Genomic DNA, 40,740 nt, shown 5'->3' on the forward strand with positions numbered 1-40,740 from the left:
ACGGCACCCTTGTACTTGTCGTTGATGAACTGCTTGACCTCATCGCTGGTCAGGGCGTCCGCCAGCTTCTGCATGGCCGCGCTGTCCTTGTTGTCCGGACGGGCCACCAGGATGTTGACGTACGGAGAATCGGCACCCTCGATGATCAGCGCGTCCTTGGTCGGGTTCAGGCCCGCTTCCAGCGCGTAGTTGGTGTTGATCATGGCCACGTCGACCTGACCCAGCACCCGCGGCAGGGTGGCGGCTTCCAGCTCGTAGAAGTCCAGGTCCTTCGGGTTCTCAGCAATGTCACGCGGCGTCGCGGTGATCTTGCTGCTGTCCTTGAGCGTGATCAGACCGGCTTTCTGCAGCAGCAGCAGCGCACGGCCGCCGTTGGTCGGATCGTTGGGAATGGCGATGGTGGCGCCGTCTTCCAGGTCGTCCAGGGACTCGATCTTGTTGGAGTAGGCGCCGAACGGCTCGACGTGAACGCCGACAACGCTGACCAGGTTGGTGCCCTTACCGTCGTTGAACTCGGTCAGGTACGGCTGGTGCTGGAAGAAATTGGCGTCCATACGCTCCTGCGCCACCTGGATGTTGGGCTGGACGTAATCGGTGAAGACCTTCACGTCCAGGTCAACGTCTTCCTTGGCCAGCATGGGCTTTACGAATTCCAGGATTTCCGCGTGGGGAACGGCGGTGGCCGCCACGGTCAGTTTGTCCGCCGCCTGGGCGGAGGAGACAGCCACCAGGGAGGCAGCCAGCGCCAGGATCTTTGTCAGTTTCATAATCTTCCTCGTGTCTACGATGAGTGTTCTTTTTCTTTGCGCCGTTACCACAACGGCGCACGTGGATCAGCGACGGCTGAAGTGCAATACCAGCCGGTCGCCCACCATTTGCAGCACTTGCACAAAAACAACCAGAAGGGCCACGGTAATCACCATGACGTCGGTCTGGAATCGCTGATATCCGAAACGGATAGCCAGGTCACCCAAACCGCCCCCGCCGATCACGCCGGACATGGCGGCGTAGGACACCAGCGTGATCGCCGTCACCGTGATGCCGGCGATGATGCCTGGCAGGGCCTCCGGCAACAGCGCGCCGAAGATGACCTGGCGCACGGTGGCGCCCATAGCCTGGGTGGCCTCGATGATCCCCCGGTCCACCTCGCGCAGGGAGGTTTCCACCAGCCGCGCGAAGAACGGCGCGCCCCCGGCCACCAGCGGCGGAATCGCACCGGCCACGCCCAGGGACGTGCCGATCAGCATGACCGTGAACGGGATCATCACGATCAGCAGGATAATAAACGGCACCGAACGCAGCACGTTCACCACGAACGACAACACCGCGTAGGCCACCGGCTGCTCCAGCAACTGGCGTTTGCCGGTCAGGAATAGCAGCACACCGATCGGCAGGCCGAAAAGGACGCTGAAGAACAGCGACGCGCCCACCATGATCAGGGTGTCCCAGCTGGCGTAGCCGATTTCGCCCCAGTCCACGTTACTCAGCAGGTCTTCCATCAGCGTACTACCTCCACGTGCACGTCGGCGTCTTCAAAGGCGCGCTGGGCGGCATTCAGGTCACCGCCCACCAGAGACAGGGTCAGTTGCCCGTAGGGCGTGTCCTTGATGCGATCGATACGGCCGGACAGGATCGAGAAATCCACCCCGGTCTCCCGCGCCACGCTCCCCAGCAGCGGTTTGTAGGTAGACTCGCCGCGGAACGTCAGGCGCAGGATGCGGCCCTCGGCCTGGGCAAAATCCGCCTGCTGCTCGCGCTCGTCCACGTGCTCGCTTTCGAACACGAAGTCGCGGGTGGTGTGGTGTTGCGGGTGCAGGAACACGTCGGTCACCGGGCCCATTTCCACCACCTCGCCGGCGTCCATCACCGCCACCCGGTCACAGACCCGGCGCACCACGTCCATCTCGTGGGTGATCAGCACGATGGTCAGGCCCAGCTCGCGGTTCAGGTCCGCCAGCAGGCGCAGTACGGATTGGGTCGTCTGCGGATCGAGGGCGCTGGTGGCCTCGTCGCACAGCAGGATGCTGGGACGGCAGGCCAACGCGCGGGCGATGCCGACCCGCTGCTTCTGGCCGCCGGAGAGCTGGTTGGGAAACTTGCGCGCGTGGTGGCTCAGGCCGACCCGCTTGAGCAGCTCGTCCACACGGGTTCGGATCTCATCCCGGGAATAGATGCCCGCCAGCTTCATGGGAAAGGCAATGTTGTCTTCCACCGTCTTGGAGGACAGCAGGTTGAAGTGCTGGAAGATCATGCCGACCTTGCGGCGGAAGGCGCGCAGCTCGCCTGCGTCGTAGCCGGTCACGTCCTCGCCATCGATGAGGATACGGCCGCCGCTGGGGTCCTCCAGGCGGTTGATCAGGCGCACCAGGGTGGACTTGCCGGCGCCGGAATGGCCGACGATGCCGAACACCTCGCCTTTCTCGATGGCCATGTTGGTGGGTTGCAGCGCGGGGATCTCCCGGCCTTCCACCGTATAGGCCTTGTGGACCTCGACGAATTCAATCACGGGGCATCTCTGCAATACCGAAAAATGGCCGCGCAGTATACCGCAGACGGCCATCAAACCCGAATCGGGGCATGCCGCAACGCCCGGCTCGGCGCGCAGGTCGCAATCCGCTAGACTTATTGCATGAACAAGAAGTCATATTTTTTGGAGTACACGCCTTGAGCGAATCCCCCGTCCGCCTGCAGTCGACCCAAGCCTGGGTGGATTACCTGAGTCAGGTGGAACTGCCCGTTCTCGCCAATACCCTGCGCCGCATCAATCACCTGACCGCGAGCAACAACTCGACCGTCAGCGAACTGGCGGCGGTGATCCTCAACGACGCCCAGCTCACGTCCCAGGTGCTGCGCCTGTCCAATTCGGCGTTCTACAACCACAGCCGGGTGCAGGTCAGCACCGTCAGCCGCGCCATTACCCTGATCGGCTTCGACGCGGTGAAGTCCATGGCGATCTCGTCGCTGTTGATCGACAGCCTGATCCAGCGCAATCCCCGGCCACACCTGCTCAAGGCCCTGGCCCGGGCGCTCCACGCCGCCGTCCAGGCGCGTTGCCTGCTGCCCGGCAACAGTGAGCAGGCCCACGAGGAGGCGTTCATCGGCGCCCTGCTGACCAACATCGGCGAGCTGGCGTTCTGGTCCTGCCCCACCGACCAGGCCAGCGAACTGGCTGCCCGGCTGCCGGCGGACAAACCGGCCGAGCTGCAACAGGAAATCCTCGGCACTACCTTTGTGGAGATCACCCGGGGGCTGGTGGAAAGCTGGAAGCTCGGGCGCTTCATCCAGGACGTGGTCAGCGCCGGGCGGGCCAGCTCGCCGGCGGTCGCCCTGGTCCGGGAATCGGTGGAGCTGGCGCGGGAGGCCGAGAACGGCTGGCGCTCGAAGGCGGTGGACAAACGCCTGGCCCGGATCGCCGCCGCCATCGGTGAACAGCCCGCCAGCGTGCGCGACCAGGTTCGCCTCAATGCCGGTGAGGCGGAAGAGATTGCGGTGTCCTTCGGCATCCCCCAGATCCGCGGCCTGTTGCCCGGCAGCAACGACGCGGACAGCCACGAAACACCGCAGGCGCCCCAGGGCGATCCCACGCTGCAACTGAGTATCCTGCGGGATATCTCCGCCGCGCTGGCGACTCAGCCCGACCTGAACGGCATCTGCCAGATGGTGGTGGAAGGCATCCACCGGGCCGTGGGGCTGCGCCGGGTGGCGCTGCTGATGGCGGACCGTACCGGCACTGAGCTGGTGCCACGCAAGCGACTGGGCAGCGGCACGGACGCCTGGGCCGATCACTTCATGGTGAATCGCGACGGCGCCGGTGACCTGCAGTGCCTGCTCACCGATCAATGCGCGCTGATTGAGGCCGGCGATCGCCCGCTGCTGCCCGACTGCGACGCCTGGATTGGCACCCGGCCGGCCCTGGTCGGACCGCTGTTTGCGGGGCCGCGGCGGGTCGGACTGTTCTACGCCGACAACGGCGACCTGCAGGCCAGCCTGAGCGACGACCAGCTGGTCGCCTTCAGCCATTTCGTGCAGCAGGCCCAGCTCTGCATCAGCCTGCTGGCGCGGTAACCACCCGCTACTGCAGTTCGTGCAGTCGGGTGATGTGCAGGATTGGCCCGGTCGGCGCCCCGGTGGTCGAGCCCCCCTTGGGCTCCAGGCTGATCGCCAGAGTTCGGGAAGCCGCCAGCGCCGCCCGGGTTTCCGGGGTCAGGGTAATCCGCACGCTGTCTTCGCCGACCGGGATCACCCCGAGGGACATCGGGTTGCCGTCCTTGGGCACCACCCAGAGTTCGTAGTCGTGCTGCCCTTCCGCGGGCTGGGCCGCCACCGGCTGCAGGCTGAGCTGGCCAGCCGGACCGCCCTCGGACACCAGCCAGAGCGGATCCTGTCCTTCTTCCGGTACCACCGCGCCCGACAACAGCGGCCCTTCCGGCGCCTGCGGCTGGTTCACCAGCAACACCGCCAGCACCAGCACAACCGCCGTGGCGGCCAGGCTCCAGCCGGCCCAGAGCCAGCTCGGGCCGGTTCGCCGCGGGGCCGCCGTCTCCGGCCACAGGCGCTGTTCGATCGCACGCCATACCCGTTCCGGAGGGTCTTCGGCGGGCACCGCTTCAGCCAGCGGCGCCAGCTGCTTTTCCCAGTACCAGACTTCCTGGCGAATCGACCAGGACTCCATCATCCAGCGCTCAAAGCGCCGGCGCGCAGGGCCCTTCAGGGCTCCGAGGGCGTATTCGGCGGCGAGCCGTTCAATCCGTTCCGGCGTTCGTTTCATTGTTCCAGACACCTCTTCAACGCCAGTAAACCACGTCGGATCCAACTCTTGACCGTGCCGATCGGCGTACTCAGCGCCGTCGCCAGCTCCTCATGGGTGAAACCGCGGTAGTAGGACAGCAGGATGCTGTCACGCTGGTCTTCACTCAGTTCCTCCAGACAACCCTGTAACGCGGCCGCCCCATCCGCCTGGAGCGAGGCATCCAGCGGATTGGCGCTGTCGTCAGCCACCTGCTCCAGCCGGTCGTCGCCGGCGGTCTGCCGCACCTTGCGCGCCCGGATCAGGTCCAGGGTGCGATAGCGCGCGATCGTCAGCATCCAGTTCAGCGGCGTGCCCCGCTCGCTGTGGTATTCGCTGGCGTGGTGCCAGATACGCACAAACGCATCCTGCAAGGCTTCCTCCGCCAGCTCCGGCTGGTTCGCCAGTTTCTGGCAAACCCCGAACATGCGGCCGGCCATACGTTCGTAGAGCGCCCGAAAAGCCGCCCTGTCGTGCTGCGCCACGCGGGCCAGCAGCGCCATCAACTCTTCGTCCTGACCTGTCTCAACTGCCATTTTGCTTGCTCTCGCGTTCCATCACCGATGCAGATCAGGTAGCCACATTACGTCTGACCGGGCCGTCGAGATGCGGCCAGGACACCACCTGAATAATTTATTTCCGAAGTGCAACCATTCCGGATGCCGGGCCGTAACCGCCTCAGGACAGCCACTCGCTGACGCTGTCTTCCACATTGACTCGCATCCTAACCATAGCAGAGGAACAGACCATGACTTTCCAACCACAACGGTCAGCCCTCTCAGCCACCCTGGCCGCACTGTGCCTTGCCAGCGGCGCTGCGAACGCTTCCAGCCACCGGGAAGCGCCCTTCATCACCGAAGTTCCGAAAGTGGACGGCACCGACTTCTACCTGTTTCGCAGCTATGAGCCGGGGCGCGAAGACACGGTGACCCTCATCGCCAATTACCTGCCGCTCCAGGATCCATACGGTGGCCCGAACTATTTCGATCTGGACGAGGACGCCATCTACGAAATTCACATCGACAACACCGCGGACGCGGAAGAGGACATCACCTTCCGCTTCTCACTCAGCGACGTGACCCAGGACCTGCAGCTCGATGTGGGCGGAGAGATGGTGTCGGTGCCGCTGAAGAACATCGGCGGCATCGGCCCGGCCGCCACCGCCACGGATAACGTTCAGGTGCGCCAGGAGTACAGCCTGGACGTGATCCGCGGCGACCGGCGCAGCGGACAGGTGCAGACCGCCACCAACGTGACCACCGGCACCGGCGATTTCCGCAAACCGGTGGACAATATCGGCACGAATTCGATCAGCGATTACGCCGCCTACGCCGCCAACCATGTCTACGACGTGGCGCTGCCGGGCTGTTCCGCCAACGGGCGGGTGTTCGTGGGCCAGCGCAAGGACGCCTTTGCGGTGAACCTAGGTGAGATCTTCGATCTGGTGAACATCGCCGATCCCCTGGGCAGCCGCGACCAGGATCTGGATACCCTGACCGGGGCCAACGTGACCTCGTTCGCCCTGGAAGTGCCCATCGACTGCGTGACCGGCTCGTCCCAGACCGCGGACGGCGACCCGGTCATCGGCGCCTGGACCACGGCCAGCGTGCGCCAGGCGCGGGTGCTGAACCCGGCGCCGACCCGTAACGGCAAGGGCGCCACCGTGGAAGGCGGTGCCTACACCCAGGTCTCAAGGCTGGGCATGCCGCTGGTCAACGAGGTGGTCATCGGTCTGGCCGACAAGGATCGCTTCAACGCCAGTGAGCCGGCCGACGACGCCCAGTTCGCCACCTACGTCACCAACCCGACCCTGCCGCAACTGCTGGAAATCGTGACCGGCGGTGCGATCCAGGAGCCCGAGGTCTATCCGCGGGTCGACCTGGTCGCGGCCTTTCTTACGGGTCTGACCCTGACCGACGGTGGCGGCGACGTGATCTTCTCCAACGAGCCGGCCGGCGTGCAGGCCTCTGACATGCTGCGTCTGAATACCGACCTGCCGGCGGCCGATCCGGACGTGAACAACCAGTCCGACCTGGGCCTGCTGGCGAGCAGCCCCGACGCCACCGGTTTTCCCAACGGCCGACGTCCGGTAGACGACGTCGTGGACATCGCCCTGCGGGTGGCCATCGGTGCGACCCTGCCGTTCTTCGGTGAGACCGATCCCAACGGCGGCGCGCCGCTGACCGACGGCGCCGTGGTGGATCGCACCCTGCTGCTGGACGGCTTCCCGTACCTCGGGACACCGCTGCCCGGCTCGCCGAATCCGAACACGCCCTGAGCGCGGAGGTTGTCATGACACAGCAAACAGCACTCATCGGCCTGGTGTTGGCGGCATGCCTGTCCGCCGGATGCGCCGACAGCGACGGGCACAGCAACGGCAAAGATAACGGCAATGCGGAAGTCGATTTCAACCAGTTCGTAAAGGCCGAGATCGACAACACCCGTGACGACCGCGACGCGGTGGCCATCAACGAGCTGGAGTTCCAGTTCAACAATCAGGACGACGAGGACGCGTTCGACGATGTGCTCGAGTAACCGGGTACCTGTTGGCCGGCTTTCACGAGGCAGGAAGCCGGCCGACCCTGCCCCCGCTCTTCGGAGCGGGGTCTTTTTCGGATGTCTTCTGCTGGCCCTGGCCGGCGGGCCGGTATGGGCCGCCCCTGCCATCGAGCCGATCGACGCCGAGGCCGTCCTGGCGCGACTCCCCGACCAGGCCCTGGGCGTCCAGCCCCGGGCCACAAGCGCCGAGGGTTTGGCCCGGCAGGCCCGCACCTATCTGGAGCTGGCCCGGCGCGAAGGGGATCCGCGCTATCTCGGCTACGCGCAACGGACCTTACAGCAATGGTCGGACGCAGACAGGCCGCACCGACTGCGTCTGCTGCAGGCGACGCTGGACCAGAGCCTGCACCGGTTCGATCCGGCGCTGGAGGAACTGCAAGCGGTGCTGGAGACAACGACATCACCGGCGCTACGCGCCCAGGCGCACCTGACCCGGGCCACCATCGAACTAGTGCGCGGCCACTATCCGGCGGCCCGTGACGCCTGTTCGGATCTCGCACGGGAGCGGCCCGGCCTGATGTCCGCCAGTTGCCAGGCCCAGGTGGCCGCGCGCACCGGCCATGCCGACGCGGCTTACCAGGCCCTGCAGCGGGAGCTGGACAGGTCCAATCCCAGCCGCGACCGGACCGCTGCCGCCTGGACGCTTGGCACTCTGGCGGACCTGGCCGCCCAACTGGGCCAGCCTGCCGCGCCCGACCATTGGGAGCAGGTCCTGACCCTGACCCCCGGGGACCTCTACGCCCGCACCCAATACGCCGACTGGTTGCTGCAGCACAGCCGCCCCGACGCCGCCCTCGCCCTGACCGAAGGCTACGACGCGGTGGACAGCCTGGCGGTCCTGCGGGCCATCGCCCTGACGCAGCTGGAACGGGACGACACCGAGCTCGTGGCGCATCTGCGTCAGCGTTTCGCGGAGGCTCGCTGGCGCGGCAACCTGCTGCACCGTCGCGATTACAGTCGTTTCCTGCTCGATGTGGAGAACCAGCCCGACGACGCGCTGCAGGTGGCCAGGGACAATTGGCAACAGCAGCGTGAACCGCTGGACACCCGTTTGCTGCTTCGGGCCGCACGGGCCGCCGATGCAGCGGACGTCGAACGTGAGGTGCGCGACTGGCTCGCGGACAACAACCAGACGGATGCCCGCTATCCGGAGACCACCCCATGACGCGCTTCCTGACCGGCCTGCTGATCGGCCTCTTGCTCGCCCCCGCCTGCTGGGCTCACAAGGCCAGCGACGGGTTCGTCTACCTCGATCAGACGAACACGCCGCCCCAGCTACGGATTGACCTGGCCCTGCGCGACCTGGCGCTGGTCGTGCCCCTGGACCGCAATGACGACCGACAGGTGTCCGGCCGCGAGCTGCAGGACGCGCGGGCCGAAATCACCCGCTACCTGGAAGCCGGCGTGACCGTGGCGGCCGGCGACGCGACCTGCGCCCTGAATGGTCTGCAATGGGGCCTCACCCGGCACAGCGACGGTCCCTACGCGGCAGCGCGCTACGCCATCGACTGTCCGGGCGACGCCGCCCCGACGCGACTGACCTACCGCTTGCTGTTCGAGGTGGACAGCCTGCACCGGGGACTGGTCCAGCGCCGGCTGGGCGACTCGGAGCAATTGGCGGTGCTGGGGCCCGACCAGAACGCACTGGACCTGACCACCGTCTCCGCATCGCCGCTGGCGCTGTTCGGCGATTTCCTCTACCAGGGCATCGTGCACCTGGTGTTCGGTTTCGACCACGTGCTGTTCCTGCTGGTCCTGATCCTACCCGCCACCCTGGTGCGCCGGAACGAGCCACAACGAGGCCCGCGGCGCCGGCTGTGGGAGCTGGCCGGCATCGTCACCGCCTTCACCGTTGCCCACTCCATTACGCTCGGCCTGGCGGCAATGGACGTGATGCGCCCGCCCATTGCCTGGATCGAAATCGTCATCGCCCTGTCGATCGCCCTGGCGGCCCTCAACCTGTTTTTCCCGATATTCGGTCGCCACACCTGGCGCCTGGCTTTCGGCTTCGGGCTGATCCACGGGTTCGGCTTCGCCAGCGTGCTGGGCGACCTGACCAGCGGCACGTCACAGACGGTGCTGGCCCTGGCGGGATTCAACATCGGCGTGGAGTTGGGCCAGATTGCGCTGTTGCTGCTGGTCTTCCCGCTGCTCTACGCCTGCAGCCGGTTGCGCCTGTACCAGCGGGCGATGGTGCCCGCGCTGGCCCTGGCGGTGTCGGCGATCAGTCTGTACTGGGTGGTCGAGCGGGTGGCGGGGCTGTCGATCGCCTAGCATCGCCGCCCTTCCCGGGCGGCGAGCGCACAGCCATCAACAGGTTTCCTTACAGGCGGTCAGTGCAGGTTACGCATCTGACGCGGGTACAGGGCGGCGCTGACTTCCGGCTCTTCCAGCAGATCGGCCAGCTCGCGATCCACTTCGGTTTCTTCGCCTTCGTCCGGCAGGGGCTCGAACAGGGTGTTGAGCCAGGCCGCCACCGATGGCACGTCATCCCGGTCGTAATCGGTCGACAGGGCGCCGATCCGACGGAAGCCGATGATGCGCTGGTGGCGCGGATCGCGAATCTGCTCGAAGCCGCGCCAGTAAACCCGATCCCGGGTGTGCAGCTGCACAAACAGCGTGTCGATCGGGCTGGGTGTGTCGTCGTTGATCTCTTCAACCGCCGGCTCCGGTTCCGGCTCCGGCTTGGACTTGATGGTCGTCCAGGCCGGATAAAGCACAGCAACGGCGTCAGCTTCGACGTGTTCCCGCGCGGCACGCAGGATCAACGCCCAGCGAGCCTTGTCGGCTTCGGTCTCGAGGCTTTGGATGGGCAAGTCGTAACTCTGTTCTGACGACAGGACAATCGCCATCATGGGAGCATCCAGCTCTCCCATGGCTTCGCCCTGTGCGACAGATACAAGCTCGTCGATCGCAATCGGTTGGTTCATGGTACGCTCGCCTCCTCGGTGCCATCAGGGAAGGGGGAGACACTGGACAAAACCGCCTGTCCGGCGCACTCACGGCAGACAGGTCGTCTATTCAGTGATCGCCATGGAAGTCGGGCAACTCCCAACTACAGCATAGCGTGTCTCCGCAAAAGGTTAAACGTGGAGACGCATGGACCGGATCACAACCCCAAGGCGGTTATTCTTTACCCGGCCGCGCGCTCACCACGCCCCAATTCCGCCAGGCGCTCGTAGTGATGCCACCAGGGCAGCGCCGCTTCCAGTTGACCGGCCAGCCCGAACAATACGCCCTCGCCCCCGTGCGCGGCCCCGAAATGCACGCCCACCGGCAAGCCCTCGGCGGTCCAGTGCAGGGGCATCGACATCGCCGGCGTGCCGGTCAGGTTGGCCAACTGAGTGAACGGTGTACGCGCCAGGCTCTCCATCGCCAGGTCGTCGACCATCCCGCTGCGGTGCACCAGGCGGCCGGCCCGAAGCAACAGCATCAGGCGACTGGCCGCCTGCAGATGGCCCGGTGTGTCCAGCTCGCCAATGCGGGCCGGCATCTGGCCGGTGGTGGGGCACAGGTAGAGATCGAAACCTTCGAAGAACGCCCCCAGGGCGCGGGCGAAATCGTTCCATTGCTGGCGCAGGCGCACGTACTCCGGCACCGGCAGGGTCCGGCCGAGCATGCCCAGCAGTCGGGTTTCCAGCTCGAAATCCCGGTCGCGGGCGCCGTACTGTTCCCGAGCCCGGTCCATCATGGCCGAGACCTCCCCGAAATACTGCCCCAGATAGCTGCGCGCCAGGTCGCGGCCATCGAACCCGGGGCGGGCGTATTCCACGTGATGCCCCAGTTCCAGCAGGGTGCGGGCCGTCGCTTCCACCGCCTCGACGCACTCCAGCGCAACGTCGCTGCCATAGGGCGACTCGGTGAACACGCCAATGCGCAGCGGTCTCGGCGCCTGCCGAACGCAGTCGGCATACGGCCATTCAGGCGGAGGAATCCGGAAGGGGTCGCCGGGCTCGGCGCCCGCCAGGCGGTCCAGCATCACCGCACTGTCCCGCACGCTGCGGCTGACCACCAGATCGGTGGACGCGCCATTCCAGTGCTCGCCCATGCCCGGACCCGCAGAGACCCGGCCGCGCGACGGTTTGAGACCGAACAGGCCGTTGTAGGCGGCGGGGATGCGGATCGAGCCGCCGCCGTCATTGGCCCCGGCCATGGGGACAATACCCGCCGCCACCGCCGCGCCGGAGCCGCCGCTGGAGCCGCCCGGCGTCAGCCCAAGATCCCAGGGGTTACGGGTCGCCCCCCAGAGGCGCGACTCGGTGACCGCCTTCAGGCCCAGCTCGGGCGTTGCCGTGCGTCCCATGATGACCAGCCCCGCCGCCTGGGCACGCCGCACATAGGCCGAATCCTGCTCAGGTACCTGATCGCGCAGGGCGCGACTGCCGTAGGTGCAGGGTTTGCCCGCCTGCTCCTGGGCCAGATCCTTGAGCAGGAAAGGCACACCGGCAAACGCCCCACCCTCCGGCACCGACGCTTTCATGGCATCGCTGAACTGCGGCAGGCAGATGGCGTTGATGGCCGGATTGACGGCCTCGGCGCGCTGGATCGCGGCGCTCAGGACCTCGCGGGCGGTGACTTTCTTGCGGCGCACCAAGTCCGCCAGCCCGACGGCGTCGAACTGCAAGTAATCGCTGACTTTCATGGATAGGCGTTTGGTTCATTCGCAGCGGATTCGATATCAGCATACCCGGGGGCCCAAACAAATGACACTGCGTTCAGCTTATTTAAGAAGGGCTTCAACCTGAGCAGTGATTTCCGGCCCATCCGGCAATGTGCGGCTGGGAAAATGCCAGACCCGGTCGCCATCGCCGCTGACCAGGTACTTGTTGAAGTTCCAGCCCGGCTCGGCGCCACTCCGGTCAGCCAGGGCCCGAAACACCGGATGGGCGCCCTCCCCCTTCACGGCCTGGGGCGCGGTCATGGTGAAGGTGACGCCGTAGTCGACGAAACAGACTTCGGCGGTCTTGGACGGGTCGGAGGCTTCCTGGCGGAAATCGTTGGACGGCACGCCGACCACCGTGAAGCCCTGTTCGCGATAGGTCTGGTAGACCGTCTCCAGCTCGCGGAACTGGCCGGTATAGCCACAGAAACTGGCGGTATTGACGATCAGCATGGGGCGGCCGTCCTGCAGATCGCAGAAATTGACCGTCTCGGTGGACCGCAGTCGGTTGACGGAATGGTCCAGCCACTCCGGACAGGCGGCATCGACGGTGAATGACGCGGTCGCGATCACCGCTCCCAGGAACAGACGACAAGCCATGGCACCTTCCTCCCTTTCGCCCTGCAGACTTTCTCAGGTCTCCATCATACGCCCTACAGGCCTGCGCGGTTTCACGACCGGCGCAATCGAAGACAGTTGCAGGGAACCGCACCGCTCGCCAAACTCTGGAGCATTCACCGCCAATAACCGGCCCTTTGCGGAGATTCACCATGCCCCTGCGGACAGCCCGTTGCCTGCTGTTGCTGCCCCTGCTTGCCCTCGGTGCCAGCCCGGCCGCCGCGGAGAAACTGAAGGACTGGACCTCGGTGATCCGCGAATCCCCCTACTGGGAAAGCCAGGGGGTCTACAGCAACATCCTCACCATCCGACGCTGGATCCTGGACAGCAGCGGCTACTGCAGCGAGATCGAGCGCCACATCCTCTTCGACCGGCGCGGCCAGTTCCTCGGCTACATGAACAATGCCCCCACCCGGCAGGCCACCCAGCGGAAGCTCAACGACACCCGCCAACGCATGGCGGCCAACGGCCGCGCGGACTACTGGGTGGCGGGCGACCCGCAGACCACCGGTTACCCGTTCGCCCTGGCCTGCGACCAGCCCCACGTCAACATGGATGATGCCCTGGCACGCTATGTGGGCAGCCTGCCGGCGGACCGTATCTGGGGCGACTGGGACGACCTCACCTTCGCCTCGGCCGACGATCCGAAATCGCTGCACGCCGCCCTGCGCTATATCTACGACACCCGCAACAACCAGCAGCGACTCAACCTGCCGGCGGAAATGCCGCGCTATCTGGCGGGTCAGTTGCTGATCGAGAGCGGCGGCCAGCGCAAGGCCCATTCCGCGGCCAATGCCCGTGGCATCATGCAGCTGTCGGACATGGTGCTGGACGATTGCGGTATCAGTCCGGGCAACTACTGGCACCGGCTGGCGCAACTGGACTGCGCCATGCGTCTGACCAGCCAGAACGCCCGCAACCTGCGCCCGGCGTTCGAAGCACGCTTCGGCAAGCTACCGCCGGCCAAACGCGACCGGCTGTTCACGCTGCTGCTGGTGCAGGCGTATCATGGCGGTGCCGCGCGCGTGCTGACGCTGCTGGAAGATGAGGAACTGGCCCAGCCAGCCGCCTATTTCGCCGATCACCCGGAACGCTTCAGTGCCGGCGACATCGCCTTCGGGCTGGTCTACCACAACCTGGGGCGCAATCGCCTGGGGCTGTCGTCCCTGTATTATGTGGCGGACGTGGAGCTGGCCGGCGAAGCCCTGTGCCGGCTGCCGCGCATGGCCGACGACACGCTCTGTGCCGATGCGCCGTAACCCGGGCGCGTACTGATCCGAAACAACCGATACCAGGAGTGACCGTTTGGAGCTGCTGTCCCTGCCCGATGCCCTGAGCCTGCCCCTGGCGCTCGCCCTGTTCGCCACCTCCGCCGTGACCTCCATGATCACCGCCAGCCTCGGTGCCGGCGGCGGCGCCATGCTACTGGCCCTGATGGCGCTATGGTTGCCGCCCGCCGCCATCATCCCGGTGCACGGGCTGATCCAGTTGGGCTCCAACGCGGGCCGCGCCAGCCTCACCTGGCGCCATATCGACTGGAAGCTGATCCTGGCCTTCCTCCCCGGCGTGTTGCTGGGCGCCGGCCTCGGGGCGCTGGTACTGGTGCACCTGCCGCCGGCGATCTGGGAACTAACCATCGCCCTGTTCATTCTCTACCTGTGCTGGGGGCCGGCGCTGCCCCGGGCCATCCTGGGGCCGGCGGGCACCTTCGCCGCAGCGGTGGCAACCACCTTCCTGACCCTGTTTGTGGGTGCCACCGGGCCTTTGGTGGGAGCCTTCGTCAAGCAGGTGCACGGCGACCGCTTCCGCACGGTGTCCACCTTCGCCTCCGCCATGACGCTGCAGCACACGGCCAAGGCAGTGGTGTTCGGCCTGGCCGGCTTCGCCCTGGGCGAGTGGCTGCCGTTCATCCTGGGCATGATCCTGTGCGGGTTCGTGGGGACCTGGCTGGGCCTGCACGTGCTGCAGCGGCTGAGCAACCGCCGTTTCCAGTTCTTCTTCAACCTGCTGCTGACGGCACTGGCCCTGCGCCTGCTGTGGCAGGCGGCGCAAACCGCCGGCTGGATCAGCTGAGGTCGGTCGTGGCCAGGGTCGCCACCCGGCGCTGGCGACGCCGCTCGATAACACCGTTGATGGCCAGGGCGGAGAGGATGATGGCGCCGCCGGCGAAGGCCAGCGGCCCGGGCAATTCATCGAGGAACAGCCACACCAGCAGCGAGCCAATAACCGTCTCCAGCAGCAGGAACAGGCTGACTTCAGCCGCAGGCAGATAACGCGGCCCGGTCTGGATCAGAATGCTGGCCGCGGGCAGGAAACCGATGCACAGCAGGACGATGAACCCGAAGTCCGGCCAACCGGGCCACTGCATGCCGCCGAACAGCGCCGCGGCCCCGCAGATCAGCAAGGCACCGAAAATCAGCATCAGACTCATGTCTGCCTGCGGTCGCGAGCGGGCCACGGCAAGGTTGGAAGCCAGTGAAAACGCCGCCAGCCCCGCCATCAGCAACCCTAGCGGCTGGCCCTTGCCCATCTCTCCCAGCGCCATCAGGGTGGCCCCGGACACGCACACCAGGATCAGCACCCAGGTGCGCAGCGGCAAACGCTCGCGCCAGATCAGCCAGGCCAGCAGCGCGGCGATGACCGGCGCGGTGTTGAGAATCACCAGCACGTTGCCGGCGGCGGTGTGTTTCATACCGGTCACGAAGCCCAGGGTACTGCCGGCGAAGGCCAGGCCGCAGTAGAACCCGCGGCGGCCGCAGGCGCGCATGGCGGGCAACAGCTCCCGGCCGTAGCGAACGCTGTGGATCACCGCAAAACTGAGGGCCAGCAGCAGGCCACGCCAGAACAGGAACACCTCCGACGACACACTGGTGGATTTGACCAGCAGCGCGTCGGGCGAGAGCAGCAGCACGCCCAGCCCGACGATCATAAAGCCTCGCAACCGGAGGGCCTGTTCTGACATCAATCACCTTTTCGATCGGGTTCTGGGGAAGTTCGGCCGCCTGCCCAACGTGAACGCTAGAGGCGGATCAGCGGCTCGGAGGCCTGGTCGTGCTCGCCGAATACGATGACCCGGTTGCGCCCCTGCGCCTTGGCGGCGTAGGCGGCTTCATCCGCGCGGGCCACCACATCCTTGGCCACGACATCGGCAGGCGTGATGGCGGTGAGGCCGATGCTGGCCGTCACGCCATACTGGCGCTCGTTGTCCTCCAGGATGAGTCGCTCGATCCCCACCCGCAGGGCTTCGGCAATATCCCGCGCGCGCGCCACGCCGCAGGCGGGAAGGATCACACCGAACTCATCGCCGCCCAGCCGCGCCACCATGTCGGACTGGCGCACCCGGCTGCGCAGGATATCGGCGATGTGGCGCAGCAGCTCGTCCCCCAGCAGGTGGCCGCCGTTGTCGTTGACCGGCTTGAAGTGATCCAGATCGATCATCATCACCACCGACGGATTGCCTTCCCGGGTTTCCTGCTGCAGCAGGCTGGCGAGCGCCGAGTTGAATCCTCGCCGGTTGGACAGGCGGGTCAGCGGGTCGTGACTGGCTTCCCAGGACAGCCGCTCTTCCTGGCGGCGGCGTTCGCTGTCGTCGCGCATGACGAAAACGAACTGCTCGGCCTGCTCGCCGTCCAGCCGCAGCATGGTCAGCTCCACCTCGAACGGCTGGCCCTGGCGGTTGGTCATGACCGCGTCCAGCTCGGTGACCTGGGGATGGCAGCGGAAGTCGTCGAAGGTCCAGTCGCTGCCATCGATGGTCACCCGGACCAGGTCGAACAGATTGAAGCCGACCACCGTGCTCTGGCTGCCCAGGAACGGCCAGGACGTGGGGTTGGCGAAACTGATGAAACCATGATTATCGGTCATCACCACGCCTTCATCGAGGACTTCCAGGATGCGTTCCGCCCGGGCGCGGGCGCCGCGCAACTCGGCCTCGATTTCCAGCTCGTGTGTGATGTCCCGGGCCACACACACGGTCCCCAGCGCCCGGTCCGGCGTCTGGATCGGGGCCAGCATGTAGGAGATCCAGATAATGCGTTCGGTGCGGGGGTCATAGAGCCGCTGCTCGCCGCGGGCCACTTCCCCCTGGCGCTGCACCCGTTCCCACTCGATACGGGCCTGCTCCTGGTCCGGCCGGTAGATAAACGGCAGGAACGGCTGGTTGCGGATGCGCGCCAGTGGCTGGCCGACAATCGCCTCGAACGCCGGGTTGGCGAACTCGATCCGACCCAGCACGTCGGTCTGGATGATGCCGATGGGCGCACGCTCGGACAGGGAGCGGAAATAAGCCTCCTTCTGCTCCAGCTCCTGGCGGGCCGCCTGGCGTTCCTCCCTCACCTCGGCAAAGGTGCGCTCCAGCTCGCGGATCTCGCGCCCGCCGCCCACCGGCTCCGGGCGCTCCTGACGCCCCTCGTGCAACGCCCGGATCTGCACCGCCAGGCGCTGCAGCGGATACAGGAGGTCACTGAACATCCGCAGCGACAGGGGGATAAACAGAATCAGCAGGATCAGCGCCGCCCATCCCATGACGTTGGTCAGGGTGCGGATGGGTTCGAACGCCTCCCGCGTGGGCAACGACACGGTCACAAACCAGGGCGCCTGGTTCAGCTGCCGGTACGCCACCACGCGCTTGCCGCCGCTGCTCATGGGCACCACGGTCACACCTTCCTCTCCTCGTCGAGCGGCCTGGTGCAGGGGGCTGTTGTCGTTAAGGCGCCCCAGTTCCGGATGATCGAACGGCTCCACCAGGATCACCCCGGAGCGGGTGCCCATCGCCACAAAACCGGTCTGGCCAATACTGAGATCAGCCAGGGCCCCCAGGAAACTGTCTTCGCTCAGCTTGATCGACCCGGCCAGGATACCGGTCAGGCGCTGGCTGTGATCGAAGATCGGTGCCGTTACCACCACCACCGGCTCGCCCTCGTCGCGAGAGAAGATCGGCTTCGAGATCAGGGTGGTCATCTGCTGGAGGGTCTGGCGATAGTAGGGACGATCCGACACATCGATACCGCGCGCAGGCTTGTCCTCAGGCAGCACAGCCTGGACATGGCCTTGGTGATTGATGAGATAGAGTCGGTGAAACAGCGAGTTGAGGGCCGTCTGGCGGTTCAGGATCACCTGGGCACGGCTGAAAAGCGCCTCTTCGTACATGGTGAGCCCGGCGGCCACCCGGGTGATGGCATCGAAGCGCTCGGCCAGCTTCTCGTCCACGTCGTCGGCAATGATCATCGCGTGGGTCTGTAGCTGGTTGCGGGCCTGGGCTTCAAGTTCCGACTGGCCAAGGGAGACGGCGATCACCGTCGCGGTTACGGTGATCAGGACGACAAGCAGGACGACCATGACGACGGCCCGGTTCTTAAGGCTATCGAACCAGCGTCGAATCCTGTCAATCAATGATGTACCTCCACCTACTGCTGTCGTCATCCGCCGGCACGGCCGGCGAACGGGCATCACCGGGCCGGGTTCGCCTTATCTCCGACCCTTAACCTTCGATACCCAGTCTAACAGACCCGTCATGACCTGCCTGTATCCTTTAGGTAGCGTAGTCTAATAAGAATCGTTATTATTTGAACTTCAGCTTTTATTCCCGGGAGAATCCACCGTGCCTGAATCATCCGCCACTGTCAGCGCCGCAGGTCAGTTTGGCCCCATCAGTCAGCTCCTGGATTACGGCGGCCCGGTCATGGGCGTGCTTCTGGTCCTGGCCTTGATTGGCCTGGCGACCTTCATCTACGTCGTACTGGTCGGCGCGTTGTTCGCGCCGCGCAGCTCACGCCGGATTCGCGCCGAAGTCGATCAGTGGGAATCCGCGCCCTCCCCGGAACTGGCTGACGACATCCACGCGACCCGTTCCGGACTGAACCGGTTCAACCCCCTGCCGGCCCTGGTCGAAACCGCCATGCGCGGCGCGCTGGGCAGTGCGTCGGAAACCCAGCAGCGTGAAAATATCGCACGCCTTGCCCAGCGCGCCCTGCAGCCGTTCGAGTCGCCTCTCAAGATTATCGAAGTGATCGCCGCCCTGGCGCCCCTGCTGGGCCTGCTGGGCACGGTGATGGGCATGATGGAGGCCTTCAGCACCATGGCGTCCACGGAAGGGCGCGCCAGCGCCAGCCAGCTCAGTGGCGGTATTTACCAGGCGCTGATGACCACCGCGGCGGGCCTGGTCATCGCCATCCCCATGGCGGCCATGGCCGCCTGGATCGAGTTCCGCCTGCGCCGCCTGAGCAGTCACATGAACGACCTGCTGGTGCGGGTGTTGTCGGTCACCGAGGACATGCACCAGGCCCCTCAACCGCAGGTACAGAGCGAAACCAGGCAGGAGCAGGTCGAACTCAGGGAAGCCGGCGAGGAGAAGCGGTTCGCCCATGCAGCTGGTTGATCCCCGTCCGCGCCGGCGCCTGCCGATCCGGATGACCCCGTTGATCGACGTTGTCTTCATCCTGCTGGTGTTCTTCATGGTGACCTCGCGCCTGGCGCCTACCAGCCACCTGGATCTGGACAACCGCACCGGGACCAGCGGCGGCGGTGAAGAAGGCGAGCCCCTGCCGGAGCTGGTTATGGAAGCCGACGGCCGGATCCAGTGGGATGAACGCACCCTGAGCGCGACGTCGCTGGCCGATGCGCTGCTGCGCGCCGGCGAACGCGAAGTGAACCTGGAAACCGAAGGCGATGTCCCGCTGGGCACCTTCACCGCAGGCCTGACCCGGCTCCAGTCAGCGGGCATAAACACCCACTGGCGGCGGACCTCACAGAGCGATACAGACGTAAACGACCCCCAATGAAGCCACTGCTCCCCCAATCCCAGGACGGTGACGGCCGTAACCTGCTCGATCGCGTGGAAGACGCGATGCTGCCGCTGATCAACCTGGTCTTCCTGCTGCTGCTGTTCTTCATCGTGGCGGGGCATCTGACCGACGATCCGTTGCCGACACTGCCGGGCACGGCAGAGGAAGGCGAAAGCAGTGCGCCGAAAGCCGACATGATGGTCACCGCCGACGGCGACTGGCAGATCGGCAAGCAGGTCGTCCCACGCGAGCAACTGTTGCAGCAGTTGCCCAGGCCCGATGCCTCCCGACCGCTGCGTATTGCGGCCGATGCCGGCATTACCCTGGACGATCTGGAGAGCCTGCTACACACCCTGGAACAGGCCGGTTACGACAAGGTCACCCTGCTGACGGAGCCCAGACTGTGAGCACCGCTATCCGCTTCGTCTTCGCCATTGTCGCCCTGGCCATCGCCCTGGGGGTGGGCTACCTTTTCGCACGCTCGTCGGAGACCATCCCGGCGCCCAAAGGCAATGGCAACGTTACGGCACAGGCCGTTATCAGTCTCAGCCTGGCCAGCCCCAACGCCGAGCAGGCCGCCACCGGCGACCCCGAACCGACGGCGGAACCCCAGAAACCCAAACCGGAACCGCAGGCGGAACAGCCGCCTGAACCTGAACCTGAACCCAAACCCGAACCCAAGCCGGAACCGGAACCCAAACCGAAGCCAAAGCCAAAGCCAGAGCCAGAGCCGAAACCGGAGCCTAAACCAAAACCCGAGCCAAAGCCGGATCCGAAGCCAGTGCCCAAGCCGGAGCCAACGCCCGAGCCCACGCCCAAACCGGAACCCAAGCCCGATCCAAAACCGGAGCCCAAGCCAGAGCCGGAACAAACCGCCCGGGCGGCGACCGACAGCGCAACCGCCCCAGGCGCGACAACGGCCGAGAAGACATCCAGCTCGTCAACGCAAGGCGAGCCGGGTGCGTCCCAGCCGCAACAGGTGGAGCTGACCGCCGGGCGCTCCGACGCCGAGGACAGTTACCTGTCGAAACTCAACCGGCACCTGGCGCAGCATTACGAATACCCACGCCGGGCGCGTCGCCGTGGACAGGAAGGCACACCGGTGGTACGCTTCGAGTTCGATCGCCACGGCGACCTGATCTCCGCGTCCATCGCGACCAGTTCCCGCTTCCGCATCCTGGACGAAGCCGCGCTGGAGATCATCCGCTCCAGCGACCCGCTACCGGCCGTGCCGGACAGCATGCAGGGCAAGAGCTTCGCATTTACCATCCCGATCCGGTATCAGTTGCGGTAGGCGCCAATCACGCTCAGCCCTCCGGACAGACCGCCCCGGTATCAATCCACGCCTGGGTCAGTTCCCCGAAAATGGCCTGGGTCCCGGGCACGGGAATCCGCCCTTCTCCGGGATGCCAGCCCCAGCCGACCAGGCCGTCTTCGGCGTTGTGTTTCTGCAGTTCCTCCAGCGTCATGTGGCTGCGTTCGGGGTCTTTGAGCTGCTCGCAGATCTGGGCGAGGCTCTTGCCCTCCCAGGCCATGGATGCCGGCGCCAGCCGCCAGCCCGGGTGTCCGGGAATGGAGCCCTCGGCGGTGTCGAAGGCCACGTTCTCTTCGCCGTGGCAGGTGGAGCAGCGCATGCCCGCAGCGCCCATGCCACCGACGCCCCGGACGACCGGTGGCTGGTGCGCCTGCAGGCTCATGCCCTGCAGCGGCGTGTCGCCCCTGGGATGGCAGGCCACGCAGCGGGGATGGGTCAGCACCTTGCCCATTTCGTTGAACATCGCGACAGAGCGCTCGGCAGGCTCCTGGATGTCGGCAAACGATTCGGGCGAGCGCAGTGTGTCGCTCTCTGCCACCGGCTCGTCAGCGGCGATGGCGGAGCCGATTTTCAGGCTCAGAGCCAGCGACACGAGGGCGGCACAGGCGATGGCTATGATGGTACGAGTCATGGTGTCGCCTCCTCAGCTGACGATCGGAACCAGGGGTAACCGGTAAACGCTCTTGCCGGTCAGCCGTCGCCAGGCGTTGGCGATGGCCGGGCCGGAGGGCGGTGTGCCGGGCTCCCCCACACCGGTGGGCGGTTCGGCGGAGCGAATCACTTCCACCTCCACATCGGGCATTTCGTTGATGCGCAGGGAGCGGTAGCGATCGAAGTTAGCCTGCTCCACCCGGCCGCCGTCGCCGAGGGTGATGGCGTCGTAGAGCACGGCGCCGATGCCATAGCCGATGCCGCCTTCCATCTGGGCGCGGATAACGTCCGGATTGACCGGCACGCCGCAGTCCACCGCACACCAGATCTTATGCACCCGCGGTTCGCCCGAGCCGTTGTCGGACACTTCCGCGATCTGCGCCACGAAACTGCCGAAGCTCTTGTGCACAGCCACCCCTCGGGCGCGCCCGTCCGGCACGCTGCCCGCGGCGTCGACCATGTCGGCCACCTTTTTCAGCACGCCGCTGTGCCGCGGGTGCTTGTCACCCAGCAGCGCCAGACGTCCTTTCACCGGATCGGTCCCGGCTCGTTCCAGCAACTCATCCAGGAAGGTTTCGTTGGCGTAAGCGTTGTGGGTGTGTTCCACGGACCGCCACCAGAGCGCGGGCACGCCGTTGTCCATCAGATGCTGCCCCACCCGCAGGTTAGGCACCCCGTACGGCAGCTCCTTGGAGCCTTCCACGGCGGTGGCATCGATGCCGTCCTTGATCATGAACTTCTCAAACGCGGTGCCTTTCATGAACGACTGCACCGCAATCTGCTGATCCCAGGCGACGATGTTGCCGTCGCTGTCCAGCCCGCCGCGCAGGCGATGCACCGCCAGCGGTCGGTAACGGCCGCCCTGGATGTCGTTTTCCCGGGTCCACATCAGTTTGACCGGGCGCTCCGAGCCCAGCGCCTTGGCCACCTGGGCCGCTTCCGCCGCAAACTCGCCACCCGGTTGTGCCCGGCGGCCGAAGCTGCCACCGGCGTATTCGGTGTACAGCGACACCTTCTCCGGCGGCACGCCGAACACCTGGGCGATGGCGCCATGGTCCATGGTCTGGATCTGCGTCCCCATCCAGGCCTCAACCAGGCCCTCCCGGAAGCGGATCACAGCATCGAGGGTTTCCATCGGCGCGTGCGCCAGGAACGGGAAGTAGTATTCCGCCTCGATCACGGTGTCGGCGGAGGCCAGGGCCGCCTCCACGTCGCCTTCAAGCCGGGCGTCCAGCCCCGGCTGTTTCACAGCCTGGCTGTAATCCTGCTCCATCCGCTGGGTGGAGCGGGTTTCCCCCTGGCTCTCATCCCAGGACACGTTCAGCGCCTTGCGGCCTTTCAATGCGGCATGGGTGTTCTCGGCGTAGACGGCCACGCCGGCGGGCACGGTCTTGACGTCGATAACCCCCTTCACCGCCCGCGCGGCGGCATCGTCCACCGAGGCCACGGTGGCGCCGAAGACCGGCGGATGCAGGATGGTGGCGACCACCAGCTGCTCGGGATAACGATCCAGCGTGAACATCTGTTTGCCGTCGGATTTGTCGCGGGAATCCAGCTTCGTCAGCTGGGTGCCGATCAGCTTGAAGTCGTCCGGTGATTTCAGCGGCGGATCGCTGGGAGGCGCTACCTGCGCCGCCTCCGCCACCAGTTCGCCAAACGAAGCGCTGTGGTCACCGTGACGGACTTCGCCCCTCTCGACGGTGATCGCCGAAGGCTCCACCTGCCAGCGCTTGGCGGCCGCCTGCACGAGCATGGCCCGGGCCGCCGCCCCGGCCTTGCGCATCGGCTCGTAGGAGCTGGCCATGGCGGTGGAGCCGCCGGTGCCCTGTAAGCCGAACAGCGCGTTGGTGTACTTTTCGGTATTGGCTGGGGCCAGTTCCGCCTTCATCTGGCCCCAGTCCGCGTCCAGCTCTTCCGCCACCAGCGTGGCCAGGCCGGTCACCGGCCCCTGGCCGAACTCGATGTGTTTGACGATGACCGTCACCGTGCTGTCCGGATCGATCCGGACGAAGGCGTTGGGCGCCATGGCCCCGCTGTTGGCCGCCGATGAGGCCGCTTCTGCGAACGCCCGCCCCGGCAGGTGGGCCCCGATGACCAGACTGGTGGCGACCGCCGCCGAGCCCTTGAGGAAACCGCGACGGGTCAGCCCCCGCTCCTGCGGCGTCTCAACGCGAAATGGATACGTCATGGATCAGCCCTCCAGCGTCTGCGCCGCCTGGTGAATGGCCTTGCGGATGCGCACGTAGGTGGCGCAACGGCAAATGTTGCCGGCCATCGCCTGGTCGATGTTGTCATCGGTGGGCTTGGGGATTTCCCGCAGCAGGGCGGCGGCGGACATCACCTGACCGGACTGGCAGAATCCGCACTGGGGCACGTCCAGCGCCACCCAGGCATCCTGCACGGCCTGGGCTTCGCGCCCGCCCAGCCCCTCGATGGTGACCACCTGACCACCGTCCACCTGCGAGATGGGCGTGATGCAGGAACGCCGGGTGAGCCCATTCATGTGGACGGTACAGGCGCCGCACTGGGCGATGCCGCAGCCGAACTTGGTGCCGGTCAGTCCAAAATGATCGCGGAGCACCCATAGCAACGGGGTGTCGGGCTCGACGTCCGCGGTCACCTCTTTGCCATTGAGCTGGAACGTGAATGCCATAACGGCCTCCCATCAGGAACAGCCCGACTGATCGGCGCTGCCTACGAAAAGGGGCAACACCGGCAACCGTCGGGCTCTTTTATTATCGGGAACGACTGGCTGGATCCCGGCTCGGGGCAGAAAGCATGCTCGGCCAGTCATTGCTGTTTGGAGCGTTCCTTTAAAGCTAGTCAGGCGACGTAGCGCTTACAAACCCAATCCTTGGCAAATCCTGCAGCAGGTTTGGACAAGTCAGCCGGACTTCCGGGGTTGCCTCGACGACCCGGGGCGATTATCGTTTTCGGGAGTCACGCCTACCGATCGCAGCTAACCATCGAGCTCATGCCAGTCAGCCCGGAAACCGCACAGCAGATTGCCCAGCTTATGGGCAGCGCCACCGAAAACGTTCTCTGGCAACCGGCCCGGGACTGGGTCCGCCAGCGCTCACGCAAGAGCGAGCTGACCTGCCGCGCCGGTCGCGGGCAGGCCACCTACCACCGCTTCGATCCGGCCAACGGCGAGCACCTGATCACCTACGGCCAGCGCATGGTGGCCGCCAAGTTCGAAGCCCACAGCAGCCAGGGCTGGCTCTCCACCCGTGAAATCCAGCGGCGCGGCTACTTCGACGGCGAGGTGTCCACCGCCAACCTGCTTGCCCACACCTGCTGCCACGAGTTCGCGCACCTGCTGCAGAGCATCAGCGGCGGGCGCCGGCACGGGTCGGTTCACAACGCGGCGTTCTACAAGATCCTGGATGAACTGCACGCCAGCGGCGGCGCCCGCGCGGTGCGCCATCACTTGGTCGATCAGTGCGAAGGTCGGGGCATCGTTTTACCGCGGGAGGAGATGGATCTGGTCGCCGCGGAAGCCGACAGCCGCCGGTTTGCGGTGGGGGATGATGTGCGCTTCGGTCATGAGGAGCGCCCCCGGGAAGGGCGGGTGATTCGAGTCAATCGCCGGACCTGTACGGTGCAGGGCACCGGCCGCTGGCGTGGCGCGCGCTACCGGGTGCCGCTGTCGATGCTGACGCACCGCTAGCGTCCCTTACCCTTCCTGCTCCTGAGCCCCTTTCCCTAAATACGGGGATTGTTCACCCGGCTTCCTGCGTCACCGACGGCTCGGCCAGGCATTTGCGGATTTCCGGTATGCAGGAGCCACAGTTGGTCCCGCACCTGAGTTTGTCCCCCAGGGACTCGACCGAGTCGGCACCCGCCTCGACCGCCGCCTCGATCTGTTTCTGCCCCACCTGGAAGCAGCTGCACACCACCGGGCCGATGTCCGGCTGATCGGCATCGCGCCCGGCCAGGATGGCGCGGCGCTCGTTCGCCGACAGTGATTCGCGGGCGAAACACCCGGCGAGCCAACCCAGATCCGGAAACGCACCCCCGGCGGGCTCAACCATCAGCAGGGCCAACAACCGGCCCTGATGAAAACGGGCCGCCCGGTAGCGCCCGACCCGGGCGTCGGCCATTTCAATCTGGGGCCGCCCGCCCAGCCAGCGTCCGGCCCAGTCCGGCCAGTCGGGTGTCTGTTCCCCGGCCAGCCACCAGCTTTCGCAGCCATCCAGCGGCACCCGGGCCCATTGCTCCGCCTGCCAGTAGCGGGGGAAATCCGGACTGCACAGGATGCGCGCCTCCCAACGGGTGTTGAGCGCCGTCAGGCGGGCCACGCCGTGCTTGGACTCCGGTTGCCCCGATACGGGGTCCACCACCGCGCCCATCAGCCGGGATGCCAGGGCGTCGCTGGCAAACTGCCGGTTCCAGTGGATCGGCACGAACACCTCGCCCCGGCGCTGTTCCGGTACCGACTGGATGCGGCCGGCGAAACGCCCCCAGGGTCCGTCGAGCTGGCCCAACTGCCCGGCCTCCAGACCCAGCCGGGCCAGATCGTCGGGATGCACCTCGATGAACGGCTCGGCGCGATGCTGCCAGAGACGCGCGGCGCGGCCGGTGCGGGTCATGGTGTGCCAGTGATCGCGGATGCGGCCGCTGTTGACGATCAGCGGGTAGTCCGCGTCCGGGCGCTGATGCGGTGATTCGGGGCTTATGGCAACAAACCGGGCCCGGTGGTCCGCGGTGGCGAACCGGCCGTCGCCGAACAGGCGCGCGCGCCCCTCCGGATGCTGCGCGTTGACCGGCCACTGGATCGGCGCCAGCGCGTCGTAATCGGCGGCCGGAATCCGGCTCAGGCCGCCGAGGTCGAAGGCCCGCTGCCCGTCGTTCTCGAACGCCGACAGCGCCGCGTGCTCCCGAAAGATATCCACAGGCGCCTGATAGTCGAACGCCGCACCGTGACCCAGCGCCTGCCCCATCCGGCTGATGATCCACCAGTCGGGTTTTGCCTCGCCGGCCAGCGGCAGGAAGGCGCGCTGCCGGGAGATACGGCGTTCCGAGTTAGTCACCGTGCCGTCCTTTTCGCCCCAGCCGGCGGCGGGTAGCTGGATGCGGGCGTAGGCGGCGGTGTCCGTGTCCGCTACGCAGTCGGAGACGATGACCGTAGGGCAGCGTTCCAGCGCCTCGCGCACGCGGTCGTTGTCGGGCAGGCTCACCGCCGGATTCGTCGCCATGATCCAGAGCACCTTGATGTCGCCGCGATGCACCGCGTCGAACAGGTCCACCGCCTTGTAGCCCGGCCCGTCCGCCAGCCCCGGCGACTGCCAGAAACGCGTAACCCGGTCCCGGTCGGCGGGCTTGTCGTAATCCATATGCGCCGCCAGGGTGTTGGCCAGTCCGCCCACTTCCCGACCGCCCATGGCGTTGGGCTGGCCGGTGATGGAGAACGGCGACGCCCCGGGCTTGCCTACCCGACCGGTCGCCAGGTGACAGTTGATCAGGGCGTTGCCCTTGTCGGTGCCCGAGCTGGACTGGTTCACCCCCTGGGAGAACATCGTCACGGTGCGGTCGTGCTCGGCAAACCACTGGAAGAACCGCAACACCTCGGCTTCGTCCAGATCGCACCCGGCCGCCACCGCGGCCACGCTGGGCGCAGTCTCTCTCGCGGCGACCAGCGCACGGTCGAAGCCTTCGCAGTGATCGTCGATATAGTTCTTGTCCAGCCGCCCCTGCTCCGCCAGCCAGGCCAGCAGCCCGTTGAACAGCAGGGCATCGCTGCCCGGGCGCAAGCTCAGATGCAGGTCGGCCAGATCGCTGGTGGCGGTGTGGCGCGGGTCGATCACCACCACGCGCCGGCCCGCCGGCGCGGCGGCCTTCATGCGCTGGAACAGGATCGGGTGGTTCCAGGCGGCGTTGCTGCCCACCAGCACCAGCAGGTCGGCCAGCTCCAGGTCCTCGTAGCAGCCTGGCACCACGTCCGCCCCGAAGGCCCGCTTGTGGGCGGCCACGGCGGACGACATGCACAGCCGCGAATTGGTATCCACGTGGGGCGTGCCGATAAAGCCCTTGGCCAGCTTGTTGGCGGCGTAGTAGTCCTCGGTGAGCAGTTGGCCGGACAGATAGAAGCCCACGGACCCCGGCCCGTAAGTCTCGACTGCCTCGCGGATGGCGTCGGCGCCGGCCTGGATGGCCTGGTCCCAGGACACCCGTTGTCCGTCAACGCGCGGGGCCAGCAGGCGCCCGTGGTCGCCGAGAGTCTCGTGCAGGCTGGAACCCTTGACGCACAGGCGCCCACGGTTGGCCGGATGGCTGTCGTCGCCGCGAACCGCGCCTCTGGGATCAGCCAGTACGCCGCAGCCGACGCCGCAGTAGGGACAGGTGGTTTTGCAGGTTGTCATTGCCTCGTTGCTCACGGACCTTTGCTGCTCCCGGTCCGGCACCCATAAAAAAACCCGGGCGCGACGACGGCCTGGAAAACTGGCCTCGTCACGCCCGGGCTTCGTTGCCTGGACCTTGTCGGCGCCGACGGGCGATTCTCGCCGCAGCCTGCGCAAAATGTATCTGTCCATGTCGAAAGCAAGTTTAAGGCCAGACGAAACCCCACGATTCCCGGGCAAATCGGCCCAGCCAGCACCCAAAACAGTGCAAAGCGCCCAAAATTGAACCGGTTTGGATCAACCAAAACCGGCCCGGCGCCAACCCCTGACTTTCTCAATTATCGTAAAAAATCAGCATTTCAGAGACTTACTGAAATAACCCCGGGATCTGGTCAGGAAGTTGCTTATTCCCGGACAGACATCCGAGGACATAGCCATGAACGCTTTTGAACCACTCCGAATCCTGTTGATCGACGACGACACCGAGCGTGCCGACACCGTCCGCAAGGCGCTTGAGGCGGAAGGCCATGAGGTCATCAGCCACCGCCCCAACGCGGTCGGCCTGACCGCTGCGGTGGCCCGCGACGAGCCGGACATGGTCATTATCGACATGGACCTGCCGGACCGGGACACCCTGGAAAACATGAGCACGCTCAACGACCATGCGCCGCGCCCGATCGTGTTCTTCGCCCAGGAGCAGAGCGACCGCAACACCATCCAGGCGGCCGTGCGCGCCGGTGTGAGCGCCTACGTGGTGGACGGCATCCAGCCGCAACACGTGCGCGGCATCATCGACACCGCCGTGGCCCGCTTCGAGGCGTTCCAGTCCCTGCGCGAAGAGCTGCAGGAGACCCGCACGCAGCTGGAAGAGCGCAAGTTGATCGACCGCGCCAAGGGCCTGATCATGAAACGCGAACAGTGCGACGAGGCCGAGGCCTACCGCGTGCTGCAGAAAGCCGCCATGGACCACAGCCTGCGCATGGGGCAGATTGCCCAGCGGGTGATCGACATGCTCGGCAAGGATGACGCCGGCAACCTCCAGCGCGCATCCTGACGCGGGAGGTACCGATGGTGGCCGACCCGATTCCGCTGCACCGCCGCAAGGGCTTCAAGTTGAGGCTGGGCTTCGTTCCGCTGCTCGACAGTGCGCCGCTGATCATCGCCCACGAACTGGGGCTGTTCTTCCGCGAAGGCCTGGACGTGGAACTGGTCCGTGAAGGGTCCTGGGCGTCCCTGCGCGACAAGGTGTCGTTTGGCCTGCTGGACGGGGCCCACATGCTGGCACCCATGCCGCTGGCCATGGCCCTGGCCATGGATCGCCCGCGCGTGCCCATCACCACCGCCATGGTGCTGAGCCGCAACGGTAACGGCATCACCGTGTCCACGTCCCTCTATCCCAAGCTGGTGTCGGCCGGCGCCGATCGCAACGACCCGCTGGCCTCAGCCCGCGCGCTGGTCGATGTGGCCCAGCGTCGCGGCTCGCCGATCCAGCTGGCGTCGGTCGCGCCTTGGTCAAGTCACGACCTGCAACTGCGCGACTGGGTCGCGTCAGCCGGCCCGGACGCCCGCCAGCACATCCAGATCGTTCCGGTTTCCCCCATCCAGATGATGGACGCGTTCCGCGCCGGCGCCATCGAAGGCTGCTGCGTGGGCGAGCCCTGGAACAGCCTGCTGGAATGGCAGGACCTGGGCGTCATCCTGCACGCCGGTCACCAGATCTGGCAGAACTCCCCGGAGAAAGTGCTGGGCATGCGGCAGGACTGGGCCGAACAGCATCCGGAGATCCATCGCCGGCTGATCCGCGTGCTGCTACGCGCCTGCCAGTGGCTGGACGACCCGGACCACCATCCGGCCCTGCGCGACATCCTCTCGGACGAACGCTACCTGGGTAACCAGGTGCAGGCCCTGGACGGTCACCCGTTCTCCCTGTTCCATCCGCGCCTGCACCAGCACTTTTTCCGCGACAGTGCGAACTTCCCCTGGCTGTCCCAGGCTCACTGGCTCACCACGCGCCTGGCGCGCTGGGGCCAGCTCGACGACGCCAGTGCCGAGGACATCCGCACCATCGTCAAACCGGCCATCTTCCGGGAAGCCGCCCGGGATGCCGGCATCGACACGCCCAAGGTGGACGCCAAAACCGAGGGCAATCATTACCTCAGCCACGTCATCGAAGGCCGCGAAGGGCCGGTCAACGTGGCGGGCGATACGCTGATCGGCGAGCAGATTCACCGCTGGCCGGGCTAGCCCGCCGCGCGCTGCTCCCTCTGAAGAACCGCTTGAAAACCTCCGAAAGCGCCCTGCCCCGACCGCTCCCAACCCGGCGACTATTCTTCCGCTGGCTCGTCGTCACGCACCCGCATAAAACTGGCGAAACGCGGCAGGCCGGTGGATGTGTAGCCGTAGAACTTGTAGGTGACCGTCGCCCCCATCGCCGGCGGATGCGCCCGCTGCTCGTCGCTGAAGCCCGTACCCAGCTTGAATCGCCGCCCGTCCGACCGCTCCACCACCAGAGCGCCCAGCATGCCCTCGTATTTGCCCTTGCCGGGTGAATAGCCCACTACGTCGGCTTCCGCGTCCTGGTACTTTTTCACCTTCAACAGATCGTCGTTACGGCCGGCGTGGTAAAGGCTGTCGCTGCGATGGAGCATCAGCCCTTCGGCGCCAGCGGCCACCACATCATCGAGTCGGTCCATCAGCGCCATGTGAGTGGTGCCCCGGGTTTGTTCGATCATCGCCAGGTAGGGCGATGGCGAGGGTTGCAGCAGACGCTGCATCGCCGCAACGCGTTCCGAGAAGGGGCCGGGATGCGCCGGCAGGTCGAAGATCTCGTAGTGGACCTGACGCCATTCGGCATCCACCGGCTCAAGCTTGCGCACCACCCCGGACAGCTCGGCGAAGGTGCCGCGCCCCATCCAGAGCTCGCCGTCCATGGGCGTGTCCGGAAAATCCCGGGTGAACCAGTCGGGCGCGTGAAAGCGGTGGCCCTGGCGCGAGACGAGCTTGTCACCGTCCCAATAGGCGCGCACGCCGTCCAGCTTTTCGCTGACCCAGTAGTCTTCCAAAGGCACGCCCTGCTCGTACACCTGGGCCAACGTGAGCTGCGGGACACCGGCCATCGCCGGCCCGGCCAACAGAAAAACGAGAACGAGAACAAGCAAGGACGCCCACGGGCGCGGGTGGGTATGGATCATGGCACACTCCCTGTGTCATTGAATGAAAACGTGTGTGGTCAGCGGCCCCCTCCGTGAGGCCGGCTGCCCATCGGCTGTTTACAGGCGGCGATCAGAGCCCGTGCACGTGCACCGTCTCCTCCTGCAGCTTCTTGCGCATGTCCATCAGCCGCTGGGCGGAATCCCGCTGCTCGATGTCGATCGGATCCGTCGGCACCCAGGCCGGGATCGGACTCGGCTGGCCCTGATCGTCCACCGCCACCATGATCACGATGCAGCGGGTGGTGGTCGACCGCTCCGTTTCCGTCGGGTGCCCGGCTTCCACATCGATGGCGATGTGCATGGACGTGTTCCCGGTGAGCACCACCTTGGCATTCACCTCCACCAGATTGCCCACCAGGATCGGCTTCACGAACCGGATCCCGCCAGCGTAGGCGGTGATGCAGTACTTACCGCTCCACCCCGCAGCGCAGGCATAGGCTGCCAGATCGATCCACTTCATCACAGCCCCGCCGTGGACCTTGCCACCGAAGTTCTGGTCGGTCGGCTCGGCAAGGAATCTCAGGGTTACTTCACGTTGGGTTCCGGGCATGGCGGTTGGCCTCTGTTGTTGACGGCTGTCTGATGCGGGTTTGTCCGCTTCCATAGCGGTAAGGATCGGTTATGGGGGCGGGTTTTGCGAGGTGGCTACAGTTTCGAGGAATATCGCGGGCCAAGCAACGGTTTAACGGCCTTCGGCTTGCCGACTGAGATCATTAACGGGGTGGGAAGCAAAACGAACTTCCCGTGCTCGCTTTGCTCGCCATAAAAACGCATGGCCTAACTACTCGAGTAAACGACCTTGCCGGCCATGATATTTTCCCGGCTCAGCATACTCATCATTCGCACGTTGAGGTTCATTTCGCTCTCGCGGGCCTTGAACGTCTCATCGTCCATATCACGCCAATAACGTTCGGGGCGGTTGGTTTGACGATCGTGCTCGGCGGTCACCGGGTCCTTGTGACGATAGGGTTCCAATACCGGAATATCAGGCAGGGGTCGGCTGACGTCCATGTAGTTCTGGATAAAATCCCACATGGCATAACAGGACTCCGGCAGGCTGTGATCGCCCGTCGCTGCCCCGATGTCGACTTCGCATTGGCTATAACGGTGGAAAAGCCGCAGCCGGTTCAACGCACCATAGCGGTCTGCTCGGGCGCTGACCCAGGCATCGAACTCGATAAACGGGAACTGTTTGGCATCTGGCTTGCCGCGCGGAAAAAACGGGATTTTGAACGGGTACTTCCAGACGGTCACGATACCGGTGCGTCTGTTGAGTTCCCATATGGGACCTTTTCCGGCTTTGAGAATCCAGCGTAGACAATGCTTGATCAGAAAGTCCGATATCAACCAGATTCCCCCAGGAATCCCAATCAGACAAGCGAAAAACAACCAGTGATTGATGATATCTTGCCAGTAAGCATCGTTCGAAGTAGCAGACCAAGCTAATAGCAATGTAACGATCGTAAGTGGGACCAAAATTTTCACAGCAAGCTTAGATAGGCCCTCCATCAAATCCAATATCTGAACCCTTTTCGCTAATGGGGCAAAACGAAAACACTCATGATCCATTTCCCCTTGATCATTAATACTGTCCAACACGTTGCCATACTGCTCGACTCGACGCAGTAGTTGTGGTGTTGCGACTGTGTAAATCCTATCAGGCGCGACGTCGTCAGCGTTTCCCCATGGCAACCTGACTGACATCATGCGTTTTAGCGCCGACTGGTTTGGGTCCGAGTGCTGCGGACGCTGCTTTGGCAGCTTATCCGGATGGTAGGCTGAATTCCCATAATAACCATCAACCCCGTCTTTCATTGCCGCCATATTATTCACTAAAAAGATCCGCTCTCAGGCTATACCATCGCCGCTTCACGCAGGTTTGGAACACTGGCTTCCATCTTGTCTTCGAGGGTATCCCACGGAAACTCCCTGATCTTCTTCAGATGGGCCGGGTACCCCTCGCTTTTCCACCCATTCAGATCGAGCGTCAGCCAGTAATCGTCTGGGCGTCCACGCTTGCCAGCCGCATCAAAAGCAGCGGTGGTGGGGTCCTTGGAACGATAGGGTTCCAAATCCGGTATGTCCGGCAAAGGCTGGGTCACATCCATATAGCGTTGGAGTTGATCCCAATGAGCATAGAGTTCGGCTTTGTTGGCCTGACCTACTTTAATCACGGTGGTCTGCCAACCGGAATATCGATGCTGAAGAAGCAGCTTATAGGTAACCGCCGCGTTGGGCAGGGTCTGGAAGGAAATATAGGGATCAAACTCAATGAAGGGGGCTTCAAACGTTTGCTCGCGCCAAGTACGGAATTTGACCATGCCAGTGGCGCGAAAATAACCGCAACCCAGATCTTTCATGATTAAACTTGGATTGCGTTCGAGAACCCAGACAAATGGAAATCGAAAAAATAAATGCAAAACGATGGCTCCGAAAATAAACTTCAAGCCAGCAAATAAGTACTCGACCTGCCCCTCAACGACATACAAAAAAATCGGAGCCAAAACGACACAGGCCATAATAGCTTTGAAAAGCCCTTTATCAGCAAAAGAACCAGCAAGCTGAAGCAATATCTGCCAACGCCCCTTGATCATATCTTTAGGTTTTTGCAGATGCGTCCAGGCCGATCCTTCAAAGAAGGACTTATGTTCATTGATTCTAGTTTGATAACCCTCTACATGTTCTGGCTTTACACTGGCCTCCAGGCCTGAATAATTCCCCCAAGGCAACCGCTCCAAAAAATCACCGGCCTCAACCGCTTTGGCGATACGTCCTTTTTCTTCCATGGGCTTCTGTTTTGGAATTGCATCACTGCGATAGGCATTGTTGCCGTAGACTTCTTCTAAATCCATTTCTTCAGGCATGAGAATCGATGTCCACATCATTCAGGATTTAGCTAATGGCGCGGGTTTCAAACTGTCTATAGAACGTTCCCAAACTTTAACGTCAGGCGTAGGCCACCAGATCGATCCACTTCATCACAGCCCCGCCGTGGACCTTGCCACCGAAGTTCTGGTCGGTCGGCTCGGCAAGGAATCTCAGGGTTACTTCACGTTGGGTTCCGGGCATGGCGGTTGGCCTCTGTTGTTGACGGCTGTCTGATGCGGGTTTGTCCGCTTCCATAGCGGTAAGGATCGGTTATGGGGGCGGGTTTTGCGAGTTCAGGCAAAATACCAGAGCGCGTGGCAATGTGGCGCAAGGGTGGGGGGGCAAGGCACCACGGTGCGGCCACTGGAAAACGGTCGCAACGCGATCTGTTGAGTCATATCCTTCGAGTGACCACGCGTCACCGGTACGAAACGGTATGGCCGGGAAAACAAAATCTACGCGAAAATCAGGCCAAAGCGCCAACTCCAACTGGTCAAGCCATCTCATTTGAAGCTATACGCTCATTGAGATGACTTGACCGGCCGTCCCTTTCGTCCACCCCGCTGCTGTTTTTCTTCCGCGCCGTCCGCCCATTGGGAAAGCGGCCCCATCTCGGCGAAGTTAAGACCTCGCGCGTACGCCTTGGACAGCCGCTCATTGGTTTTTTGCAGCGTTTCCGAAGGCTGAGCCCACTGGGATTCAGGTAACGACTCGGACCAGGCTTTGAGTTCGTCCGGCACTCCTTTCAACGCAATCTTCCGGCTGCGGCGTTCGGTGACGATGTGGGCCAGATAACGCTGGAAGAACCAGTCGCCGACCTTTTTCCCCAGCCACGGCAAGAATGACATCTCCTGCCGGGCCTTCCGGCAATTGGCCTTGTAGTTGGCCAGCGTTTCGTCGTTGCGTGGGTCCGGGCAGGCGTCCGGTCCATCTTCCATAAAACGGCGGATGCATTCCCATTGCGCCAGGCCGGCCGTCTCGTGGCCAACGTTGATGCGAGCGGCGGCCAGCGCCGTTTCCGGGTCGTCCTCTCTAGGTATGGCCAAGGTCAGAACGGCCGTCTGAGTCATGAGGTTGGGGCCGAGGTTCGTCTGGTTTTCGATGAACGCGACGAGTTTCTCCCAAGGATAAATCTCGTAAACAATCCGTGAACCAATTTTTTGCTTTAGGCGAAGACCGTAGAGTACGTAGACACCCACTAACAATAGCTCAATCACCAACACCGTAAGCGATGATGCAACTAGAGTCCGCGTATATTCAGGCGAGCCAACATCTTGAAAAAGCGGAGCGAAAACCGAGACACAAGTGAAGACCAGAAGCAAGTAAACCCTAATCCCAGACTTTTTCCCCCAGAACCGCAGATTCGTTACTTGGTCCTCTGTCCAACGGGGAATCGCGACTTGGCGGCGCTGGCGGTTCAGTCGGATTGGGGGGGCATTTTTAACTGCTTGGTTTGCCTGAAAGTGAACATATAGCCCCCAAGGCAAGGACACTAGCAAGTTGCAGATAAACACGAACAACGGCATATCCCATTTCAAACGCCCCTGCTCAACTCCAATGGCGGTCGTCAATCCGATACCTGCCATTATCGTAAGAAAGCTCAAGCTCAAAAACATGAGAGAAAGCTCCGCACTGAAGAGCAAATTACCGCCCTGAAGATCGAGCCAAACGTCGCTCTTTCTTCGCAGCCAGTGATTCACATCGACCGCACGGGCCGCAGTTGTTGCCGGGACAGGACTCAGAGCCAGAATATGGCCATTCTTGACAGTCCGACGTAAGCCGGGCTCCCAAGCCGGTTCCGAAACATTTTTTAGATCCATTGTCTTTTCCATAACTAAGAATTGGCGGGATCATCAACCAGCGAATGGAACTCGGTGATTACTGAAGTCATTTGGCTATCTGGCTCTTCCATGGGCTGAACTTCTTTCCATTCTTTTGTTTCATTCGCCCCAACCATTGGCAGATTGCCTTGCTCATGGAGCATAAGCTTGTAAAAGCAAGCACTATCATCTTCTGGCAGCCAGGACGACGCCTCTGCCGCTTTATAACGAAAGGCAAGATAGAAGCCATCTGTCGATTCCAAATCAGAGCCGGTCAGGGATACTGTGAGGCTTACTCCGGCCTGCCCGAGGCTATGTTGGACAACGGCCTTTTCCCAATATTCGCGATCTTCATCCAACGACGTGCCTCGTTTACGAAAGACGGCCCACTCAAAATTGGCCGCTTGAATTGCCGACAAACCCGGCAACTCAAGCCGGAAGGCACAATAACTCATCTGACCACTGAGAGACTCTTTCTCTGCCATCACCGACAGTGTTGGCTTATAGATCAACTGTGCCAGTTCTTGCCGCTGCTCGTCAGCATTCCAGCTGCGCGAATCATCGCCCCAATAACACTGCTCACACCAGTCCTGCACACCGCTGCGCGCAAAGTAATTCTGCAGCCAGTTACCGATGAATACGATTATTGTTCCTATCCAAAGATATGCATTTAGCCCTCGGAACAGTCCGCCAGCCAGTTCAAGCATTCCGCTTTGAACTGACTTCCAAGTTACATCCATAGCACTTTTTTGAAGAGCTCGAACAATACCAGTGGAACCTTCAATTGCCATCTCAATGCTGCCGTAACCCAAAAACACGTCACCAACAAGAGTGACACCACCGCCAACTCTCGTCCCCACTGAGTTCTTTGGGTCGACGATCGTATTGTATTGCTTAAACGAATCAGCTACGGCCCCGATAAAACCAGCCCAAGCAGCAATAGTACCGCCCCAAACATTGACGCGCGCTAATCTTGTTAGAATCCCATCTGCCTGCGTAACGTGTTTGTAGTAGTAATTCAGACGAGAACTCCCAATGATTGTCAACACGCTGGCCGCCGCACCAATCGTTCCAGCTGTACCAGCGACGACATCAGGCAAACTTTCTCTACCTTTGTCGGACAAAAGTTTTTTATAAGCATCCCATGCACCGACGGCGCTAATTAATCCCAAAAACGAAACCAACCCCATTCCGCCTATCCGCTTTGGCATTTCAACTGGATCCGAGCCATGCATGATTCCGCGGCCGTAATCCCAGATTTTGGTGAGGCCGCCGCGCTGGCGGTAGCGTTCCATCTTCTCCAGCTCACTCTGCACCGAACGCCCAAAGTCCGTACGACTCAGACCTCCAACAAGCAACGCGCCGGTGTGTTCACCGCCCTCGAATGGGGATGCATCCAGCAGCGAGAACCCCCGCTCTTTTAACTGCTGAGCGAGGTTGTATTTTCTCGCACGAACGTCGCGGACTCGTACATCGTATTCATCCTTGTGCTTTCTTCGTGAACGGGTATCCGCCTGACGATGCGCGTTTTCTAATCGCTTTTCTTCGTCGAACGCTTCCTGGTGCCGAGTTGACAAATGGTCGATTTCATCTACCAGCGCTTCCAGTTTTACCAAAGTTTCCGTATCAGCAATATTCAGATCAACGTTATACAGACACTGACTTTCGAAGATGTAAGCCCTTAAACCAGGGTCCATTCGCTGGAAGACCCCTCGGAGACGACCATGCAGATCAGCCTCGGTGGCCGCTTCCAAGAGGTTATAGATCTCCAGTCGAGCTGGAATGTTTTTTATAGCGAGATAATGACTGAGCTCTTCGGCCGCTCCTTGGGGTAATTCCGGGAAACGAAGGTAAGGGCTTTCCTCCATAAGACGAACCCATTCCTCGTAGGCCGCAGGCCCGCCCTTGGCATCGAGAAAGCTTTTTAACGCGTCGACCAGATCCTTAACGGTCCCGGAAAAAATAGCGGGTTTCAGGTCGAGAGAGATCAGGTGTTGATGACCGAATTCTTCAAAATAAAACTTCTTGATGAACGTAAAATCGCCCGTTGATTGAGCGTATTCGCCCAAAATGGTGACCAGGGAATTATTGATTCCCAGTAGGGCAAGGTAAGTCTCCTCATTTTCACGGTCGTAGAGGTGGCCATGGAGATAGAAGCTTTCCAAAAGTAGCTTTATATCTCCGACGATTCGCTCTTTTTCGCCTGTGTACTTCTCCAGATCCTGATGGGCCTGATCCAGATACTCTTTCATCTCGTCCAGCCGAACCAGATCCGCAATCCCCTGTTTGCCGCTCCAGTTGGACCCTTCGACGAGGTTTTCCTGATAATCAGCCAGGTTTTCAACGGCTTCGAGCACATCGTCCTGCTCGATCCCTAACTCGCTTCCCAACGCCGAAGCGCTGCTCTTCATCTGTTCAACGCGCTCGCGATCCGGAGGCAGATAACCGTAGCTGGTGGGACCTCCAACTTTGTTAGCGCTCGCTCGATAGGCGGGCAAATCTTCCAATAGCTGTTTAAACCAGGCTTTTTGTTCAGCGGTCGCCTCTGCGATTTTCCCAAAGACGACCTTGGCCTCCTCATTATCCGTTTGGTTTGCGAACGCTGCAGCGACTTCACCGATTCGCTGACCATCCAGGCGAATCAGATCGCTGATGAAGCAAGCCGGATAATATTGCGCGTCTTCCCGCTCGAGCCAGGCGTTGTGATTCGTCTCAACGATGGCCCAGGCATCCAGCAGTTCTTCAATGTGCCCCGTCATGTCGTCAACCACGAGGTAAGCATGATCCTGCTCGTAGGCAGGCAAACGATGTGCGAAAGGTTCGCGCTCGCCATCAAGCGATTCCTGTGCCCAGTACCAGGCACCCAGTTCCACCTGGCCATCCATTGGGACGTCACGCTCTTCGGGATGAGAAAGCAGTTCTTCGAGATCGGCTTTGCTGAGCAGGTGACTGCTACCGTCTAACGGACAGTTGGCTGACAGATCCACTTTTCGCATGACTTGATCTCGGTAGTCGCGCCACTGGATCAACATGCTGCATTTCTTGGCTGTTAGCTGCTTGGAAGAGAACAGGACGTCAACATGCCCCCTGCGCGGCACCACGATAGCCGGAGTATCGGATGATCCTTGCCGCTCATCCTGGGCCGCTTCGCCGTCCTTCCATAGGATCTTCGTAACGGCGCCGCCACTGGTTACCTCGTACTCGTGCAAAATATCAGGTGCGTCTGAGTGGAAAAGGTACAGGTAGCCGTCTCTAGCTTGCCGCACACCAACGGGCTTAAAGTTGAGATCGAAAAGCGCATCCAGAGCCGGATTGCTGACCTCCGCCTCTACGTAGGCGTATCGAACCGGAATCAGTTGAATATCGGTTCGGGTCAGAGGGCAAGAACCTTGCGCCGTGACGTCGTCCAAGCTTTTGCGATCAGCCGCAGCCAACGGATTATTCTGTGCAACTCCCATCAGACGGCACTCCCTGACTGTTCCATGTCGCTGTCTTTTACTTGTTCCTGAGCCGTAACCGCGGCCTGATACGCAGCGGTTTCCGGGTCATCCTGTCGTTCGAAAAGGTGTCTATAGATCGAGTGGAGAGGTATATCGGTCGTATTGGGCATACCGATGTAGCCATACACGTTGGCCCAATGCGTTAGGGCACGTTTTGAGGTATAGCCATTGGAAAGGGCCTGACTGCAGAGGTATTCGAGGGATTCAACCAATTGCAGCCTGGGGGTTTGTTGAGAGCGATTTGGGAAAAAGGCATCGATATGTTGGACCTGTTCCACGACCAGGCGCCTGCGATCCACATGCTCCATCTGGTCGATTAGCGGATCCGTCAGCTCGACAGTTTTCACCTTGTCTTTTTCGACAGCCCCTTGATGATCAGGCGCGTCCAAGTGGATCCATTGCCCCTTCAGACTGTCTGGTATCGCTACGGCCTTAATCGACCCCCAAAAACTCGACAGTGATGCAGCGCCGTCAGCGCCCAACAACGCGTGCACTACGGCTGGATCCGCAAAGCGTAGCATCAGGTCGTATCCCAGCGGGTGACGTGCCAGTATAAAATGCCGAAATTGCTCCGCCAGAGTGTCCAGGGCGGTATCGCTGCTAACCAGATAGCCACTCTCTTCAATCGCTTTGCTCTGGACAAAGTCACCCAGAATCCTGCTGTTCTGATCGACGGCAATGAGTAAAGGCCCAACATCCGCGACGGACGCAAAATCAGTTCCGAAAAACAAATTCGCGTAAACCGGCGTTTCTTCGATGTCGTACAGCCTTCGCTCGACGCCCTGCCAACGACTGCCATCCACCATGAGGTAATGCCACTGCCCTGGGGGCAGAGTTCTCAGACCGCGATTCCAGTCCACCGCTTCAGACATTTTCAGAACCCGCATCGCCGGCGCTACATACCGATGTCAGCGCCTTGCCCTGCTGCAAGGCGGAGCGCTGCGCTGGTGCATCGAAGATCGTGCGCTCTGGGACGTTCGCGAGGGCGACCGGCTCGATTTTTTCATCGGTATGCGCCGCCACCCCCTGAGGCACCTCCGGCACCTTCGCCGCCTGCCCCGAGCCACTTCCGGCCGAGCCGCCGGCGTTGAGGTTGATCGCGGGGCCACTCAGTGCCACGCCGCTGGGGTCGATCTTGACGAAGCTGCCGCCGCCTTTGAGGGTGATTTCGGCGCCGGCTTCGATGACGGCTTTCTGGCCGGCCTTGACGTGCAGTTCCTGGCCGGATTCGCTGAGCCAGGCGGTGCCGGCCTTGATGTGGAGGCTGCCGGTGACGTCGAAGCTGTGGTCCGCCCCGACCTTTTCCCGCTTCTCGCCGGTCACGGTGCTGTGGTCGTTGGCCTGGATCTGGGTGTAACGGTCCTTGTCGACGGTCAGGTGGCTGTTGTTGTGGACCACCTCGGTGCGGTCGTTCTCGGTGAGCAGGTCCAGGTCTTTCTGGGCGTGGACGTAGATCTGTTCTTTATCGGCTTCGTCCTCGAAGCGCAGTTCGTTGCTGCCCTCGCCCTTGTGGGTCTGGGTTTTCAGGGTGGTTCTTGTCTTGTGTTCCGGCAGCGCGTAGGGCGGCGTGTTGGTGGCGTGGTAGGTGCGCCCGGTGATGATCGGCTGGTCCGGGTCCCCGTCCAGGA

The 40,740-nt window shown here is 63.2% G+C and carries 37 protein-coding genes (1 of these 37 only partly in view); 14 read left to right on the top strand and 23 right to left on the bottom strand.

The window, feature by feature from the left end:
- The 3 genes from GQB00_RS12520 to GQB00_RS12530 all read right to left on the bottom strand — a co-directional run.
- Window positions 1-767, bottom strand: partial view of a MetQ/NlpA family ABC transporter substrate-binding protein gene (locus tag GQB00_RS12520; RefSeq protein ID WP_165856446.1) — the 5' portion only. 16 nt of this gene lie to the left of the window's left edge; the window shows 767 of its 783 coding nt (coding positions 1-767); the start codon lies at window positions 765-767; the stop codon falls past the left edge of the window.
- Window positions 768-833: 66 nt separating this feature from the next.
- The gene (locus GQB00_RS12525; protein WP_111493233.1) at window positions 834-1,499 is read right to left on the bottom strand and encodes a methionine ABC transporter permease; all 666 of its coding nucleotides are present in this window, start codon (window positions 1,497-1,499) and stop codon (window positions 834-836) included.
- Window positions 1,499-2,506, bottom strand: a complete 1,008-nt coding sequence (locus GQB00_RS12530; RefSeq protein WP_111493231.1) for a methionine ABC transporter ATP-binding protein — start codon at window positions 2,504-2,506, stop codon at window positions 1,499-1,501. Before GQB00_RS12530 ends, GQB00_RS12525 begins: the two co-directional genes overlap by 1 nt.
- Before the next feature lie 158 nt (window positions 2,507-2,664).
- Here GQB00_RS12530 and GQB00_RS12535 point away from each other — a divergent pair, with 158 nt between their 5' ends.
- Window positions 2,665-4,065 carry an HDOD domain-containing protein gene (locus GQB00_RS12535; RefSeq protein WP_228276705.1) on the top strand — a complete coding sequence of 467 codons (1,401 nt, stop codon included), beginning with the start codon at window positions 2,665-2,667 and terminating at the stop codon, window positions 4,063-4,065.
- Window positions 4,066-4,072: 7 nt separating this feature from the next.
- Here the strand turns inward: GQB00_RS12535 and GQB00_RS12540 are convergent, their stop codons facing one another.
- The gene (locus tag GQB00_RS12540) at window positions 4,073-4,768 is read right to left on the bottom strand and encodes an anti-sigma factor domain-containing protein (protein ID WP_111493228.1); all 696 of its coding nucleotides are present in this window, start codon (window positions 4,766-4,768) and stop codon (window positions 4,073-4,075) included.
- Window positions 4,765-5,322, bottom strand: a complete 558-nt coding sequence (locus GQB00_RS12545) for an RNA polymerase sigma factor (RefSeq protein ID WP_111493227.1) — start codon at window positions 5,320-5,322, stop codon at window positions 4,765-4,767. Before GQB00_RS12545 ends, GQB00_RS12540 begins: the two co-directional genes overlap by 4 nt.
- Window positions 5,323-5,534: 212 nt before the next feature.
- Between GQB00_RS12545 and GQB00_RS12550 the strand changes: the two genes are divergently transcribed.
- From GQB00_RS12550 to GQB00_RS12565, 4 genes are all read left to right on the top strand, one after another.
- On the top strand, window positions 5,535-7,064 hold the full coding sequence (locus GQB00_RS12550) for a DUF4331 domain-containing protein (RefSeq protein WP_111493226.1): 1,530 nt from the start codon (window positions 5,535-5,537) through the stop codon (window positions 7,062-7,064).
- Between the two features lie 14 nt (window positions 7,065-7,078).
- Entirely contained in the window at window positions 7,079-7,321 is a 243-nt protein-coding gene (locus GQB00_RS12555) for a hypothetical protein (RefSeq protein ID WP_165856448.1), read from the top strand.
- Between the two features lie 217 nt (window positions 7,322-7,538).
- Window positions 7,539-8,510, top strand: a complete 972-nt coding sequence (locus GQB00_RS12560; RefSeq protein ID WP_228276706.1) for a hypothetical protein — start codon at window positions 7,539-7,541, stop codon at window positions 8,508-8,510.
- Window positions 8,507-9,619 carry a HupE/UreJ family protein gene (locus GQB00_RS12565; protein ID WP_165856449.1) on the top strand — a complete coding sequence of 371 codons (1,113 nt, stop codon included), beginning with the start codon at window positions 8,507-8,509 and terminating at the stop codon, window positions 9,617-9,619. Before GQB00_RS12560 ends, GQB00_RS12565 begins: the two co-directional genes overlap by 4 nt.
- A gap of 59 nt (window positions 9,620-9,678) precedes the next feature.
- Here GQB00_RS12565 and GQB00_RS12570 read toward each other — a convergent pair whose 3' ends face one another.
- From GQB00_RS12570 to GQB00_RS12580, 3 genes are all read right to left on the bottom strand, one after another.
- Entirely contained in the window at window positions 9,679-10,275 is a 597-nt protein-coding gene (locus tag GQB00_RS12570) for a hypothetical protein (protein WP_111493220.1), read from the bottom strand.
- Window positions 10,276-10,478: 203 nt separating this feature from the next.
- The gene (locus GQB00_RS12575; protein ID WP_165856450.1) at window positions 10,479-11,987 is read right to left on the bottom strand and encodes an amidase; all 1,509 of its coding nucleotides are present in this window, start codon (window positions 11,985-11,987) and stop codon (window positions 10,479-10,481) included.
- Window positions 11,988-12,065: 78 nt separating this feature from the next.
- Window positions 12,066-12,605, bottom strand: a complete 540-nt coding sequence (locus GQB00_RS12580; protein ID WP_165856451.1) for a glutathione peroxidase — start codon at window positions 12,603-12,605, stop codon at window positions 12,066-12,068.
- A 170-nt stretch (window positions 12,606-12,775) separates the two neighbouring features.
- On the opposite strand from GQB00_RS12580, the gene GQB00_RS12585 reads away from it, so the two are divergent.
- Together GQB00_RS12585 and GQB00_RS12590 are read left to right on the top strand one after the other, a co-directional pair.
- Window positions 12,776-13,882: a hypothetical protein gene (locus GQB00_RS12585; RefSeq protein ID WP_228276707.1), complete on the top strand. Its 1,107-nt coding sequence runs from the start codon at window positions 12,776-12,778 to the stop codon at window positions 13,880-13,882.
- 46 nt (window positions 13,883-13,928) lie between these two features.
- On the top strand, window positions 13,929-14,696 hold the full coding sequence (locus GQB00_RS12590; protein WP_111493214.1) for a sulfite exporter TauE/SafE family protein: 768 nt from the start codon (window positions 13,929-13,931) through the stop codon (window positions 14,694-14,696).
- Here GQB00_RS12590 and GQB00_RS12595 read toward each other — a convergent pair.
- Window positions 14,689-15,585, bottom strand: a complete 897-nt coding sequence (locus GQB00_RS12595; protein WP_111493212.1) for a DMT family transporter — start codon at window positions 15,583-15,585, stop codon at window positions 14,689-14,691. The genes GQB00_RS12590 and GQB00_RS12595 overlap by 8 nt on opposite strands.
- A 56-nt stretch (window positions 15,586-15,641) precedes the next feature.
- Window positions 15,642-18,014, bottom strand: a complete 2,373-nt coding sequence (locus GQB00_RS12600) for a diguanylate cyclase domain-containing protein (RefSeq protein WP_165856452.1) — start codon at window positions 18,012-18,014, stop codon at window positions 15,642-15,644.
- Window positions 18,015-18,222: 208 nt separating this feature from the next.
- Here GQB00_RS12600 and GQB00_RS12605 point away from each other — a divergent pair, with 208 nt between their 5' ends.
- Genes GQB00_RS12605 through GQB00_RS12620 form a run of 4 tightly spaced genes read left to right on the top strand, consistent with a single transcriptional unit; the run spans window position 18,223 to window position 20,699 of the window.
- Window positions 18,223-18,999 carry a MotA/TolQ/ExbB proton channel family protein gene (locus GQB00_RS12605; protein WP_204355692.1) on the top strand — a complete coding sequence of 259 codons (777 nt, stop codon included), beginning with the start codon at window positions 18,223-18,225 and terminating at the stop codon, window positions 18,997-18,999.
- Window positions 18,986-19,402: an ExbD/TolR family protein gene (locus GQB00_RS12610; RefSeq protein ID WP_165856453.1), complete on the top strand. Its 417-nt coding sequence runs from the start codon at window positions 18,986-18,988 to the stop codon at window positions 19,400-19,402. Before GQB00_RS12605 ends, GQB00_RS12610 begins: the two co-directional genes overlap by 14 nt.
- Complete coding sequence (locus GQB00_RS12615; RefSeq protein WP_165856454.1) at window positions 19,399-19,812, top strand: ExbD/TolR family protein; 414 nt, start codon at window positions 19,399-19,401, stop codon at window positions 19,810-19,812. Before GQB00_RS12610 ends, GQB00_RS12615 begins: the two co-directional genes overlap by 4 nt.
- Window positions 19,809-20,699, top strand: a complete 891-nt coding sequence (locus GQB00_RS12620; protein WP_165856455.1) for an energy transducer TonB — start codon at window positions 19,809-19,811, stop codon at window positions 20,697-20,699. Before GQB00_RS12615 ends, GQB00_RS12620 begins: the two co-directional genes overlap by 4 nt.
- 13 nt (window positions 20,700-20,712) lie before the next feature.
- On the opposite strand, the gene GQB00_RS12625 is transcribed toward GQB00_RS12620, so the two are convergent.
- From GQB00_RS12625 to GQB00_RS12635, 3 genes are read right to left on the bottom strand one after another with little or no spacing between them, the layout of a single operon-like run.
- A complete protein-coding gene (locus GQB00_RS12625; protein WP_207950683.1) occupies window positions 20,713-21,351 on the bottom strand; it encodes an Isoquinoline 1-oxidoreductase subunit in 639 nt (212 codons plus the stop codon).
- Window positions 21,352-21,363: 12 nt separating this feature from the next.
- Window positions 21,364-23,559, bottom strand: a complete 2,196-nt coding sequence (locus GQB00_RS12630) for a xanthine dehydrogenase family protein molybdopterin-binding subunit (RefSeq protein WP_165856456.1) — start codon at window positions 23,557-23,559, stop codon at window positions 21,364-21,366.
- Between the two features lie 3 nt (window positions 23,560-23,562).
- A complete protein-coding gene (locus tag GQB00_RS12635; RefSeq protein ID WP_111493198.1) occupies window positions 23,563-24,024 on the bottom strand; it encodes a (2Fe-2S)-binding protein in 462 nt (153 codons plus the stop codon).
- A gap of 249 nt (window positions 24,025-24,273) precedes the next feature.
- Here GQB00_RS12635 and GQB00_RS12640 point away from each other — a divergent pair, with 249 nt between their 5' ends.
- Window positions 24,274-25,041 (top strand): hypothetical protein, encoded by a 768-nt coding sequence (locus GQB00_RS12640; protein WP_228276708.1) that lies wholly within the window; start codon window positions 24,274-24,276, stop codon window positions 25,039-25,041.
- A gap of 52 nt (window positions 25,042-25,093) precedes the next feature.
- Here the strand turns inward: GQB00_RS12640 and GQB00_RS12645 are convergent, their stop codons facing one another.
- Entirely contained in the window at window positions 25,094-27,733 is a 2,640-nt protein-coding gene (locus tag GQB00_RS12645) for a nitrate reductase (protein ID WP_165856457.1), read from the bottom strand.
- Window positions 27,734-28,148: 415 nt separating this feature from the next.
- Here GQB00_RS12645 and GQB00_RS12650 point away from each other — a divergent pair, with 415 nt between their 5' ends.
- A complete protein-coding gene (locus tag GQB00_RS12650) occupies window positions 28,149-28,766 on the top strand; it encodes an ANTAR domain-containing response regulator (protein WP_165856458.1) in 618 nt (205 codons plus the stop codon).
- 14 nt (window positions 28,767-28,780) lie between these two features.
- A complete protein-coding gene (locus GQB00_RS12655; RefSeq protein ID WP_207950684.1) occupies window positions 28,781-29,956 on the top strand; it encodes an ABC transporter substrate-binding protein in 1,176 nt (391 codons plus the stop codon).
- 80 nt (window positions 29,957-30,036) lie between these two features.
- Here the strand turns inward: GQB00_RS12655 and GQB00_RS12660 are convergent, their stop codons facing one another.
- From GQB00_RS12660 to GQB00_RS12700, 9 genes are all read right to left on the bottom strand, one after another.
- On the bottom strand, window positions 30,037-30,903 hold the full coding sequence (locus GQB00_RS12660; protein ID WP_165856459.1) for a DNA ligase: 867 nt from the start codon (window positions 30,901-30,903) through the stop codon (window positions 30,037-30,039).
- Window positions 30,904-30,994: 91 nt separating this feature from the next.
- On the bottom strand, window positions 30,995-31,474 hold the full coding sequence (locus tag GQB00_RS12665) for an acyl-CoA thioesterase (protein WP_111493188.1): 480 nt from the start codon (window positions 31,472-31,474) through the stop codon (window positions 30,995-30,997).
- A gap of 227 nt (window positions 31,475-31,701) precedes the next feature.
- Entirely contained in the window at window positions 31,702-32,757 is a 1,056-nt protein-coding gene (locus GQB00_RS12670) for a hypothetical protein (protein WP_165856460.1), read from the bottom strand.
- 20 nt (window positions 32,758-32,777) lie between these two features.
- Complete coding sequence (locus tag GQB00_RS12675; RefSeq protein ID WP_165856461.1) at window positions 32,778-33,788, bottom strand: hypothetical protein; 1,011 nt, start codon at window positions 33,786-33,788, stop codon at window positions 32,778-32,780.
- 82 nt (window positions 33,789-33,870) lie between these two features.
- Window positions 33,871-33,993, bottom strand: a complete 123-nt coding sequence (locus GQB00_RS21960) for a hypothetical protein (RefSeq protein WP_266096042.1) — start codon at window positions 33,991-33,993, stop codon at window positions 33,871-33,873.
- A 320-nt stretch (window positions 33,994-34,313) separates the two neighbouring features.
- A complete protein-coding gene (locus GQB00_RS12685; protein ID WP_165856462.1) occupies window positions 34,314-35,612 on the bottom strand; it encodes a hypothetical protein in 1,299 nt (432 codons plus the stop codon).
- A gap of 14 nt (window positions 35,613-35,626) precedes the next feature.
- Window positions 35,627-39,070: a toxin VasX gene (locus GQB00_RS12690; RefSeq protein WP_165856463.1), complete on the bottom strand. Its 3,444-nt coding sequence runs from the start codon at window positions 39,068-39,070 to the stop codon at window positions 35,627-35,629.
- Complete coding sequence (locus tag GQB00_RS12695; protein ID WP_165856464.1) at window positions 39,070-39,984, bottom strand: DUF4123 domain-containing protein; 915 nt, start codon at window positions 39,982-39,984, stop codon at window positions 39,070-39,072. Before GQB00_RS12695 ends, GQB00_RS12690 begins: the two co-directional genes overlap by 1 nt.
- On the bottom strand, window positions 39,977-40,740 hold a 764-nt coding region (locus GQB00_RS12700; RefSeq protein WP_165856465.1), incomplete at its 5' end, for a bacteriophage T4 gp5 trimerisation domain-containing protein. The genes GQB00_RS12695 and GQB00_RS12700, both read right to left, overlap by 8 nt.

It is taken from the genome of Marinobacter sp. JSM 1782161 (assembly GCF_011421605.1).
GTDB lineage: Bacteria > Pseudomonadota > Gammaproteobacteria > Pseudomonadales > Oleiphilaceae > Marinobacter_A > Marinobacter_A bohaiensis.

Coding starts and splice junctions, on each gene's coding strand:
- GQB00_RS12615 (WP_165856454.1), top strand. CDS start 19,399: ATGAAGCCACTGCTCCCCCAATCCCAGGACGGTGACGGCCGTAACCTG.
- GQB00_RS12650 (WP_165856458.1), top strand. CDS start 28,149: ATGAACGCTTTTGAACCACTCCGAATCCTGTTGATCGACGACGACACC.
- GQB00_RS12595 (WP_111493212.1), bottom strand. CDS start 15,585: ATGTCAGAACAGGCCCTCCGGTTGCGAGGCTTTATGATCGTCGGGCTG.
- GQB00_RS12580 (WP_165856451.1), bottom strand. CDS start 12,605: ATGGCTTGTCGTCTGTTCCTGGGAGCGGTGATCGCGACCGCGTCATTC.
- GQB00_RS12545 (WP_111493227.1), bottom strand. CDS start 5,322: ATGGCAGTTGAGACAGGTCAGGACGAAGAGTTGATGGCGCTGCTGGCC.
- GQB00_RS12525 (WP_111493233.1), bottom strand. CDS start 1,499: ATGGAAGACCTGCTGAGTAACGTGGACTGGGGCGAAATCGGCTACGCC.
- GQB00_RS12625 (WP_207950683.1), bottom strand. CDS start 21,351: ATGACTCGTACCATCATAGCCATCGCCTGTGCCGCCCTCGTGTCGCTG.
- GQB00_RS12575 (WP_165856450.1), bottom strand. CDS start 11,987: ATGAAAGTCAGCGATTACTTGCAGTTCGACGCCGTCGGGCTGGCGGAC.
- GQB00_RS12690 (WP_165856463.1), bottom strand. CDS start 39,070: ATGGGAGTTGCACAGAATAATCCGTTGGCTGCGGCTGATCGCAAAAGC.
- GQB00_RS12660 (WP_165856459.1), bottom strand. CDS start 30,903: ATGATCCATACCCACCCGCGCCCGTGGGCGTCCTTGCTTGTTCTCGTT.
- GQB00_RS12570 (WP_111493220.1), bottom strand. CDS start 10,275: ATGAACCAACCGATTGCGATCGACGAGCTTGTATCTGTCGCACAGGGC.
- GQB00_RS12645 (WP_165856457.1), bottom strand. CDS start 27,733: ATGACAACCTGCAAAACCACCTGTCCCTACTGCGGCGTCGGCTGCGGC.
- GQB00_RS12610 (WP_165856453.1), top strand. CDS start 18,986: ATGCAGCTGGTTGATCCCCGTCCGCGCCGGCGCCTGCCGATCCGGATG.
- GQB00_RS21960 (WP_266096042.1), bottom strand. CDS start 33,993: ATGCCCGGAACCCAACGTGAAGTAACCCTGAGATTCCTTGCCGAGCCG.
- GQB00_RS12635 (WP_111493198.1), bottom strand. CDS start 24,024: ATGGCATTCACGTTCCAGCTCAATGGCAAAGAGGTGACCGCGGACGTC.
- GQB00_RS12630 (WP_165856456.1), bottom strand. CDS start 23,559: ATGACGTATCCATTTCGCGTTGAGACGCCGCAGGAGCGGGGGCTGACC.
- GQB00_RS12550 (WP_111493226.1), top strand. CDS start 5,535: ATGACTTTCCAACCACAACGGTCAGCCCTCTCAGCCACCCTGGCCGCA.
- GQB00_RS12585 (WP_228276707.1), top strand. CDS start 12,776: ATGCCCCTGCGGACAGCCCGTTGCCTGCTGTTGCTGCCCCTGCTTGCC.
- GQB00_RS12540 (WP_111493228.1), bottom strand. CDS start 4,768: ATGAAACGAACGCCGGAACGGATTGAACGGCTCGCCGCCGAATACGCC.
- GQB00_RS12695 (WP_165856464.1), bottom strand. CDS start 39,984: ATGTCTGAAGCGGTGGACTGGAATCGCGGTCTGAGAACTCTGCCCCCA.
- GQB00_RS12685 (WP_165856462.1), bottom strand. CDS start 35,612: ATGGATCTAAAAAATGTTTCGGAACCGGCTTGGGAGCCCGGCTTACGT.
- GQB00_RS12555 (WP_165856448.1), top strand. CDS start 7,079: ATGACACAGCAAACAGCACTCATCGGCCTGGTGTTGGCGGCATGCCTG.
- GQB00_RS12665 (WP_111493188.1), bottom strand. CDS start 31,474: ATGCCCGGAACCCAACGTGAAGTAACCCTGAGATTCCTTGCCGAGCCG.
- GQB00_RS12675 (WP_165856461.1), bottom strand. CDS start 33,788: ATGCCTGAAGAAATGGATTTAGAAGAAGTCTACGGCAACAATGCCTAT.
- GQB00_RS12565 (WP_165856449.1), top strand. CDS start 8,507: ATGACGCGCTTCCTGACCGGCCTGCTGATCGGCCTCTTGCTCGCCCCC.
- GQB00_RS12655 (WP_207950684.1), top strand. CDS start 28,781: ATGGTGGCCGACCCGATTCCGCTGCACCGCCGCAAGGGCTTCAAGTTG.